This window comes from Paraburkholderia sp. RL17-368-BIF-A (genome assembly GCF_046054045.1).
In the GTDB taxonomy this organism is placed as follows: domain Bacteria; phylum Pseudomonadota; class Gammaproteobacteria; order Burkholderiales; family Burkholderiaceae; genus Paraburkholderia; species Paraburkholderia graminis.
The window spans coordinates 57672-109009 of the sequence record NZ_JARESN010000021.1 but is presented as its reverse complement, the minus strand read 5'-3'; the positions used below and the strand labels follow the sequence as shown (position 1 = coordinate 109009).

Annotated in this window: 37 protein-coding genes and 1 pseudogene (1 of these 38 only partly in view); 24 read left to right on the top strand and 14 right to left on the bottom strand. The window is 62.8% G+C overall.

Annotation, left to right across the window (positions count from 1 at the left end; all coding sequences use genetic code 11):
- Positions 1 to 51: 51 nt before the first annotated feature.
- The 3 genes from P0D87_RS27660 to P0D87_RS27650 are packed head-to-tail and all read right to left on the bottom strand — an operon-like array spanning position 52 to position 4572.
- The gene (locus P0D87_RS27660) at positions 52 to 1263 is read right to left on the bottom strand and encodes a lipocalin-like domain-containing protein (RefSeq protein WP_053860597.1); all 1212 of its coding nucleotides are present in this window, start codon (positions 1261 to 1263) and stop codon (positions 52 to 54) included.
- Positions 1263 to 3836, bottom strand: a complete 2574-nt coding sequence (locus P0D87_RS27655; protein WP_053860598.1) for an FtsX-like permease family protein — start codon at positions 3834 to 3836, stop codon at positions 1263 to 1265. The genes P0D87_RS27660 and P0D87_RS27655 overlap by 1 nt, the downstream gene beginning before the upstream one ends.
- A complete protein-coding gene (locus P0D87_RS27650; protein ID WP_006052209.1) occupies positions 3823 to 4572 on the bottom strand; it encodes an ABC transporter ATP-binding protein in 750 nt (249 codons plus the stop codon). The genes P0D87_RS27655 and P0D87_RS27650 overlap by 14 nt, the downstream gene beginning before the upstream one ends.
- Before the next feature lie 600 nt (positions 4573 to 5172).
- On the opposite strand from P0D87_RS27650, the gene P0D87_RS27645 reads away from it, so the two are divergent.
- Together P0D87_RS27645 and P0D87_RS27640 are read left to right on the top strand one after the other, a co-directional pair.
- Positions 5173 to 6726, top strand: a complete 1554-nt coding sequence (locus P0D87_RS27645) for a complex I subunit 4 family protein (RefSeq protein WP_053860599.1) — start codon at positions 5173 to 5175, stop codon at positions 6724 to 6726.
- A 158-nt stretch (positions 6727 to 6884) separates the two neighbouring features.
- Positions 6885 to 7277, top strand: a complete 393-nt coding sequence (locus P0D87_RS27640; protein ID WP_053860600.1) for a carboxymuconolactone decarboxylase family protein — start codon at positions 6885 to 6887, stop codon at positions 7275 to 7277.
- A 6-nt stretch (positions 7278 to 7283) separates the two neighbouring features.
- Here the strand turns inward: P0D87_RS27640 and P0D87_RS27635 are convergent, their stop codons facing one another.
- The 3 genes from P0D87_RS27635 to P0D87_RS27625 all read right to left on the bottom strand — a co-directional run bounded on the left by P0D87_RS27635 (position 7284) and on the right by P0D87_RS27625 (position 11450).
- Positions 7284 to 7973 carry an HAD family hydrolase gene (locus P0D87_RS27635; protein WP_053860601.1) on the bottom strand — a complete coding sequence of 230 codons (690 nt, stop codon included), beginning with the start codon at positions 7971 to 7973 and terminating at the stop codon, positions 7284 to 7286.
- A gap of 74 nt (positions 7974 to 8047) precedes the next feature.
- A complete protein-coding gene (locus P0D87_RS27630) occupies positions 8048 to 9499 on the bottom strand; it encodes a cytochrome-c peroxidase (protein ID WP_053860895.1) in 1452 nt (483 codons plus the stop codon).
- A 157-nt stretch (positions 9500 to 9656) separates the two neighbouring features.
- Positions 9657 to 11450 (bottom strand): phospholipase C, encoded by a 1794-nt coding sequence (locus tag P0D87_RS27625; RefSeq protein ID WP_006052204.1) that lies wholly within the window; start codon positions 11448 to 11450, stop codon positions 9657 to 9659.
- Between the two features lie 404 nt (positions 11451 to 11854).
- Here P0D87_RS27625 and P0D87_RS27620 point away from each other — a divergent pair, with 404 nt between their 5' ends.
- A complete protein-coding gene (locus tag P0D87_RS27620; RefSeq protein WP_006052203.1) occupies positions 11855 to 12871 on the top strand; it encodes an SDR family oxidoreductase in 1017 nt (338 codons plus the stop codon).
- A gap of 137 nt (positions 12872 to 13008) precedes the next feature.
- Here P0D87_RS27620 and P0D87_RS27615 read toward each other — a convergent pair whose 3' ends face one another.
- Positions 13009 to 13374, bottom strand: coding sequence for a BON domain-containing protein (locus P0D87_RS27615; RefSeq protein ID WP_006052202.1), 366 nt, complete (start codon positions 13372 to 13374; stop codon positions 13009 to 13011).
- A 336-nt stretch (positions 13375 to 13710) separates the two neighbouring features.
- Between P0D87_RS27615 and P0D87_RS27610 the strand changes: the two genes are divergently transcribed.
- The 5 genes from P0D87_RS27610 (at position 13711) to P0D87_RS27590 (ending at position 18752) form a co-directional block, all read left to right on the top strand.
- Complete coding sequence (locus tag P0D87_RS27610) at positions 13711 to 14037, top strand: hypothetical protein (RefSeq protein WP_006052201.1); 327 nt, start codon at positions 13711 to 13713, stop codon at positions 14035 to 14037.
- A 641-nt stretch (positions 14038 to 14678) separates the two neighbouring features.
- On the top strand, positions 14679 to 15860 hold the full coding sequence (locus P0D87_RS27605; RefSeq protein WP_053860602.1) for a quaternary amine ABC transporter ATP-binding protein: 1182 nt from the start codon (positions 14679 to 14681) through the stop codon (positions 15858 to 15860).
- A complete protein-coding gene (choW, locus tag P0D87_RS27600; protein ID WP_053860603.1) occupies positions 15853 to 16755 on the top strand; it encodes a choline ABC transporter permease subunit in 903 nt (300 codons plus the stop codon). The genes P0D87_RS27605 and choW overlap by 8 nt, the downstream gene beginning before the upstream one ends.
- 8 nt (positions 16756 to 16763) lie before the next feature.
- Entirely contained in the window at positions 16764 to 17762 is a 999-nt protein-coding gene (locus tag P0D87_RS27595) for a GlxA family transcriptional regulator (RefSeq protein WP_053860604.1), read from the top strand.
- A 45-nt stretch (positions 17763 to 17807) separates the two neighbouring features.
- Entirely contained in the window at positions 17808 to 18752 is a 945-nt protein-coding gene (locus tag P0D87_RS27590; protein ID WP_006052197.1) for a choline ABC transporter substrate-binding protein, read from the top strand.
- 116 nt (positions 18753 to 18868) lie between these two features.
- Here the strand turns inward: P0D87_RS27590 and P0D87_RS27585 are convergent, their stop codons facing one another.
- Positions 18869 to 19951 carry a GlxA family transcriptional regulator gene (locus P0D87_RS27585; RefSeq protein WP_006052196.1) on the bottom strand — a complete coding sequence of 361 codons (1083 nt, stop codon included), beginning with the start codon at positions 19949 to 19951 and terminating at the stop codon, positions 18869 to 18871.
- A gap of 316 nt (positions 19952 to 20267) precedes the next feature.
- Between P0D87_RS27585 and P0D87_RS27580 the strand changes: the two genes are divergently transcribed.
- The 6 genes from P0D87_RS27580 (at position 20268) to P0D87_RS27555 (ending at position 27305) form a co-directional block, all read left to right on the top strand.
- Positions 20268 to 21662 (top strand): L-serine ammonia-lyase, encoded by a 1395-nt coding sequence (locus P0D87_RS27580; protein ID WP_006052195.1) that lies wholly within the window; start codon positions 20268 to 20270, stop codon positions 21660 to 21662.
- Positions 21663 to 21728: 66 nt separating this feature from the next.
- The gene (locus P0D87_RS27575; RefSeq protein ID WP_006052194.1) at positions 21729 to 22973 is read left to right on the top strand and encodes a sarcosine oxidase subunit beta family protein; all 1245 of its coding nucleotides are present in this window, start codon (positions 21729 to 21731) and stop codon (positions 22971 to 22973) included.
- A 44-nt stretch (positions 22974 to 23017) separates the two neighbouring features.
- On the top strand, positions 23018 to 23332 hold the full coding sequence (locus P0D87_RS27570) for a sarcosine oxidase subunit delta (protein ID WP_006052193.1): 315 nt from the start codon (positions 23018 to 23020) through the stop codon (positions 23330 to 23332).
- On the top strand, positions 23329 to 26331 hold the full coding sequence (locus P0D87_RS27565) for a sarcosine oxidase subunit alpha family protein (RefSeq protein ID WP_053860606.1): 3003 nt from the start codon (positions 23329 to 23331) through the stop codon (positions 26329 to 26331). Before P0D87_RS27570 ends, P0D87_RS27565 begins: the two co-directional genes overlap by 4 nt.
- A complete protein-coding gene (locus tag P0D87_RS27560; RefSeq protein ID WP_053860607.1) occupies positions 26321 to 26977 on the top strand; it encodes a sarcosine oxidase subunit gamma in 657 nt (218 codons plus the stop codon). Before P0D87_RS27565 ends, P0D87_RS27560 begins: the two co-directional genes overlap by 11 nt.
- 64 nt (positions 26978 to 27041) lie before the next feature.
- The gene (locus tag P0D87_RS27555) at positions 27042 to 27305 is read left to right on the top strand and encodes a hypothetical protein (RefSeq protein ID WP_006052190.1); all 264 of its coding nucleotides are present in this window, start codon (positions 27042 to 27044) and stop codon (positions 27303 to 27305) included.
- Positions 27306 to 27417: 112 nt separating this feature from the next.
- Here P0D87_RS27555 and P0D87_RS27550 read toward each other — a convergent pair whose 3' ends face one another.
- The gene (locus P0D87_RS27550) at positions 27418 to 28347 is read right to left on the bottom strand and encodes a LysR family transcriptional regulator (protein ID WP_053860608.1); all 930 of its coding nucleotides are present in this window, start codon (positions 28345 to 28347) and stop codon (positions 27418 to 27420) included.
- A gap of 164 nt (positions 28348 to 28511) precedes the next feature.
- On the opposite strand from P0D87_RS27550, the gene P0D87_RS27545 reads away from it, so the two are divergent.
- Positions 28512 to 30443 carry an alkyl/aryl-sulfatase gene (locus tag P0D87_RS27545; RefSeq protein WP_053860609.1) on the top strand — a complete coding sequence of 644 codons (1932 nt, stop codon included), beginning with the start codon at positions 28512 to 28514 and terminating at the stop codon, positions 30441 to 30443.
- 56 nt (positions 30444 to 30499) lie between these two features.
- Positions 30500 to 31849 carry an MFS transporter gene (locus tag P0D87_RS27540; RefSeq protein WP_053860610.1) on the top strand — a complete coding sequence of 450 codons (1350 nt, stop codon included), beginning with the start codon at positions 30500 to 30502 and terminating at the stop codon, positions 31847 to 31849.
- A 133-nt stretch (positions 31850 to 31982) separates the two neighbouring features.
- Here P0D87_RS27540 and P0D87_RS27535 read toward each other — a convergent pair whose 3' ends face one another.
- The 3 genes and pseudogenes from P0D87_RS27535 to P0D87_RS27525 all read right to left on the bottom strand — a co-directional run bounded on the left by P0D87_RS27535 (position 31983) and on the right by P0D87_RS27525 (position 37242).
- Complete coding sequence (locus tag P0D87_RS27535) at positions 31983 to 33110, bottom strand: acyl-CoA dehydrogenase family protein (RefSeq protein ID WP_216649116.1); 1128 nt, start codon at positions 33108 to 33110, stop codon at positions 31983 to 31985.
- Positions 33111 to 33212: 102 nt separating this feature from the next.
- Positions 33213 to 34310, bottom strand: a pseudogene (locus tag P0D87_RS27530) (CaiB/BaiF CoA transferase family protein); the annotation flags it as partial.
- A 160-nt stretch (positions 34311 to 34470) separates the two neighbouring features.
- Complete coding sequence (locus tag P0D87_RS27525) at positions 34471 to 37242, bottom strand: winged helix-turn-helix domain-containing protein (RefSeq protein ID WP_053860611.1); 2772 nt, start codon at positions 37240 to 37242, stop codon at positions 34471 to 34473.
- A gap of 230 nt (positions 37243 to 37472) precedes the next feature.
- On the opposite strand from P0D87_RS27525, the gene P0D87_RS27520 reads away from it, so the two are divergent.
- The 3 genes from P0D87_RS27520 (at position 37473) to P0D87_RS27510 (ending at position 40520) form a co-directional block, all read left to right on the top strand.
- Positions 37473 to 38243, top strand: a complete 771-nt coding sequence (locus P0D87_RS27520; protein ID WP_053860612.1) for an enoyl-CoA hydratase/isomerase family protein — start codon at positions 37473 to 37475, stop codon at positions 38241 to 38243.
- A gap of 113 nt (positions 38244 to 38356) precedes the next feature.
- Positions 38357 to 39598, top strand: a complete 1242-nt coding sequence (locus P0D87_RS27515) for a thiolase family protein (RefSeq protein WP_053860613.1) — start codon at positions 38357 to 38359, stop codon at positions 39596 to 39598.
- 154 nt (positions 39599 to 39752) lie between these two features.
- Positions 39753 to 40520 carry an enoyl-CoA hydratase/isomerase family protein gene (locus P0D87_RS27510; protein ID WP_408637085.1) on the top strand — a complete coding sequence of 256 codons (768 nt, stop codon included), beginning with the start codon at positions 39753 to 39755 and terminating at the stop codon, positions 40518 to 40520.
- A gap of 156 nt (positions 40521 to 40676) precedes the next feature.
- Here P0D87_RS27510 and P0D87_RS27505 read toward each other — a convergent pair whose 3' ends face one another.
- Positions 40677 to 41819: an acyl-CoA dehydrogenase family protein gene (locus P0D87_RS27505; protein ID WP_053860615.1), complete on the bottom strand. Its 1143-nt coding sequence runs from the start codon at positions 41817 to 41819 to the stop codon at positions 40677 to 40679.
- 453 nt (positions 41820 to 42272) lie between these two features.
- Between P0D87_RS27505 and P0D87_RS27500 the strand changes: the two genes are divergently transcribed.
- Entirely contained in the window at positions 42273 to 43169 is an 897-nt protein-coding gene (locus P0D87_RS27500; protein WP_053860616.1) for an SDR family oxidoreductase, read from the top strand.
- Positions 43170 to 43488: 319 nt separating this feature from the next.
- Here the strand turns inward: P0D87_RS27500 and P0D87_RS27495 are convergent, their stop codons facing one another.
- The gene (locus tag P0D87_RS27495) at positions 43489 to 45060 is read right to left on the bottom strand and encodes an AMP-binding protein (protein WP_053860617.1); all 1572 of its coding nucleotides are present in this window, start codon (positions 45058 to 45060) and stop codon (positions 43489 to 43491) included.
- 446 nt (positions 45061 to 45506) lie between these two features.
- On the opposite strand from P0D87_RS27495, the gene P0D87_RS27490 reads away from it, so the two are divergent.
- The 4 genes from P0D87_RS27490 to P0D87_RS27475 all read left to right on the top strand — a co-directional run.
- Positions 45507 to 47279: a DUF1302 domain-containing protein gene (locus P0D87_RS27490; RefSeq protein WP_408637084.1), complete on the top strand. Its 1773-nt coding sequence runs from the start codon at positions 45507 to 45509 to the stop codon at positions 47277 to 47279.
- Positions 47280 to 47308: 29 nt separating this feature from the next.
- The gene (locus tag P0D87_RS27485; protein WP_053860619.1) at positions 47309 to 48682 is read left to right on the top strand and encodes a DUF1329 domain-containing protein; all 1374 of its coding nucleotides are present in this window, start codon (positions 47309 to 47311) and stop codon (positions 48680 to 48682) included.
- A 145-nt stretch (positions 48683 to 48827) separates the two neighbouring features.
- Positions 48828 to 49937: a WD40/YVTN/BNR-like repeat-containing protein gene (locus P0D87_RS27480; RefSeq protein WP_171799888.1), complete on the top strand. Its 1110-nt coding sequence runs from the start codon at positions 48828 to 48830 to the stop codon at positions 49935 to 49937.
- Positions 49938 to 49969: 32 nt separating this feature from the next.
- On the top strand, positions 49970 to 51338 hold the 5' portion of the coding sequence (locus P0D87_RS27475; protein WP_053860621.1) for an efflux RND transporter permease subunit. It continues 1040 nt past the right edge of the window; only the first 1369 of its 2409 coding nucleotides appear in the window; its start codon is at positions 49970 to 49972; its stop codon lies beyond the right edge, outside the window.

The window sequence follows — 51338 nt, the reverse complement described above, 5'->3', positions numbered from 1 at the left end:
CAAAGGGCGGAACAAAGGGCGGAACAAAGGGCGGCAAAATGCGGTGCGCCGTCACGGCCCGCCCATGCGCATCGCGCCCGCATAGCCAGTCAGTTCCAGATACGCCCGCCCGAGCTCCGTGCCATCGCGGCTCACCCGCGCCGCGCCTTCCCAGTACACCGCGCCGGTGGACTGCCGCGAGTCCAGTTCCTGATCGTCCATCAGCGGATCGAGCTGCCAGGTCAGCGCGCCGGTCCTCACCGTCATCGCGACCGGATACGGCGTGTTGGTGCGCGGTGAACGCCACGTGCGGCGCGGCGTGAACTCGACCTCCTTCGGGGCGAAAGTCGTGACATGTCCATCACGATCGCGCATTGCAGCGTGCGCCCAAATAGCGTGTCCGTCGCGGCCGCGCACCTTGAAGGCCATTAAAGCCGATCCGTCGAACAGATTAGCGCCCAACCAGTCCCATCCCACTGCATTCGCATCGAGCAGGGTGCTCGACCATTCGTGATCGAGCCACGCAATGCCCGTTACCGCAGTGGCAGCTTGCGATGAACCGCCTCCAGTGACAGGCCTTGTCACGCTGCCCGACACACGCAGTTGCGGCTCGCTGTAGTAGTAGCTCGCCTGTTCCGGTCGAGGGCCCTTGCGGGAGTAGCCGCGCTCGCCTTGAATCAACGGTGCCTGTGTCGGTGTTAGCGTGAGATGCAACGTGAATTCGCCGGCATCGACGGCGACATCGTAGCGGCCATCCGCGGCACGGACGATTTTCCATGCATCGAGCTTCACGTCGGTGTTGGCGGGCTTCGCATACGCAAGCCCGAACCCCTGGCGCGCAATCCGTTGATCGTGCACGAGATGACCCAGTGCCGGATCACTCAGCGCCGCATGCGCAATGATCAATTGAGAAGGCGCAAAAGTACTCGGGTCCGCGGCATCGTGGCCCGTTGCGGACCGGAAGAAAGTGATCTGGAAACCAAGCGGCTTGTTGTCCGTCGTGTTGAGCCAGCCCGTCGCGTACCACCACTCGGTGCGAAAATCGGCGTGAGCGCCAGTGTCCATCGGCAGCACGATGGGACGTTCTTTTGTGACGACGGCAAACTCCGGCGTTGCGCCGAAGGCCGGCGAAACAGTGAGTACGGTAGAAAGAAACAAGGTAGAAACTCGCGGGCGTACACGCCAAAACCGCGCAATGCGAAGCCTGATCTCAACCGCAAGGCGAAGAACCGCCGCGCGCCGCACGAGTCCGCACGTCGACGAGAAGCGCAGCCGCGTTCGCATCACCAGTCCTCCTTGACGGCGCGCAGCGCATCGACGGAAACCGCGCCGCGTCCCGCGAGCACGGCCGTCGAGCACGACGACGCCAGCATCACCAGTGCAACGGTGCCGAGAATAATCCACGGAACATGCAGCGACATGCTCCAATGAAACGATTGCGGATTGACGACGAATACAAGAATCAGGCTGATCGCAAACCCGAGAACGAAGCCCATTGCAATGCCGCATGCCGTGAGCAGACCGCCCTCGAGTGCGAGTACTGCGAGGATCTGCGAGCGCGTTACACCGACATGCCGCAGCATGCCGAACTCACGAGCGCGCGCGAGCGTCTGTGCGGAGAACGTTGCGGCCACACCGAACAAGCCGATAACAATCGCGACCGCCTCGAGAAGATAGGTGACCGCAAAGCTCCGGTCGAAAATCACGAGCGTGCGCGCACGAATGTCGCCGGGCTGCGCGATCTGCAACATCGCGCCGAAAGGTAGTGCGCGCAATCCGGCTATTACGCTTTCGACGCTCGCGCCTCGTTCGACGCTTACCGCGACATCGGTCGCACTCATGTCGGTGGTGAGGCGCCGATAATCGGCGAGCCGTATCTGTATCGCACCGCTTTGCCGCACATAGTCGCGCCACACGCCGGCCACGACGAACGCGTGTCCGCGCTCGCCAATCGGCAAGTGAACACGCTGTCCGAGCTTATAGCCGTATAGATCGATCATTGCTTCGGATACCCAAACAGGTGTTTCGTCGCCGTGCAGATCACGAATACCGAGTACAGGTCCCGTCATTTGCAGATTCGCGCCAGGATCGGCCACATCGATTTCGCGGGCAAGTATCGCGATGTCGGGGCGCGCGGGGTCGAGTGTGATATGCGACGCGCGCGTGAAGGCTGCTCTCGCAATGCCTGGGACGCTTGCAAGCCGGCGCTGCTCATCGGCGCTGAGACCGCCGGTGTCGCCGTTCTGTGCGACCCGTACATAGAGATCGGCCGATAGCAGATGCACGAGCCAGTCTTCGACGGACACGCGAAAGCTCGCGACCATGATCGCCATCGCCACGATCAGCGCGAAGCTCGACAACACGCCGCCCATTGCAATCGACGCATGACCCGGCGCATTTGCAAGGCGTGCGAGCGCAAGCGTACTCGCGACGCCGCTGCGCGGCCGCGCAGCCAAACCGCGACTCGTTGCACCGAACACAAGGGCGGTCACGCGCGGCATCAATGCAATGCCGCCGATAAGTAACAACGCGACGGCCACATAACCGCCAATGGGCGCGTCGAACCAAGGCGGCGCTTGCGTCAGCAGCGCCGCGATCAGCAGGCATAGCAATGCAGGCCACGGCGTGGCGAGCCGCGCGAGCGCGCCTTCTTCGGCGCCTGCCTTCAGTGCCGACGCGGGCCGTGCGCGTGCCGCTTCGAGTGCCGGCGCGAGACTGCCGAGAACAGCCACCGCGATGCCGAGCGTCAAAAAGAGTGCGCTTGCAAGCGGTTCGAAGCCGACCTGCGGTTGCACGCCGGGAAAATAGCCGCCACCGAGATCGCTGCCAAAAAAGCGCAACGCGCCCGCAGCAAGCGCATAACCCAGCGCAAGGCCGCATAGCGAACCGAGCAAGCCGAGCAGCGCGCCCTCGAAGAGAATCTGACGCAATAGCTGGCCGCGTGTCAGTCCGAGTACGCGCAACATCGCAAACTGCGCACGACGACGCACGACACTCAATGCCTGCGTCGAAAAGACGAGAAACGCGCCGGTAAAAAGCGCGACGAGCGCGAGCACGTTCATGTTGATTCGATAGGCACGCGAGAGCCTGTCAGTGCGACTTTCGACGTCGCGCGTTTCCGCAATGATCCATTGACTACCTAGCTCTTTCTGCAGATCGCGCTTGAAGCGCTCGCGGTCGACGCCACGTTTGAGCTGCACGTCGATGCGCGACAGTTTGCCGACCTTGCCGAATTTCCACTGAACGGCCGCGATATCCATGATGGCGAGCCGTTGCCCTGGCCGTGTTCTGGCGATGCCGCCGGCCACGCGCAAATGCACGAGCGCGGTGCCGTTTTGCAGCACGACCTGATCGCCCGTCTTCACATGCAGCCATTGCTGCGCGGCGGTGGAGAGGAACACGGCGTCGGAGGCGAGCGTGTCGAGCGGCTGCGCGGCTGACGGAACGCCGATCAGATCCGGCGCAATACGGCTCGCCCTGAATACATCGATGCCGAGCACCGGCAGCGCGGCATTGAGTTCATGCACGCTGACGTCGAGCGCCAGTACGGGGCTCGCGAGCGCGACGCCCGCTCTTGTGGCCACGCGCGGATAAATTGACTCGTCGAATAAAGGTTGTGCGCCGCGTACTTGCAAATCTGCCTGGCCCGAAAGACTGCGCGCCGCAGCGGAGAACTCGTTGAAGGCTGCACTGTTGATGAGTTGCACTGCATAGCCAAGCGCCACGCCGAGCGCGATCGTTGCAATTGCAACGAGTGCCCGTCCGCGATGACTGCGCCATTCGGCGCCGAGCAGCCAGCGCGCGAGAGTGCGATGCCCGCGCGTGCGCGCGGGGCGGTACGAATCAGCGGGCGTCATCGACTGAACGCGCTGCAGGTTGCGAGCCGTATTCCGCGGGTGAAAGCGCCTGTGCTTGCGATGCGGGATGCAAGGCGCCGTCGCTGAGAATCAGGATGCGATCGGCAATCGCGGCCGCGGCCTGCGAGTGTGTGACCATCATCGTTGCCGCGCCGGTCGCCTTGCTTTGCGCTCGAAATAACGCGAGCACGCCATGCGCTGTGTCGGGGTCGAGGTTGCCCGTCGGCTCGTCGGCGAGGATCAAAGTAGGGCGATGCACGAGGGCGCGCGCGATGGCAACGCGTTGCAGTTCGCCGCCCGACAGTTGCCGCGGAAAATCGTCGCCACGGCCTTCGAGCCCGACTGCCGCGAGCATGTCGAGCGCGGCGGAAACGGGCAGTTCATTTAACAGCAGCGGCAATGCGACGTTCTGCGCAAGCGTCAGATGTGGCAGCACGTGAAAGGCCTGAAAGACAAAGCCGAGTTTCTGACGACGCAAACGCGTCGCGGCATTGTCATCCAGACGCGAAACGGCAGCACCGCCGATCATCACCTCGCCGCTGTCCGCCTGATCGAGGCCGGCGATCAGATTGAGCAGCGTCGATTTGCCGACGCCCGAGTCGCCCATGATCGCAACGAATTCGCCGGGCGCGAGCGTGAAATCCAGATTGGCGAGCACGACTCGACCGCTGCCGTACTTCTTGCTCAGCCCGCGGCACTCGAGCGCGGGTATCGCATCTTCGTCACGAAACTGCATGCATGGTCCGCAAAGTACTGTTGATCGCTGAGTATATTCGGCTTCTGTAAGGTGCGTCGGCGCATCGGGTTATCAGTGTCGCGCGGCACCCTGCGCGAAAGTTGGCTGACGCTCGCGCCTTCTTTCGGGCGCGCGACAGAACAAAAATTTTTCGCGCTTTATAAAAAAGCTCTGCGCTACAGGCCGAAAAAGAGCAATCGGGGAATGCCGTACGACGAGTACCGCGAGTGCCTTGCGTGCGGAGCCTTGAGCGACCCGAAAAAGTTCTCCCAAAGAGCCGGCAAAAGTCCGCTTCCTTCAGCAACTGCGCGACGTCGCCACCAGGTGTCGTGGGATTGTGCAAACGCACATTTTTATTCGTTGCGCAAGAGGCCACGGGCGCAACAATCCATTGTCTACGGCATCGGCGCATTGTTGCGATGCAAAATTATTCTTATCTTGGTAACCTTCCACCCTTGTCATTCGACTGCGGGTAAACGTGAACTCCGGTAGTACCGATTCACGCAAGTCCGATCAAGAGAAGCCTACATTTTCGCTTCAATACTTTCCAAATAGAAAGCATTGCGGCGGCGTTTTGTACTCCAAGTTTCGATAGAGCACATGCCATTGCCTCTTCTTAGTCTACTTATCTGGATCCCTATCGTCGCCGGCCTGGTGCTTCTGCGCGCGGGCTCCGACGCCGCACGCGGCCGCACGCGCTGGCTCGCATTGATGGGCGCCGTGGCGGGTTTCGTGCCGGTGATTCCGCTGGTGGCGAACTTCCGCAATGACGTCACGTCGATGCAATTTGTCGAGAACTTCCGATGGTCGCCGACATTCGACATCGCGTGGCACGTGGGCGTCGACGGTATTTCGCTGTGGCTCGTCGCCTTGACTGCGCTGACGACGATCATCATCGTGGTCGCTTCATGGGAGTCGATCACCGAGCGAACCGCGCAGTACTTCGGCGCCTTTCTGATGTTGTCCGGCTTTATGCAGGGCGTATTCACGTCGCTCGACGGCATGATGTTCTTTGTCTCGTTCGAAGCCACGTTGATTCCGCTCTATCTGTTGATCGGCACATGGGGACATTCCAATCGCTCGTATGCCGCGGTGAAGTTCTTTTTCGTGTCGTTCCTCGGCTCGCTGATGATGCTGATGTCGATGCTGTATCTGTACAGCCAGACGCACAGTTTCGATCTCGCGCTGTGGCGCGAAACGCGGCTTGGCACGATGCCGCAAGTACTCATTTTCCTCGGCTTTCTCGCGGCATTCGGCGTGAAAGTGCCGATGTGGCCGTTGCATACCTGGTTGCCCGACGTGCACCTCGACGGCCCCACCGGCGCGGCGGTGATGATCGGCATGCTGAAACTCGGCGGCTATGGTCTGCTCCGCTTTGCATTGCCGATCGCGCCGCAGGCCAGCCATTTTTTCGCGCCGATGATGATCACGCTCTCGCTCGTCGCCGTGATCTACGCAAGCCTTCTCGCGCTCGTGCAGACCGACATGCGCCGACTGCTCGCGTATTCGACGGTGGCCCATATGGGACTCGTTACGCTGGGTCTTTTCGTGTTCAACCGCATCGGTCAGGCCGGCGCGATTGTGCAGATGCTGTCGTATGGCGTGGTGTCCGGCGCGATGTTGTTGTGCACAGGCATGCTTTACGATCGCACGAAAACTGCCGCCATTGACGAGTACGGCGGCGTTGCGAATACGATGCCGCGTTTCGCTGCTTTTGTGATGTTGTTTTCGATGGCGAATATCGGTCTGCCGGGTACTTCCGGTTTTGTCGGCGAATTCATGGTGCTGATGGGCGCGATTCGCTTTAACTTCTGGATCGGCGCAATGGCGGCGTCCACGCTGGTTCTGAGCGCGGCTTACACGTTGTGGATGTACAAGCGCGTGATTTTCGGCGCGATCGCAAATGCGCGAGTCGCGGGATTGAAAGATCTCGGTAAGCGCGAGTTCGTATTGCTCGGCGCAATGGCGTTGCTGGTGCTTGCAATCGGACTGGATCCGAAGCCTTTCACCGATGCAATCGATCCGTCTGTCGGTACGTTGCTGGCGCAATCGGAGCGCTCCACGCGTCCGGAGCCGACGCGTCGCGATGGCGTCGAACACCTGCAAGCAGCGGCGCCGGCGGCGGTTGTTGCGGTGACGCGCACGCCAGGGTGATAGGGTAGTGTAAGGCCGGAATAGTCGATTCCTGTTCGGCAAAATGCGCGCACAATAGACGCGGACGCAGACGCAATATGCGGCATAGGCCGCATATGTCGCATCTGCCGAACCGAGCACGAATCGCACTTTTCATGCAGTCAAACACAGGAGAGCCCATGAGTCAGCAGAAAGCCGTGGAGTATTCCGCAGCGTCACCCGAAGTCAAAGCCGTGTACAACGATATCAAGGAGACGCGTCAGGTCGACGACGTCAACAACTTCTGGAAGTACATCGCGCAGCATCCGCCGACTCTCGCGCGCACATGGGACACTCTGAAAGACGTGATGAAGCCCGGCGCGCTCGATCCGTTAATGAAAGAGTTGCTCTACGTGGCCGTGAGCGTGACGAACAACTGCGGTTATTGCGTTGCGAGTCACACGGCCGCCGCTCGCCGTGCGGGTATGACCGACGAGATGTTCGGCGAACTGCTCGCGGTAGTTGGCATGGCTAACGAAACCAACCGCCTCGCGGTGGGATACCGCGTGCCGATCGACGCAGCGTTCGAGTAGCCCGATTCACGCCCCGCCGCGCCACGCGGCAAGCAAGCCGGGCAAGTCGCTCATGTCCCGAAACACCTGCACGACGCCGGCCGCGCGCAACGCGGCTGCGCTGCTGTGCCCGAATTCATTCGGGCAGTAGCCGAACACCGTCGCACCTGCTGCCACGCCGGCAGTCGCGCCGGTCACCGTATCTTCGACGATCGCGCAGCGCGCCGGGTCCACGTTCAACGCCGCCGCCGCTGCCAGATAAACATCGGGAAATGGCTTGCTGCGGGGCGTTTCGTGACCGCTAAAGATGCGGCCCTCGAAGCACTCTAGAATGCCCGCCTTCGTCAATTGCAATTCGACTTTCACGCGGTCCGCGCCGGACGCGACCGCAATGCGTCCATTCAACGCTGCATGAATAGCGCGAACCGCTGCGACAGCGCCCGGAATAGCGGCCAGTTCTTTATCGAGCGCTGCGTTGCGGCGCGCGCGGAATTGCATCAGCCAGTCGGTGGTGATCGCCACGCCGGTCTGCGCTTCGATCAACGGCGCTTCATCCTTCACGGCCTTGCCTACGAAAATCCGCATCGTCTCTTCGATGCTCAATTGCCAGCCTAATTCGCCGAGCATTTCGGTGAGCACGCGGTTCGTAATCGGTTCTGAATCGACGAGCACGCCGTCGCAATCGAAGAGTACGGCGTCGAAGGGGAAATCGGCCATCGGTTGGAGTAGGGCAAGAGTCGGGGAACCGCAAAGAATACCTCAACGGCCCGCGAGGCGCTGCGCAGCCTCATTCACGAGCCGCCCTCGCGATACCCATCGCTCAGCGTCTTCATAAACGCGATGATGTCCTGCATGTCCTCCTCGCTCATCGCGGGCTGGTCGCCCGCTTTGCGATCGAAAGGCGCGTCGGAAACATCCACGTTCGCGTGATATTGCGCGGGCAAATCGTTGTACTTCTGTACGTGGCCCGAGGCATCGCGAGGATAGATTTTTTCCGGCGACGTGTTACGCAGATTGTAGAAGTCCATCACCTGCTTCAGGTCGTGATAGACGCCATTGTGGAAAAACACCTTGCGGTTCGCGACATTGCGCAGCGTCGGCGTGAGGAACATGCCGCAGTATTGCGTCTGTTTCGCGAGATCATCACGAAACGGCCCACATACCCCCATATCGAAGAACTTCGGGTCCCTGTTCGCGGGAATCGCCGGATTGCGCGGCACGCCAAGCGCTTCATATTGCGTGTCGGTGAACACGGGCGGCAGGCCGTCCCTCGTCGGCTGACTCAGGTGGCAGCCGGCGCAGTTGGCCTTGTCCTTATCGTTGAACAATTGCAGGCCGTGCAGTTCGGCATGCGTGAGCCGCGCTTTGCCTTCGAGCCAATAATCGTACTTGCTCGTGAATGCGTGAAACGACGGATCTTCGATCTGATAGCGGCCCACTGCGAACATCGCCTCGGAGATCAGCAGGCTCGGGTTCGCAGCAATCGCCGGCCCGAAGATCTGTTTGAACTGATCGATGTACTTTGTCTGTAGCAGCTTGTGCGCGACGTCTTCCGGCGTCTTGTTGGCCATTTCCACTGGATTCGTCAGCGGGCCAATTGCCTGGTCCTGCAAAGTATCGGCGCGGCCGTCCCAGAAGAGTCCGCCTTGCGGCACCATCGCCGGGGCGGCGGGCGCGGCGAGGGCGGTCTTCTGTGCGCGCTGCACGCCGGCGGCTTGCGAAGCGAGTTGCGTGAGATCGACGGGCGCGTCGGTGTCGCCCTGATCGGGGCCAATGCTGAACGGCGCCTGCCGATACAGATACGTGAGTGACGGCGGCGGACGATAACCCGCTTCATTCATATGCGCGCCACCGAGCTGAACCGGAAATGCGTTGTCCGGCGAATACGAATTCTTTGGCGAGTGGCACGACGCGCACGATTGCGTGCCCGAAGCCGACAGCGACGGGTCGAAAAAAATCTGCTTGCCGAGCAATGCCACTGCGCTCAACGGCGCGCGAGCCGGTCGCATTAGATGCACGGGTTGCGGATTCGCGCCGGTGATGTCTTCAACGATTGCGCCGACAGCAGCCGGCATGCGCTCGGGATAAACCAGTGCATACGCGCCAAGCGCAACGGCCGCAATCACGCTGCACGCAGCGCCCCATGCAGCGAGTTTCAGCAGCGAGCGGCGCGTGACAATGGGACCCGGTTCACCGCCGGCGGGAAGGGTCGGCGGCAGGGCGGCGTCTGAAGATCGGTTCATGGCGATGATGACGAATAGTGCTTCGTATACGATAAAAAAAGCGAATCGAGCCAGCATGCAGGGGCTGGCTCGACGCCTGATTACGCTTGTGCGATGAGTTGCGCGCGGCCGTCGAAAGACGGCAAGGTTCGCGCGCAACCCAGGCTCACGCTTACGCTCAGATTGCCGGCGCGGTCGCGAGCTTCGTGCCGAGGTTCTGATCGAGATACAACGGCGGATTGTTGCCCGAGCCCGCGAAGTCGAACATGTTCATGATGCTGCCCGCGGTCGCATCGAATGAACCGCCACCAATGCGCTGGCCACCCAGCCAGTTGTCTTCGATGAACTTCACGACCGATGCCTGCGTGATCGCCGTGTCGTCGACGAAATTGGCCTTCGCCCACGGCGACACCACGACAAACGGCGTGCGCGTGCCCGGACCGCAACGGCCGTTCACCGCGCCGCCGTTCACGCCTTGCGGCTGCACCGCGCCCGCTGCCGTGCATTGGCCCGCCGCGCTCAGGTTGTCGCTGCCCGCCACCGTCTTGCCGCCCGCCGATTGCGCGGTCGTCGAGTCGAACGACGAACTCGTCGGCGCCTTGTAGCGATGGTCGTACCAGCCGTCCGAATCGTCATAGGCGATGATCACGGCCGTGTTCTTCCAGTCAGGCTGCTGTTGCAGGAAGTTGACGACCTTCGTGACGAATGCCTGTTCGTCGATCGGGTCCGAGTTGCCCGGATGGCCGTCCTCGACAGCCGGCGCCTTCAGGAAGCTGACCGACGGGTAGTTGCCCGCCTTCACCGCGGCAAAGAAATCATCGGTGTCGTACTGATGATGAACCGGCGTTGCCGTGTTATCCAGCGGATCGGTCGCGCCGATCACCGCCGTCGACGAAGGACGCGTATGCGCGAGGTTCGCCGTGCTCGCGTAGTACTGGAACCACGCATGGTGCTGCACGTAGTCGGTCTTCGTCGCGTTGAGCACCTGCGAGAACGTCGAGCGCGCGCAGCCGGTTGTGCCGTTTGCGTTGACCGTCTGCAGATTGAAGCCGCCCATGAAGCCGCCCCACGTGATGTTCTTCGCGTTGAGCAGGTCGCCGATATTCTTGTTGTTCGACGACATCGTGCCCGTCACGGCGCTGTTCGCCGCGAGGGTGCAGACGTCGCCCGTGGGGTCGAGGTCGCCGACCATCGTGAAGCCGCCGGCCGAATCCGGAATCGCGTTGCCCGACGTGCCGCCCGCAACGATCACGCCGTTGTTCTGCCCGGACACGACTGCGAGCGCGCCCGGTGTCGACGGACCATACGTGTCGGTGTACGCGTTCTGGTTCATCGCGAAGTGCTGCGCGTAGTTCCATAGCGCCGTGACTGTGTTGCCGTCGAAATAGCCGAGCACCTGGCCCTTGGTCGCGAATGCGCCCGTGCTGCCGGCGATGGTCGAACCGGCCGCCGTGAAGAGCGGGAACGAGTCCATCGCGCCGTTGTTGTACGCGAGCTGTTCCGCGGCGTACGCGTGGTTCTGGCTCGACGTGTTCGCCTGCGAGCGGTCGAGGCGAAACGGCAGCAGATCCGCGGCGGGAAGGCCGAGACCGGCAATCGTCACGGCACCGACCGTGCGGCCCGCCGTATTCGGCGACGTGGAAAGCGCATTCGGATTCGTCGCGATCAGGTTGTTGTTCGCGAGGTTGTTGACCGCGGGCGTGCCCGCGGCTGCCGTGAATTGCGGCTCGCCCACGGGATTCGCCGCTTGCGGATAAGTGGCGAAGTAGTGATCGAACGACACGTTCTCGCCGAAGATCACGACGACGTGCTTGATCGGCGTCGCGGTCGCCACGGCGTCCTGCGCGGTCACCGTGGGCGCCGGCGACGAAGCCGGCGTCGACGACGCGGTCGAATTGACGCTGTGATCGCTGCACGCGGCGAGCGTCAGCAACGCGGCAAACGGGATGGGTAACAGGGTTCTGCGCAACATGTGACAGGCTCCAGATTCGACTTCGCCGTTCAGCGCTTCCATTGATGCACGTGTGGAGTCCGCTGAAGATCTTGTTTATTGGAAATGGTGCTGTGCCTGTCGACGTGCGCGCGGCAGCCCCGACAGGCTGCGCGCATTGAAGCATTCGATGATTAAGATTTAAGGGCGCGCATATTACGCTGGCTCTCGATCGCCATTCATTTGCATAACGCTTGCTGACGGTCGGCTGTCATGCCGGGCTGCGAGCCGCGCGGCAATTGGCGGGAGCGGGGCGCCGCGCGCGGGATTTGCCCGAAAAACACGAGTCGGCACGCCAGATGCTGCAACACGCGAACCCGGCCCACGCAGCGCGCCGTCTCCACGGTTAGCTGCCGCCATTCGTTACTTCTTTCGAGGACTTTGCCATGACAGTGAAGCTCAAACCCGTCTCCCAGCAGGTCATCGTCATTACCGGCGCGACGAGCGGCATCGGTCTTGCGACCGCGCGTCTTGCCGCCAGCAGGGGAGCGCGCCTGATGCTGATCGCGCGCGACGAGGAAGCGCTCCGCACGCTCGCCACCCAACTCGGCGATCAGGGGGCGCTGGTTGAATACGCGGTCGCCGACGTGAGCAACCAGGCGCAATTGCAGGCCGCCGCGGACAAGGCCATCGCGCGCTTCGGCGGATTCGACACCTGGGTGAACAACGCGGGTGGCTCGATTTTCGGACGCTGCGCCGATGTCCCCATCGACGAGCAGAAGGAGTTGTTCGAGACCAACTTCTGGGGCGTCGTGCAGGGATCGATGATTGCGCTTGCGCACCTGAAGCAGCGCGGCGGTGCGCTCATCAACCTGGGCAGCGAGCTATCCGATATTGCATTGCCGCTGCAAGCCGCTTACGTTGCGTCCAAACATGCAGTGAAGGGATACACCGACACGCTGCGCATGGAGTTGATCGAAGAGCGCGCGCCCGTTTCCGTCACGCTGATTAAACCATCGGGCATTCATACGCAGTTCGTCGAGCACGCGCGCAATCATCTCGACGTGCAGCCGAAGTTGCCGCCGCCCGTCTATGCACCGGACATCGTCGCCAAGGCGATCCTGCATGCGGCGTGCACGCCGGTTCGCGATCTGTATGTGGGCGGCGCATCGGCGGCGATGGTGACGTTCGCGCGTCGCGCGCCGAATCTCTATGACCGTGTGATGAGCCGCATCGGCATTGCTTCGCAACGTACGCAGGAACCGCCGCGTACGCCGGACGGCAATCATGGCGACGACGGCGCGTTGCGCGAGCGTTCGGGACAGAAGCGCAGGGTGCTGGAGTCGAGCCTGTACACGCAGGCGTCGATGCATCCGCGGCAAACCGTCATGCTCGCTGCCGGTGCGGCCGCGGTGTGGATGCTCGCGCGTTATGCGAGGTCGTCGCATGCGGGGCGCGTGTGAGCGGCGCGCCGTTGGACTTGTGATTCACATACCGGGACAAAGGGTAGCGCCGTATGCGCGTAAAGCAGTGCGAGGCGCAACCCTTCGTCGTCCGATGCAATCCGCCAGGACGCCGTTGATCATGTGAAGCCGGGCGTTCAACCTCCGCCGTTCGGCGTGGCTACGGTCAGCTTGTTGGACACCGATTTCACACCGGCGACATTCTTCGCCACGTCCTCGGCCTGCGGAATCTGCGCACCGTCAGGCACCGATCCGGTCAACGTGACCGCGCCGCCGCGAGCCCGAACGTATACGTTTGACACGTCGAAGCCTTGTGCCTTGGACAACGCCTTGCGCACGTCGAGGCCGAGCTTGCGGTCCGTCTTTTTCACCGCTTTTGTGCGCGCAGTCGACGATGCGGTCGTGTCGGCCATTGCCGCATCGCTCGCTTGCGCATACGCGCTCGACGCCGTGGCGACGCACAATGCAATGCCGAGCGCCTTTAAAAGATTGACTGTTTTCACGTTTTCTCCATCCTCGAAAAGTTAATGTCGCTTCGTTGCATGCAAAAAAACACACGCCTGTGAGCGGTTTTCTTCTCACTGGGAGCGTCCTGTTTTGTTCAAGCGTGCCGCGGCGGCGCTCCCGGCGCGCTTAAACAATAGCTCAGCACGCGCGCTCATGCAGAAAAAAACTGGCCGTGGCGCGAACTGCCGAGGTGCTGGCAACCACACGCGCGATGCGGTTTGGCATTAAGCTCTGACTGCGGCCGTGCATGGCATCATCGCGCGGTATCCGCGGCAGTGAACGATGCGTTCTGAACAAACTGAATGCAATTGCCAACTTGAGAGGAGTTAGCCATGAAGACCATTGCCATCAAACAGATGATGCTCGGCCTCGCCGTATCCGCGCTGGTAGCAGGCGGCATGCCGCTTGCCGCCGCGCAAACCACGACCGACACGAACGCGCAGACCGCCCAACCTGGCGCGACCGGCGCGAGCAGCACCGCCAAGCCGACCAAGGCGGAGCGCAAAGCGGCACGCAAACAGGCTCGCGCAAAGAAGAATGCCGAGTTGAAGAAACTCGAGGATGCGGGCTATCAGCCGTCGCGCAACGACCCCAACTATCCGGACGATCTGCAGAAGGCGCAGAAAAAAGCGGGCATCGGTACGGGCGCGAGCCAGTAGGTATTCATCCGCAATCATTGCGTGCGGCGCGATGCTCGTGCTGCACGCGTAAAGACGCATGATAAGGCGCTGACCTCGGCAGTCTTCGCAAGCGGCTGCTGCAATGGCTCGCCGCTCGGTGAGAGCTCTTAGCGGACGCGTTGTCTCCTGGCGTTTCGCGTGTCATCTGCGTTTCGCCAGACGATTCCCGACGCGAGTTGGCGTTGACCACCAACGTCTGTTGCGCCGCGACACCCCCGCATTTCGTATTTCCTCGCCGTTTTTTGCTCCAAAAAAGCCTTCATTTGGCTTGGAACGACATCTTCGGCGCACTTCGTCGATATGCGTCAAACCCTTGCCCAGAAAGGCTTCCACGCTGGCGCGACAGCAACCACGCGACATAGGTGTCGTATTTCCACATGTGGTTGTCGCAAATAGTCGGCTAGTCGCACTTTTTTCTGGCAACTATGTATGCACAGCGCGGACGGACGTCCGCCACAGCTTTGCATGGGACCAGAGTAAGGTGCTAAAGCACCAACTCTGCCCGACAGCTTTGCATGGGACCAGAGTAAGGTGCTAAAGCACCAACTCTGCCCGACAGCTTTGCATGGGACCAGAGTAAGTGCTTTGCACCAACTCCGGCCCACATAGGAGAGCATTCAATGAATTCCCCCAAGGTCGTGGTCGAAGGGCTGTGCAAGGTGTTCGGCACCAACCCGAAACAGGCGCTCGGCATGCTGGCAGGAGGCGCGACGAAAGAAGAAGTGTTCGCGCGCACCGGTCAGATCGTCGGCGTTCACAACGTATCGTTCGAGGTCAAGGAAGGCGAGATCTTCGTGCTCATGGGCCTGTCTGGCTCCGGCAAGTCGACGCTGATTCGCCTGATCAACCGGCTCGTCGAGCCGTCGGCAGGCAAGGTGCTGATCGACGGGCGCGATGTCGCCAGCGTGCCGCGCGGCGAACTGACCGCGCTGCGCCGCAAGGACATGAGCATGGTGTTCCAGTCATTCGCGCTGATGCCGCAACGCACGGTGCTCTCGAACGCGGCATTCGGGCTCGAGGTGGCGGGCATCGGCCGCAAGGAACGCGAAGCGCGCGCGATGGCGGTGCTCGAGCAGGTCGGCCTCGCGCCGTTCGCGCAGAAGCTGCCCGCGCAACTCTCGGGCGGCATGCAGCAGCGCGTGGGTCTCGCGCGGGCGCTGGCCGTGAACCCGTCGCTGATGATCATGGACGAAGCGTTCTCCGCGCTCGATCCGCTCAAGCGCAAGGAAATGCAGAATGTGCTGCTCGATCTGCAACGCGAGCAGCAACGCACGATTCTGTTCGTCTCGCACGATCTCGAGGAAGCGATGCGCATCGGCACACGCATCGCGATCATGGAAGGCGGCAAGGTCGTGCAGATCGGCACGCCGCAGGAGATCATCACCAATCCCGCCGACGACTATGTGCGCGCGTTCTTCGAAGGCATCGACACGAGCCGCTATCTGACGGCCAGCGATCTGATGCAGACCGACGCTGTGCCGCTGATGCATGCGCACTCGCCGCAGATCGACGTGTCGAGCGTGGCCGCCACGCTGAACGGCAGCGCCGATTACGCCTTCGTGCTCGACAGCGAGCGCAAGATTCGCGGCTTCGTGTGCCGCGACGAAACGGGCAACGCGTCCGCGAAGCTGAACTACGTCGAGTGCATCCGACGCACGACGCCGCTCGACGATGTGGTCCAGCGCGTCGTCGCGAGCCGCGCGCCCCTGCCGGTCGTCGAAGCAGACGGCTCCTACTGTGGTTCGGTCAACAAGACGAACGTGCTGCACGTTCTCACGCGCCATCGAGGTTCCCATGTCTGAAGTCATTCCACTTGGCGCCTGGGTCGATCACGGCGTTCACTATCTGCTCGACCACGACGCAAAGACTTTCGATTCCATCGGCAAGGTCATCGAGAGCTTTGCGGCGATCGTCGAACACGGTCTGCAAGCGGTGCCCATGTGGGCGCTGATGGCGTTTTTCGTCGGCATCGGTTTGTGGCGGGTGGGCTGGCGTTTCGCGCTCTTCACGTTGCTCGCGATGCTGCTGATCTACGGCACCGGCTTCTGGGATCAGATGGTGATCACGCTCGGCCTCACGCTGTCGTCCACCTTCATTAGCCTCGTGCTCGGCGTGCCGCTCGGCATCTGGACCGCGAAGAGCCGCACCGTCGAGATGATGGTGCGCCCCGTGCTCGATCTGATGCAGACCATGCCCGCGTTCGTCTATCTGATTCCGGCCGCGATGCTGTTCGGTCTTGGCCGCGTGCCCGGCATTCTGTCCACCGTGATCTTCGCGATGCCGCCTGCAGTGCGTCTCACGTCGCTCGGCATCAAGCACGTGAACCGCGAAATTGTGGAAGCGGGGCAGGCGTTCGGTTGCACGCCGTGGCAGTTGCTCTACAAGGTGCAGTTTCCGAACGCGCTGCCGTCGATCATGACGGGCGTGAACCAGACCATCATGATGGCGTTGTCGATGGTGATCATCGCGTCAATGGTCGGCGCAGGCGGTCTCGGCAACGACGTGCTCGCCAGTATTCAACGGCTCGACATCGGGCTCGGTTTCGAGAGCGGACTGTCGGTCGTGATGCTCGCGATCATTCTCGACCGCATCACGGAGAGCTTTGGCCGCTCGCCCGGCATGGCACGCGCGCCGCTGCTTTCGGGTGTGCGCAATCTGATGAAGGTGCGCCGGGCGCCGGCGGCGCAGCATAGCTGAGCCGCCCCATGAAGCGCGACGCGATCACTCCGATAGAAGCCCCGTCCGGGTCGCCGCTTTCCCGACTCGCGCACGTCGGCTTCCTGACGCTGCCGAATTTTTCGATGATCGCGTTCACGAGCGCGGTCGAAGTGCTACGGATGGCTAACTATGTCGGCCGCGCGGAGCACTACAGGTGGTCGGTCATCACGCCGGACGGCGAGCCGGCGCGAGCCAGCAACGGCATCACCGTCAAGCCGACCACCACGCTCGAACAGGCCGGCATGCCCGACGTGCTGATTGTCTGCGCCGGATGGCACGTGCGCGATTACGTGGACGACACGGTGATCGCGCTGCTGCGCGACGTGGCCGCGCAAGGCATTCCGCTCGGCGGCATCTGCACGGGACCGTATGCGTTGCTCGCGGCGGGTCTGCTCGACGGTTATCGCTGCACCGTGCATTGGGAAGACATGTCGCCGCTGCACAAGAGCTTCCCGCATGTGCGTTTCGCCGACGAACTCTTCGTGATCGACCGCGACCGCATGACGTGCACGGGCGGCACGGCGCCGCTCGATCTGATGCTGAACCTGGTCGGCATGCGTCTTGGTCACTCGGTGGCGGCGCAGGTGTCCGAGCAGTTCATCGTGGAAAGGATTCGCGGCTCGACCGACTACCAGCACATTCCCGTCGATGCGCGCGTCGGCTTCACGCGCGCCGAACTGATCGAAGTCGTGCGGCTGATGGAGGCGAACATCGAGGAGCCTCTGTCGCTCGACGAACTCGCGCGGCTCGTGCGTTTGTCGCAGCGTCACTTGCAGCGCATGTTCAAGATGTTCCTGAGCGTATCGCCGACGCACTATTACCTGACGCTGCGCCTGCGCCGCGCGCGTGAACTGCTGCGTAACACCGACGCGTCGATCGCGCGCGTGACGGCGGTCTGCGGGTTCCATTCGCCGTGCCATTTCAGCAAGGCGTATCGCGCGCAATTCGGTCATGCGCCGAGCGTGGAGCGGCGGCTGTCGGCATAAAGAAGCAGTCAAGCATTCATCACCCTGAGACCCTGAGGAACCGCCATGAAACGTTTGTGGGCTGCGTCGTTGTGCGCGCTGTCTGTGTCGTCCGTCACTTCCGCTATTGCCGCCGAACCTGCCGCGTGCCGCGACGTGCGCTTTGCCGACGTCGGCTGGTCCGACATTGCGGCGACGACCGGGCTTGCATCGACGGTGCTCGAGGGACTCGGCTACAAGCCGACCAAAACGATCGCTTCGGTGCCGATCACGTTTGCCGGCGTGAAGAGCAAACAGATCGACGTGTTCCTCGGTTACTGGTCGCCGACGATGGACCCGATGATCGATCCGTTCAAGAAAGCCGGCCAGGTGAATGTGCTGCCCACACCCAATCTGACCGGCGCGAAATACACGCTGGCGGTGCCGGATTACGCGTATCAGGCCGGCATCAAGTCGTTCGCCGACATCGCGAAGAATTACGACAAGCTCGGCGGCAAGATCTACGGCATCGAGCCGGGTAACGACGGCAATGCGCTCATCAAGAAGATGATCGACAGCAATCAGTATGGGCTCGGCAAGTTCAAGCTCGTGGAGTCGAGCGAGGCGGGCATGCTGGTCGAAGTGAACCGCTCGATTCGCGACAAGAAGCCGATCGTGTTTCTCGGCTGGGAACCGCACCCGATGAATGTGCAGATGAAGATCGATTATCTGTCCGGTGGCGACGACGTGTTCGGTCCGAATTACGGCGAAGCAAAAGTGATGACGGTGACGCCGACGGACTATGCGACGCGTTGTCCGAATGTCGCGAAGCTCGTGTCGAATCTGCATTTCACGACCGACATCGAGAACCACGTGATGATGCCGATCATGAATAAGGTCGATCCGAACAAGGCCGCGCGCGAATGGCTGAAGGCGAATCCGGCGGTGCTGGATCAGTGGCTTGCAGGGGTGAAGACGTTTGATGGGAAGGATGGGTTGCCGGCAGTTAAGGCGTTTGTGGCGGGGAAGTGAAGCGGGAGTTTCGCGCCGCGTTAGGTATGCGGCGCGAAAATTGGTGCTGCGCGATTTGAGGCCATGAATAAGGGCCTCAAATCGAGATTTCGAATTGGACGCTTCGATTCAATACCTCAAATCGCCTGCGCCCGCCCCGGAAACGTCTCATCATAATCACCGCTATCTTCCGCTTCCGCCGCTGTGCCGCGCTGCTCGCGGTACATCATCGGCGGCAAACCGAATTGCTTGCGAAATTCGCGGCCCAGATGCGATGCATCGGAAAAGCCGCAACTCGAAGCAATGTCAGCCACCGTTTTGTCCGAACTCGTCAACAACCACGCAGCCGTGCGCAACCGCACCTGCTTCGCGTAAGCCTGCGGCGCCTTGCCGGTTTGCGCCTTGAAAAGCCGCTCCAATTGACGCGGCGACAAGTCCAGCTTGCGCGCCAGTTCGTCGAGCGATAACGAACGCCCCACGTGCTGTTCCATCAGCAGAATCGCACGCTTAACCTTCGGATGCGCAGCAGGCGCAAGTCCCGGCGGATGCGGCTGCGGCGCGTTGCCTTTTTGCATGTCGTCGACGAGCAGAATACGCAGCGCCTTCTGCACCGTCGCCGTTTCGAAGTGGCGCAACAGAATAGCTGCGGCCACGTCGATGGACGCGCGTCCGCCCGAACACGTAATACGCCGCCGATCGATCACGAACAGCCGGTCCGCCACGAGCGCCTCTTCATTGACCGACGGAAATCGCTCGATGAAGTCCCAGTAGTGAAACCAGCTCACGCAGATGCGATAGCCGTCGAGCACGCCCGCGCGCATCAGCGAGAACACGCCCGTGCACATGCCGACGAGCGTGGCATCGGCGGCAGCGGCGCGTCGAATGAAGGCGAGCGTCGCGTCGCTCGCAGCCGGTCCCGAATGCAGCAGGCCACCCACCACGACCACGTAATCGAATGGCTCGGCGCCGTCGAACGTTTCCCACGGCGTGATCTGGATGCCGCAGCTCGCGCGCACCGGAGCAAGGGTTTCCCCTATCACGCTCCACGAACAGCGCACGGGTTTGCTGAAGTCGCCTTCGTCCGCGGACAGACGCAGCAGGTCGACGAAACCCGAGAACGCCGTCAGCGTGAAGTTCGGCAGAAGAATAATGCCGAAGCGGATGCGCTGCTTCGGCGCACCGTCGATAGATTGAAGGGGAAGCGGTTCAGCGGAGTTCATGCAATGCAGCCGGAGCGAAAGAAGAGTTGAGCCAAGCATAGCACCGCGATGCGGCGCGGCATGCATCGTAATGTGGCGGAGGCGGCAACGGCAATCGCCATCGGGCCGGGCCAATGCAGCGCCAATGCAGCGCCTGTCGAAAATACGTCAGAAGCCTTCGTAAATACGCCGCGACGCTTGGCGCGCAAGGCGCTTGACGCCACTATCCCACTGTCATGCCGTTTTTATTCTATCGGTTCAATTTGACGTGCGGTGCAATAGGGCCTGTTTCAACGGATATCCCGCCAAACCGGCATTGCAACGCACAAGGAACGCCATGAACGTCAGCGTCTTCGATCTCTTCAAGATCGGCATCGGTCCCTCAAGCTCGCACACGGTCGGGCCGATGATCGCTGCTTGCCGCTTCGCGTCGCATATCGAAGATGCCAATCTGCTCGCCTTCGTGCGCCGCGTGAAGGTCGAGCTGTTCGGCTCGCTCGGCGCGACCGGTAAGGGGCACGGCACGGACAAGGCGGTGTTGCTCGGACTCGAAGGCAACCTGCCGGAACTGATCGACCCCGACACGGTCGAGCCGCGTTTGCAGGCCATCCGCGAGACGAAGCAGCTTGCGTTGCTCGGCAAGCACACGGTGAAATTCGACGAGCGGGAACACATCGGCTTTTTCCGCAAGCTGATGCCGGGCGCACCCGGTTCGAGCATCGTGCATCCGAACGGCATGCGCTTTCAGGCATTCGACGAAAACGGGCAACTGCTTGTAGAAAAAGAGTATTACTCGATTGGCGGCGGCTTCGTGGTGAATCGCGAAGGCGATCGCGTGAACGGCGTGCGCGCCGGCGCGGAAGTGCCGCATCCGTTTCGTACCGGCGATGATCTGATGCGTGTGTGCCGCGAAACCGGCCTTTCGATCGCGCAAATCACGCTGAAAAACGAATGCGCGGCGCGCCCGGAACAGGAAGTGCGCGACGGCCTGCTCGCGATCTGGCGCGCGATGTCGGCTTGCGTCGAACGCGGCTGCAAGGTGCGCGGCGAATTGCCCGGACCGATGCATGTGAAGCGCCGCGCCGCCGACCTCTGCGCGCAATTGCGCTCGCGTTCGGAAGAGTCGCTGCGCGATCCGCTTTCCATGCTCGACTGGGTCAATCTCTACGCAATGGCCGTCAACGAAGAAAACGCCGCGGGCGGCCGCGTCGTGACCGCGCCGACCAATGGCGCAGCCGGCGTGATTCCCGCCGTGCTGCACTACTACGTGAAGTTCATGCATGCATCGAACGACGAAGGCATCGTCGACTTCCTGCTGACCGCTGCCGCTATCGGCATCATCTACAAGGAAACCGCGTCGATCTCGGGCGCCGAAGTGGGCTGCCAGGGCGAAGTCGGCGTGGCCTGTTCGATGGCCGCCGCGGCGCTCGCCGCCGTAATGGGCGGCACCCCGACACAAGTGGAAAACGCCGCGGAAATCGGCATGGAACACAACCTCGGCATGACCTGCGATCCAGTCGGCGGACTCGTGCAGATTCCGTGCATCGAACGCAATGCAATGGGCGCGATCAAGGCGCTCAACGCCGCGCGCATGGCGATGAAGGGCGACGGCCAGCACTACGTGTCGCTCGATAACGTCATCAAGACGATGCGCGAAACCGGCGCGGACATGAAGACGAAATACAAGGAAACGTCGCGCGGCGGCTTGGCCGTGAACGTCATCGAATGTTGAAGCAAGCATTGCATATTTCATGAAGCATCAGGCAGCAAGCACCGACAGTACCCACAAGGATCAATGATGAGCCGCTATTCGATATTCAGCCTATTGCGCAACGGGATGTCGTATCACGAGAACTGGGAACGGCAGTGGAAGAGTCCCGAGCCCAAACGCGAGTACGACGTGGTGATCGTCGGCGGCGGCGGGCATGGTCTCGCCACGGCCTATTACCTCGCGAAGGAACACGGCGTGCGCAATGTCGCCGTGCTCGAAAAAGGCTGGATCGGCGGCGGCAATACGGCGCGCAATACGACCATCGTGCGCTCGAATTATCTGTGGGACGAGTCGGCCGCGCTTTACGAAAAGGCCATGAAACTGTGGGAAGGACTCTCGCAGGATCTGAACTACAACGTGATGTTCAGCCAGCGCGGCGTGATGAATCTCGCGCATACGCTGCAGGACGTGCGCGACACCGAGCGCCGTGTGAATGCGAACCGGCTGAACGGCGTCGATGCCGAATTCCTCACGCCCGCGCAGATCAAGGAAATCGAGCCGACCATCAATCTGAATAGCCGCTATCCGGTGCTCGGTGCGTCGATTCAGCGGCGCGGCGGCGTCGCGCGTCACGATGCGGTGGCATGGGGCTTCGCACGCGGCGCGGATCAGGCCGGCGTCGACATCGTGCAGAACTGCCAGGTCACGGGCATTCGCCGTAACGGCAGCCAGGTGACGGGCGTGGACACCACGAAGGGTTTCATCAAGGCGAAGAAAGTCGCGATCGTGGCCGCGGGCAATACGTCGACGCTCGCGGACATGGCCGGCGTGCGCTTGCCGCTCGAAAGCCATCCGTTGCAGGCGCTCGTGTCGGAACCGATCAAGCCGGTGGTGAATACGGTCGTGATGTCGAACGCGGTGCACGCGTATATCAGCCAGTCCGACAAGGGCGATCTGGTGATCGGTGCGGGCGTCGATCAGTACACGGGCTTCGGTCAGCGCGGCAGTTTCCAGATTATCGAAGGGACGCTCGAAGCCATCGTCGAAATGTTCCCGGTGTTCTCGCGCGTGCGGATGAATCGTCAGTGGGGCGGCATTGTCGATGTGTCGCCGGACGCCTGCCCGATTATCAGCAAGACCGACGTGAAGGGCCTTTACTTCAATTGCGGCTGGGGCACGGGCGGCTTCAAGGCGACGCCGGGTTCGGGCTGGGCGTACGCGCACACCATCGCGAAAGACGAGCCGCATGAACTGAATGCGCCGTTCTCGCTGGACCGCTTCTATACGGGCCATCTTATCGACGAACACGGCGCCGCCGCCGTCGCCCACTAACGCACTCAGGCACTCACGCACTTGAGCCAGATAGAGAGACAACCATGCTGCTGATCGAATGCCCCTGGTGCGGGCCACGCGCCGAAACCGAATTTTCCTGCGGCGGCGAAGCGGACATCATGCGTCCGCTCGACACCGAAAAACTCACCGACAAGGAATGGGGCGACTACCTGTTCATGCGCAAGAATTCGCGCGGCGTGCATCGTGAGCAATGGATGCATGCGCAAGGCTGCCGCCGCTGGTTCAAGGCGCAGCGCGACACGGTGAGCTATGAGATTCAGGGCTACGAAACGTTCGACCGTCCGCTGCTGAAGATGGACAGCAACGACGGCAACGCACAAGAGGGCAAGACGCAATGAGCCAGAAAGACCGACTCCCGAATGGCGGGCGCATCAACCGCGCATTGCCGCTCACGTTCACCTTCAACGGACGCCAGTATCAGGGCTATCAGGGCGACACGCTTGCTTCCGCGTTGCTCGCGAACGGCTTGCATTTCGTCGCGCGTAGCTGGAAGTATCACCGGCCGCGCGGCATCGTGACCGCCGGCGTGGAAGAACCGAATGCCGTCGTGCAACTCGAAACGGGCGCGTACACGGTGCCGAATGCGCGCGCCACTGAAGTCGAGTTGTATCAGGGGCTCGTCGCGAACAGCGTGAACGCAAAGCCGAGCATCGAGAAGGATCGCATGGCGGTCAATCAGAAGATCGCGCGCTTTATTCCGGCGGGCTTCTACTACAAGACCTTCATGTGGCCGCGCAAGTTCTGGCCGAAGTACGAAGAAGTGATTCGCGACGCGGCAGGTCTCGGCAAGGCGCCGGAGCAACTCGACGCCGATCGCTACGACAAGTGCTTCGCGCATTGCGACGTGCTGGTGGTCGGCGGCGGGCCGACGGGTCTCGCGGCCGCGCATGCAGCGGCGTTGTCGGGCGCGCGCGTGACGCTCGTCGACGATCAGCCGGAACTCGGCGGCTCGCTGCTGTCGTGCCGCGCGGAGATCGACGGCAAGCCGGCTTTGCAATGGGTTCACAAGATCGAAGACGAATTGCGGCAAATGCCCGGCGTGAAGATTCTGTCGCGCAGCACGGCGTTCGGCTATCAGGACCACAATCTCGTCACCGTTACTCAGCGTCTGACCGATCATCTGCCGGTGTCGCAACGCAAGGGCACGCGCGAACTGATGTGGAAAATCCGCGCGAAACGCGTGATTCTCGCGACCGGCGCGCATGAACGGCCCATCGTGTTCGGCAACAACGATCTGCCTGGCGTGATGCTCGCGTCGGCGGTGTCGACGTATCTGCATCGCTATGCCGTGCTGCCGGGCCGCGACGCGATCGTCTTCACGAATAACGACGACGGCTATCAATGCGCGCTCGATCTGAAAGCAGCCGGCGCGCAAGTCACGGTGATCGACCCACGCGCGGGCGAATCGAAGGGAACGTTGCCCGCGCTCGCACGCCGCTATGGCGTGAAGGTGATCAGCGGTGCGGTGATCACGGCGGCGCACGGCAAACTGCGCGTGGCTTCCGTCGATGTCGCTTCGTACGCGAATGGTCAGGTGGGTGCCAAGCAAGGCGAGTTGCCGTGCGATCTGCTCGCGATGTCGGGCGGCTGGAGTCCCGTGCTGCATCTGTTCGCGCAATCGGGCGGCAAGGCACATTGGCATGACGACAAAGCCTGCTTCGTGCCCGGCAAGGCGATGCAGCCGGAGACGAGCGTGGGCGCCTGCAATGGCGACTTCACGCTGGGCCAGGGCATTCGTTTTGCCGTCGATGCCGGCGTCGAAGCCGCGCGCGCCGCGGGCTATATCGTCAAGCGGCCGAACACCGTGCAAGTCGCCGAGATCACCGAAGCGAAGATGCAGCCGCTGTGGCTCGTCGGCGGACGCGAACTCGCCACGCGTGGGCCGAAGCAGTTCGTCGACTTCCAGAACGACGTATCGGCCGCGGATATTTTCCTTGCCGCGCGCGAAGGCTTCGAGTCGGTCGAACACGTGAAGCGTTATACCGCGATGGGCTTCGGCACCGATCAGGGCAAGCTCGGCAACATCAACGGCATGGCGATTCTCGCGCAGGCGCTCGGCAAGACGATTCCGGAAACCGGCACGACGACGTTCCGCCCGAACTACACGCCGGTCACGTTCGGCACGTTCGCGGGGCGCGAGCTCGGCGAGTTTCTCGATCCCGTGCGCAAGACGGCGGTGCACGAATGGCACGTCGAAAACGGCGCGGAATTCGAGGACGTCGGCAACTGGAAGCGCCCCTGGTACTTTCCGAAGAAGGGCGAAGACCTGCATGCGGCCGTCGCGCGCGAATCGCTCGCGGTGCGCACGAGCGTCGGCATTCTCGATGCGTCCACGCTCGGCAAGATCGACATTCAGGGCCCCGATTCGGCGAAGCTGCTGAACTGGGTCTATACGAATCCGTGGAGCAAGCTCGAAGTCGGCAAGTGCCGCTACGGTCTGATGCTCGACGAAAACGGCATGATCTTCGACGACGGCGTGACCGTGCGCCTCGCCGACCAGCACTACATGATGACGACCACGACCGGCGGCGCCGCACGCGTGCTCACCTGGCTCGAACGCTGGCTGCAAACCGAGTGGCCCGACATGCGCGTGCGCCTCGCGTCGGTCACGGATCACTGGGCGACCTTCGCCGTGGTCGGCCCGAATAGCCGCAAGGTCTTGCAAAAGGTTTGCCACGACATCGACTTCGCGAACGCGGCGTTTCCGTTCATGAGCTATCGCGAAGGCACGGTCGCGGGCGCGGCGTCGCGCGTGATGCGCATCAGCTTCTCGGGCGAACTCGCGTATGAAGTGAACGTGCCGGCGAACGTCGGACGCGCGGTGTGGGAAGCGTTGATGGCCGCGGGCGCCGAATTCGACATCACGCCGTACGGCACGGAAACGATGCACGTGTTGCGCGCGGAGAAGGGCTACATCATCGTCGGTCAGGATACCGATGGTTCGATGACGCCGTATGACGTCGGCATGGGCGGGCTCGTCGCGAAGTCGAAGGACTTTCTCGGCAAGCGTTCGCTCACGCGCTCGGACACGGCGAAGGCGGGGCGAAAGCAACTGGTCGGACTGCTCGCGGACGATCCGTCGTTCGTGATACCCGAAGGCTCGCAGATCGTCGCGGGTCCGTTCCAGGGCGAGACCGCGCCGATGCTCGGACACGTCACGTCGAGCTATTACAGCCCGATTCTCAAGCGCTCGATCGCGATGGCGGTCGTGAAGGGCGGCCTCGACAAGATCGGCGAAACGGTCACGGTCCCGCTTTCGAGCGGCAAACAGATTGCAGCGAAGATCACCAGCTCGGTGTTCTACGACAGCGAAGGAGCGCGTCAACATGTGGAATGAAACGAAAACGGCGGCGTCGGTGGTGGATCGCGCCGTCGGCAAGCAGACCGGCGTGTGGCAGGAGTCGCCGCTCGTGGGTGTGGATGCGCTCCTGAAGAAGCATCAGGCTTCGGCGACCGCGGCATTCAGGCTGACCGAGCGGCCGTTTCTTCAACTCGTGAACGTGCGCGGCGATACGCGCGACGCCGCGTTCGTGCAGGCAGTCGAACAGGTGCTCGGCTGCAAGCCGCCGGAGACACCCAACACGATCGCGCGCGACAACGGCTACGACATGCTGTGGCTCGGCCCGGACGAGTGGCTCGTGCGTTCGGCGATGACGCACGACGCGACGCGCACCGCGCCGTTGCAAGCGGCGCTCGGCACTGCGTTTGCAGGGGTATTCGCGTCGGCGGTGGACATCGGCAGCGGCTATACGGTGCTCGAAATCAGCGGCACGCGTACGCGTGAAGTGCTGTCGCGCGGCTGTCCGCTCGATCTTCATCCGAAGCTGTTCGGCGAAGGGCAGTGCGCGCAAAGCCATTATTTCAAGGCGTCGATCACGCTCGTGCCGACCGGCGCGGACAGCTTCGACATCGTCGTGCGCCGCAGCTTCGCGGATTACTTCGTGAAGATCATGCTCGACGCAGCCGAGCCGCTGATGTCGTGACCGCCGTCACGCCGCGAGCGCTGCTCTCACGCGCCGCTCGCGGTTTTCCCGTTGCGGGACCCACATGACGTCGACCCGTGTCGTCACCGCGCGGCTCACCGAGCGCGCGTGCCACCAAGGCGATGCCGATGCCGCGCTCGCGCTGCTCGATCAAAGCATGCTGCTGCGGCACCGGCGCATTGCGCTGATCCGCTATCTGCTCGCGCAGCAACTCGGCGCGCCGTTGCAGGCGCGGCATCATGACTATGTGCGGAAAGTCGCCGCGCGTTTGAGTGCGGAGACGCTCGCGCGCATTGCGGGCGCGGCGCGGGCGCGCATGCGTTCGTAGGCGTGGGCTTTCGATTCGGCGTTGTGATGTGTTGGCCGCGCTGTTACCGGGCACTGACCTCGCACCTCTTTTTGGTCCTGGCGAGACGCATCCGCGAGCGAGTGCATTCAGCCTACGCAGGCTGCTCTGGAAATGACGCGCTTGCTGTCGAACCGCTCGCGGCCTCGATCGCGACAATCGCCCGCTGCGCGGACGGCGACAGCGCGCGCTGCGTCAGGCTGACCACGGCGAATTGCGCGGAAAGGTTGAATATCGCCGGGACCGTCAACTGCACGAGGCTGCCGGTCTGCAATTCGTTCTGCACCGCGCGCGTCGGCGACAGCAGGACGAGATCCGAGCGACGCGTGACATGAACCAGCGCATGAAAATCGTTGGTGACGACCTGAAAGCGCAGGTTCTCGCCCGGCAGGCAGCCGAGAACCTCACGCATCCTTTGCTGCGCACTATGCGGCGCGCGCACACAAGCGAGCGCGGCTTGCCGCAGACGTTCCACTGTCATCTCGCCCGCCAGCAACGGATGCTGCGGACGAACGAAACAGCCGGCAGGCTCGACAGGCAAGCGGTGAATTTTCAGTTCCGCGGAGAGCGGGGCGTAACGATGTTCGACCACGACGAAGTCGAGCCGCTCCGTGCGCAGCGATTCGACCAGCGCTTCTCCTTCATTGACTTCCGCGTTCACGCGCAGCCCAGGCCAATCGCGATTGAGCGTGCAGAGCACCTCCGGCAGCATGATCGCGGCCGGCAGCGGCCCAAGCCCGAAGTCCACACTCCCCACTTCATGCTGCTGTAGAAGAACCAGATCGCGGGCGAGGCTGTTGGTCTCGAACAGAATTCGCCTTGCCCGTTCGGCCACCATCTGCCCCGCGGCGTTCAGTTTGACGCCGCGCGGGCCACGCTCGCACAGCGGCAAGCCGGCTTGCGCCTCGAGCGCCTGAATGCTGCGCGTCAACGCGGGTTGCGACAGGTGAACGCGCCGCGCCGCGGCGGCGAGCGATCCCGCTTCCACGACAGCGATCAGATGTTCAAGCCGTTTCAGGTTCAAGGCTATGCGTCCTTTGCAGCGTTGCGATGACAAACTTGCAATTGAATTATATGTGTGGCCAGGCTCCAATAGGGCACGCTTTTTTGTCCCGGCACTTCCGACAAACCGGGCTGGCCATGTGGCCGCGTGCGCTGTCGATTGTCTTAACGCCTCTGGAATCCACCATGTCGTCTGTTCAATCATCGGAAGCCCCGGCGCAGCCTGCCGTGCCGCGCGCCGCCACGGCGGCCACCATCGCGGCCCAACAGCAGGCGCGGCGTGAGTTGCCCGTCGAGGACTATCTCGACGAAGAAGAAGCACGGCGCGGCTTCATTGCGACGATCCCGGATGCGGAAGTGCGCGACGCCTATGGCCGCCTGGTCTGGACGCTTGCCGACTACGATTTTCTCGACGATCCCGAGGCGCCGGCAACCGCGCATCCCGCGTTATGGCGTCAGGCTCGGCTCAACGCGATCCACGGCCTGTTCAAGGTGACCGAGCGCATCTATCAGGTGCGCGGCTTCGACTTGTCGAACGTGACTATCGTCGAAGGCGATACGGGGCTGATCATCATCGATCCGCTGTCGACACAGGAAACCGCACAGGCCGCGTTTGCGCTGTATCTCGCGCATCGTCCGGCGCGGCCGGTCGTGGCGGTGATCTACAGCCACAGCCACGCGGATCACTTCGGCGGCGTGAAGGGCATCGTCACCGAGGCGGACGTGCGCGACGGCAAGGTCGCCGTGATCGCACCGAACGGTTTCATGGAAGAGGCCGTCGCCGAAAACGTGCTTGCGGGGACGGTGATGATCCGCCGCGCGCAATTCCAGTTCGGGCATACGCTCGCACGCAGCGCCTGCTGCCAGATCGATTCGGGCCTCGGCAAAAATGGGCCGCGCGGCACGCTAACACTGATCGAGCCGACGCAACTGATTTGCGAGGAGACCGAGACGCATGTGATCGACGGCGTTGAAATCGTCTTTCAGTTGACGCCCGATAGCGAAGCGCCGGCGGAGATGCACTTTTTCTTTCCGCAACTGCGCGCGCTCAATCTCGCGGAGAACGGCACGCGCACCATGCACAACCTGTGTCCGTTGCGCGGCGCGCAGGTTCGCAACGCGCTGTTGTGGTCGCGCTATCTGTCGCGCTCGCTCGAGCGCTACGCGCCGCATGCCGATGTGGTGTTCGCCCAGCATCACTGGCCGACGTGGGGCAGTGCGCGCATGACGAGCTTTCTTGAACAGCAGCGCGACCTGTACAAGTTCCTGCACGACCAGACCGTGCGCATGATGAATCACGGCATGACCGCGCTCGAGATAGCGGAGTGCATGCGGCTTCCGGAGAGCCTGAGCGCGGAGTGGCACGCGCACGGCTATTACGGAACCGTCTCGCACAACGTCAAGGCGATCTACCAGTATTACCTGAGCTGGTACGACGGCAATCCGAGCAATCTTCACGCGTTGCCGCCGGAGCAGGCCGGCGCGCGCTACGTCGAGTATATGGGCGGCGCGCAGGCCGTGCTCGAGCGCGCGCGCCGGGACTTCGAACTCGGCGAGTACCGCTGGGTAGCGCAGGTGATGAACCATCTGGTGTTTGCACAGCCGGACTTGCGCGAAGCGCGCGAGCTCGGCGCGGCAGCGCTCGAGCAGATGGGCTATCAGGCCGAATCCGCGACGTGGCGCAATGCGTTCCTGCTCGGCGCGCGCGAGCTTCGCGAAGGGCTGGGCCTTGCGCCGGCCTACGGCAAACGCAGCGCCGACATGGTGCGCGCGATGAGCGACCAGATGTTCTTCGACTATCTCGCGGTGCGCGTCGACGGCCTGAAGGCGCAGGCGCTGGAATTGCGAATCGACTGGCAGTTCACGGATACCGGCAAGCGCTTTGCGCTGAATCTTCAGCATGGCGCACTCAGCAGTTGGCCGGGCGTTCATCGGCAAGCGCCGCACGTCACGCTCACCATGACCCGCGCAACGCTTGACCGCATCTTGATGGGCGAGACGGGCTTTGGCGACGCGATCCGGCAAGCGGAGATTCAAGTCGCGGGTGAGCAGCAGTTTCTCGCGATGCTCGCCACGCTTGATACGTTTAACGGTCACTTCAACGTTGTTGAGCCTTGAGCCTTGAGCCGATTCGACGCTGGCCATCAGTCCGCGCAACACCATCGAAGGATGAAATGAATATGCACTATCAGCCGCGAACCGCCTGGCGCATGGCGCTTCTGCTACTCGTTTTCATGATGGCCAACTTTGTCGACAAGATCGTGGTCGGCATGCTGGCCGTCCCGATCATGAGCGAGCTGAACATTTCGCCCGCGCAGTTTGGGGTGATCGGCAGCAGCTTCTTCTGGCTGTTTTCGCTCGGCGGGATAGCCGGCGGTTTCCTGTCGAACCGGGTCGCCGCCCGATGGCTGCTGCTCGCGATGGCGCTCTCGTGGGCCGTGTGTCAGATTCCGCTGGTGTTCTCGGCGTCGATGGCCGTGTTCATCGCGGCGCGCGTCGCGCTCGGGTTCACCGAGGGGCCGGCTTATCCGGTCGCAATTCATGCGGTCTACAAATGGTTTCCGGCCGGCAAGCGCATTCTGCCGGTGTCGCTGATCGGCGCGGGTGCGGCGCTCGGGCTGCTGATCGCTGGTGTGACGGTTCCGTTGATCACGCTGCATTGGGGATGGCGCGCGAATTTCCTGATCCTGTTCGTGGTTGGCATGGCGTGGTCCGCGGCGTGGCTGATGTTCGGCAGGGAAGGCACCATCGACGACGCGCCTGCTGCCGCTGTGACCGCCACCAACGCCGGCGCGAGCGCCAACGCCGCTGTCCGCGCTCGCGTGCCTTACCGTCGACTGCTGACGGACCCGACCGTGCTCGCGAGCATGCTGATGCAGTTCGTCGCCTATTGGGCAATCGTGCTCGTCTTCACATGGCTGCCCGCGTATTTCCAGCGAGGTCTCGGCTACGACGCGCTCACCTCCGGCCGTCTTTACGCGGTGGCGATCGCGTTCGGCATACCGCTCTCGCTGATGGTGTCGTTCGGCGTGCAACGGCTGATCGCGCGCGGCGTGCCTTCACGCTTCGCGCGCGGTTGGACAGCCGCCGCGTGTCAGGTCGTGGGCGGCACGATGTTCATCTGTCTTGTCGTACCGGACCTCTCGCTCCTGGTCCGCGAAATCGCCATTATTTGCGCGATAGCGTTTGGCACGTTGAGCTACTCGATGTGCCCCGCGATTCTCGACGAAGTCACGCCTTTCAAGCAGCGCGGCGCGATACTCGCAATCGGTAATTCGATTGCATCGCTCGCGGGTGTCGTTGCTCCCGTACTGACTGGCCGCCTGGTGCAAGCGGGGAGCGCCGCAAGCGGTTACGAACAGGCTTTCGTATTGTGCGGCGCGCTGCTGGTGGCGGGCAGCGCAGTGGGCGTCGTGTTCATCAACCCGGCACGTTCGCTTCGACGGCTAGGCGGCGAGTCGGCCGGTGAATCGGCGAATAACGGCGCCCGGGATACGGCCGCTAGTGAAATCGTGGCGCGGTGACTGAGCAGATTTGCTTGAGGCACCGGTGATCTGCGAAATCTGATCTGCAAAAACGAAACAACGCTCCGGCCAGTAAGCAGGCCGGAGCGTTGTTTGGTGTCCGCTTTTGCATCCGCTTTTTCGCCCGCTGGCCTCACGCGATGCAGCGCGAGATGATGAGCTTCTGGATGTGGCTCGTGCCTTCATAAATCTTGCACACCCGCACGTCGCGCAAATAGCGCTCCACCGGAAAGTCGCACAGATAGCCGTAGCCGCCGTGGATCTGCAAAGCGGTCGAACACACCTTCTCGGCGATTTCACTGGCAAACAGTTTGGCGATCGACGCTTCCTTCACGCAATCGACGCCGGCGTCCCGCAACCTGGCCGCATGAATACAGTATTGGAACGCGACGTCGACCTGCGCGGCCATGTCGGCGAGATCGAACGCAACGCCCTGAAGCCGCGCGATGGGCGCACCGTAAGCCTCGCGCTCGTTCGCGTATTTCACCGCGGCGTCGAGCGCGGCGCGCGCGGCCCCCGCGGCAATGAACGCAATGCCGATACGCCCGTCGGACAATCCGCCCATGACCGTTCGGTAGCCGTCGCCCTCGGCGCCCAGCATGTCCGAAGCCGGCGCGCGATAGTTGTCCAACGTGATCTGCGCCGTGTGAGCCGTGTGCTGCCCCAGCTTGCTTTCGACGCGCGTCGTGACATAGCCAGGCTTCGACGTATCGACGATAAACGTAGTCGCGCCGCGTTTGCCGGCAGCCTTGTCTGTGATCGCGAACGCAATGCCGACGCCGGCCTCGCTGCCGTTCGAAATGAATTGCTTGCTGCCGTTCAGCACGTAATGGTCGCCGTCGCGCACGGCGCTCGAGCGCAATGCCGCAGTGTCGGATCCGGCATGCGGCTCCGACAGCAGGAACGCGCCGATCGCCTTGCCGCTTGCCATGTCCGGCAGAAAGCGGCGCTTCTGATCGTCGGTGCCGTTCTCCGCGATGCACATTGCCGTGAAGTTGTGAACATGCAGGATGGTCGCAAGCCCCGCATCTACGGCTGCGAATTCGTGCTGTGCGAGGCAGAAGTCGAGAACGCCTGCCTGCGTGCCGCCGTATTCCTCGGGAATCAGCATACCGAGAAAGCCGAGCTCGGCCAGGTCCCTCAGTTCCTTATGCGGCCACGCGGAATCCAGATCGCGTTGCGCGGCTGTCGGCGCGACGATTTCCCTCGCCACACGCCGCGCGGTATCGCGAATCAGAATCTGCTGTTCACTGAGGAACAGGCTGGATACGTCTTTATTCATCAGTCGTCCTTGCGTTAAGGGAATGTGCTCGACGGGGGATGACGAGCGCGGCTGCAAGCCCGCTTGTGAGCCCGCCGCCCAGTCGCTCAGGACCGTCTGCGTGTGTTCGCCGCGACGGGGAATGGCCCTTGGGCCGCGCGCCGGTGTTAGCGAAAAGCGCGGCGCGGGGTTGGGCTGCAAGACGCCGCTTTCGCGTGTGTAGACTTCGCGCGCCTGCATGTGCGGGTGCGCGGACGCTTCTTCCGGGCTCAGGACGGGCGCGAAGCATGCGTCGGTGCCTTCGAGCAACGCGCACCATTCGTCGCGCGTGCGGCTCGCAAAAATCTGCGCGAAGCGCTGGCGCAACACGGGCCACGCGCGCCTGTCGTGGGCGTCGTTAAAGGCGGGGTCGTCGGCCTGGCCGAGCTTCTCGCGCAACAGCCGATAGAACTTCGGTTCCATCGAGCCCACGGAAATCATGCCACCGTCGGCACAGCGATACGTGTTGTACCAGTGCGGGCCGTCGAGCAGGCTTTGTCCGCGTGCGGTGGTGAACTGGCCCGCCGCCTGAAGCGCCAGAAGCAACGACATCATGTGTGCGCTGCCGTCGACGATAGCGGCATCCACCACTTGCCCCGCGCCGTTGCCGCGCGCATGCATGATGCCCGCGAGCAGTCCGACGGCCAGATAGAGCGCGCCACCGCCGATGTCGCCGACGAGACTCGGCGGTGTCATCGGCGTCTCACCCGGTTGCCCCGAATACCAGAGCGCGCCGGATAGCGCGATGTAGTTCAGATCGTGCCCCGCGGCATGAGCGAGTGGGCCGGTTTGCCCCCAGCCCGTCATGCGCCCGTAGACGAGCCGCGGATTACGCTGCAGACAGACCTCGGGGCCCAGGCCGAGCCGTTCCATCACGCCGGGGCGCATGCCTTCGATAAGCGCATCGGCATGCTCGACGAGATCGAGCACCGCTGCCACGCCTTGCGGCGTTTTCAGATCGGCCACCACCGAGCGCTTGCCGCGCTTCGGAATATCGTATTGCGCGAGATCGATCTGGCCGTCGCCGCTGTCCAGTCGGTCGATCACCACCACGTCCGCGCCCAGATCGGCCAGCAGCATTCCGCAAAACGGTGCGGGCCCGATGGCCGCAATTTCAAGCACGCGCACCCCGCTCAGCGGGCCTTGTCTCTGCTGCATCATGGTCTGCCTCGCGCCGAATGAATGCAGCCAATCATAGAGAGTGCAACGCGCGGGCGCACCCCCTCACAGAGACAGGGGTCTTTAACGTGGAACGGCGGAATGCGACGCGCAAGACCCCCTATCCAGGACAGGGGCAAGCGCGCTGCAGCTCAGGTAGGCTTCATTCGATGTAGCCGTGTTCGCGCGCCCACACCATTGCGTCGTAACGGGTCGACACGCCGAGCTTGTTGAGGATATTGCGCACGTTCCATTTGGTCGTGCCGACCGAGATGTTCAAGGTGAGCGCGATGCGCTTGTTGGACATGGCTTGCGAGATCAACAGCAGAATCTCCCGTTCGCGCGGCGTGAGGTTCACGCTTTCATTGTGCAACGAGTGATCGGCGGAGCGGGCGGGCCCTGCGGGTTGGTCGGTCGGGTTGGCTCGGGCGTTCGGCAGCTCGAGTCTGGTCAGCACCGTGTCGAGCAACGACGCTGCGAGCGGAGTCAGCGATGCGTCGCCGCACAGCGCGACAAGGCGCGCGGCCACTGGCTCGCCGTCGTCGATGAAGGTGCGCACGAGTCCCAGCTCGGCGCCCATGTTGAGCGCCTCGACCAGGCTCCGATGTGCGGCGTCGAGTTGTTCCAGCAAGACCCATGCTGCCGCGGCGAGCAGGTTCACTTGCACGAGCGTTATTTCGCGGGCTGCGGCGCGCGCAAAGGTTCGGACCTCGTCGAGCGCGGCGAGCGCTTCCTTCGCGTTGCAGTCGACGAGCGCGAGCCGCGCGCAGGTGAGCATGGTAATTGCGCGAATTTCGGCTGTGGTGTCGGCGGCCGCTCGGGGCGTAGCGGCGAGCGCCTTTAATCTGGCGACCACGTTTTGTGCTCGCACGTGATCGCCGTCGGCGAGCAGCATCCGCGTCTGCTCCGCGAGCATCACGGCGGACGGGCGGGGCAGATTCATGTCGTGGAAATGCTCAGCCTGCTTCTGCAGGAACGCGATGGCGGCCTCGCGTCCCTGTTCCAGGTCATCGAGCCGCGCATGACATAACGAGGCGTCGATCATCACGGCGGGCCACGATGCGCCTAACAGGCCGGTGCGGTTCGCAAGCGCGTCGCGTGCGTCGACGATATGGTCGAGTTCGTAATACGCGGCGCCTAGCATGGCGGCGCACAAACCGGCGGCCACCGAGTGCCGTCCATACGCTGCCTCGGCCTGCTGGAGCAGCGGCGCCGCGAGCCTCGCGACCTTGCGAACGTTGCCGTGCACGAGATGCACTGCGGGCCGCGTGGCTTCGAACATCAGTGCAATTTCGCTGCCCTGGTCGGCACTGGGAACGGCGTGCTCGTCGTGCAGCCGCAGCGCTTCGGGCACGCGGCCGGTATGCGCATAGGCCGTGACGAGCGCGGCGACGTGAATATAGCGAAGCGTGCGGTTCGCGGGCCACGAAGCGGGCTCGCTTGCAAGCAGTTCGATGACGCGTTCGCTCTGGTCGCGCTGCGTCGCGATAGCGGCTTCGGCGAGCGCCAGTTGCGTTTGCATGCCCGGATGCTGCGTCGCCTCGCTGCGCCTTAACTGATCGAGCCAGCGTTGCGCCGCAGCGGGGCGTGCGCTCAATGCGCAGCTCAGGCAGGCGAGAAACGAAAGCTGCGGACGGGCGACGAGCGCATCCTGCGGCAGATGATCGAGTAGCTGGACCATTGCGCTGACAGCGCTAAAGCGCCAGTCAGGCGGCATGGACCGCTCGATGGTCCGCACCGCAAGATCGAGATCGCCGCCGAGATTCGCATGCCGCACGGCATCGCCCAGCATCTGGCGGCTCGCGAACCATGCGCTCGCACGCCGGTGCAGCGCCTGCACGATGCCGTCGCCGCGTTGCGCGAGCCGGTTGGCGAGAAACTCGCCGAGCAGCGGATGAAAGCGATACCACGGCGTGCGGTCGTCGATGTCGACGCGCTGGATCAGCAGGAATTCTTCTTCGGCGCGTCGCAGCAGATCGTCGGACTGTGCGTTCTCCGTAACCTGCGCGGCCAGCGCGGCGTTAAAACGCCGCAGCGGCGCGAGCGTTTCCAGGAACGCGATCATCGCGGGCGGAGCCGGCGCGATCACGTCTTCGGCCAGGTAGTCGCGCAGATCGCCTGAACGGCGCAGAAGCACCGTCAACTGGTTACGCGCGGCCGGCCGGTTGCGAAGCATGATCGCGACGAGTTGCAGGCTCGCGGGCCAGCCGCGCGTAACGTCCTGGATCAGTTGCACCTCGTTGGCGGTCAGCTTCATCGTGGCGAGGTTCTGCTCGAAGAACGCCTGCGCTTCGTCAAGACTGAAGGGCAGATCCTCGAAGCCCGTCTCGGCGAGCTGACCGTACACGCGAAGGCGGCTCAGGCCGAGCGGCGGCGTGGTGCGCGACGCAATCGCAATGTGCAGATTCGCTGGGCTGTGGGTCACGAGCTTCTGCATCAGCTCGTGGGTCCAGGGATCGTCGACGTGGTGGTAGTCGTCGATAAAAAGATAGAGGTCCCTGGCAACGCGCCGCACGCCGGCGATGATTGCCGCTGCCACGGGCTCGACGGGTTCGAGGCGTTGAAGCGACTCGAGCGGCTCCATGTGCAACGCTCGCTCGTCATTGCTCACGGCGAGCGCTTCCTTAGACTCGACGCCAAGACGCCCGAGCGCTCCGATCAGGTCGCGGCAGAACACATCTCTGCGCCGGCTGTCCGGCGTGAGCGCAAGCCATGCGACTTCGGCGCCAGCCTTCATCAGTTGCTGGCGCCATTGTGCGAGCAGAATCGTTTTGCCGAAGCCCGCGCTGCCGGTAATGAGCGTGAGCGCGCAGTGCTGCGCATCTCGCAGGCGCTCGAGCTGTTTTTTGCGGACGATGTGGCGCGGGCTGATGCGCGGCGGCGTGAATTTCGCCGGCACACCGGTTTCGTCGAATGGCGATGTCTGATACGTCATGAGTTTGGTTCGTCGGTGAGGGGATGCTAGCACGTATGCCGCGCTCGCAAACCTCGTCTTGTCCCTGGTCAGCTCCTCTAATTTCGAGCCATCCCCCCCGCAAATGCAGGGGAATCCTTACGGCTTGCACTCTATCGTTTGTCAGGCACAAGCGGCGCGTTTGCGCCGCGTGAATACACATGTGAAAACCGGTTTTTTCAGCGCACTCGCACCGATCGAGGAGCAAATAGATGAGCGTCACCTTTGAACTGAAAGGTCCAGTCGCCTGGATCACCCTTGCGCGTCCCGACGCGATGAACGCGCTGTCGCGCGAGATGGTGGAAGGCATCACAGCGAAGCTGGTTGAATGGCGGAACGATCCACAAGTGCGGGTCGTCGCCGTTACCGGAACGGGCCGCGCGTTCAGTGCCGGCGCAGACCTGAAAACGGCATCTGCGCCAGTGCAGCCGGGCGAAAAAGACTTTCTCGACAAGATCGTCGATCTGTTCGATACACTGCGCGCCTTTCCGCGTCCGGTTATTGCGGCGGTGAATGGCCTTGCGCTCGCGGGCGGTCTTGAAGCCGTCATGGCGTGCGACTTCGTGATCGCCGCGCAGAGCGCGCGTTTCGGCGATGCTCACTCGAATTTCGGCGTGTTCCCCGGCGGCGGCGGCGCGGCCGTGTTGCCGCGCAAGATCCCCGTGAACATTGCGAAGTATCTGCTGTTCACGGGCGACTCCGTTTCCGCGCAGGACATGAAGCAATACGGCCTCGTCGCCGAGGTTGTCGCAGATAACGAACTGCTCGATCGCGTGCAGGCAATCGGCGAAAAGCTGGCGGCGAAAAGTCCGCTCGTGCTCACGAAAATGAAGCGTGTCGCCGACGAATCCGCTGACAAGCCGGTCGCGGACGCGCTGCGTCACGAAATGCTGGAACTGCGCAATCACCAGCGTTCTTACGACATTCAGGAAGGGCTGCGCGCGTTCGTCGAAAAGCGCAAGCCGGAATTCAAGGGCTACTGATCGTCGCTTTCGGAGCGGCCACATGCGTCGGCCATATGCGTCGGCCACATACGTATCAGTACAGCGCGGGCACGCTTGCGCGATGAACCGCATCTTTGCGACTGGAGGAAGACATGGAAGACATTTATATCGTCGGCGTGAGCATGACGCCGTTTGGCCGTCATATGGACAAGAGCGTCAAGCAGCTCACCGCATGGGCAGTCGAGGACGCGCTGAAAGACGCCGACTGCGACCGCAAGTGGATCAAGGCCGCGTTCTTCGGCAATACAGCGCAAGGCCATTTCGACGGCCAGCACATGATCCGCGGCCAGGTGGCGCTGTTGCCGACCGGGCTCGGCGGTATTCCGATTTACAACGTCGAAGGCGCATGCGCATCGTCGAGTGCGGCGTTCAATCTGGCGACCATGCAGTTGCGCGCGGGCGCGGCAGACGTGGTACTGGCCGTGGGCGCGGAAAAAATGTACTCGGACGATAAGGCGAAGATGTTCTCCTGCTTTGAATCGGCCTGGGACATCGAAACATTGGAAGAGAACAAGAGCTGCCTCGCGGGCATGGGTAAAGACATCGTACCGCCGCCCGGCTCACAGTCCGACAAGCCATATAGCCCTTTCATGGATGTCTACGCGGCGCTCGGACGCGCGTTCATGTCGCGCTTCGGCATCACGCAGCGCCAGATCGCGGCGGTCGCGTCGAAGAATCACAACCATTCGGTCCACAACGAGCGTTCGCAATATCGCAAGCCGATGACCATCGACGAGGTGCTGGCCGCGCCTCCTATCACCTATCCGATGACTTTGCCGATGTGCTCGCCGATTTCCGACGGCGCGGCCGCCGCGATTCTCTGTACCGAAAGCGCGCTCAAAAAGTATGGCTTCAATCGCAAGCGCGCGATCAAGGTGATGGCGAGCGTGCTCCGCTCCGGTTCGGCGCGTGCGGCGGATGATTACGCAAAGGCGTGCACGCCGTTGGCCGCGAAAGATGCATTCGAGCAGGCGGGCATCAGCCCGTCTGAAATCAACGTCGCCGAGTTGCACGACGCGACCGCGATTGGCGAGCTAATTACTTTCGAAGGTCTGGGCCTGCGTGAGCCAGGCATGAGCGGCGTTCTCGCGGAGCGCGGCGAGACGTCGCTCGGTGGCTCGATCGTGGTCAATCCGTCGGGCGGTCTGGAGTCGAAGGGACATCCTATCGGCGCGACCGGTCTCGGGCAGATTTTCGAACTCGTCGAGCAACTGCGAGGCAATTGCGGACCGCGTCAGGTCGAAGGTGCCCGCTTTGCGATCCAGGGCAACGGCGGCGGGCTCTGGCGCGTGGAAGAGGCGCTCGAGCATATCGCCATTCTCGGTAAGGCGTGACGCAAGACGCGGCGCGAAGCGCTGCTTTAATGCACGCGTGACAAAGGACGCCGGTTGTTGCCGCGGCGTCTTGTTGTCGTTTGCTGCACGCCGGGGCGTTGCGCAGGTTTCATCATCGTTTGCTAGCCGGAAAACTCGTCGAGGGAGTTGTTCAATGGTCGAAGTCAGTTGGGAACAGAGCGTCGCAATCCTCACGATGAAGGGGACAACGCCGTGGAACGTGATGGACCGCGCCATGCTCGAGCAACTTGGGGCAGCGTTGGCGCGAGCCGTCGCGGATGGCGCGCGGGCCATCGTCCTGACAGGAGCGGGGCGCGTGTTCTCTGCGGGCGGTGACGTCAATACGTTTAACGCGCTGGCGCAGGAAGGCGAAGAAGTGCTTTCCAGCGCCATTGGCATGCTGATGGAGGACGTCGGTAATCCGATCGCGCGCTTTATCGCCGAATCGCCGGTGCCGATTGTCAGCGCCGTGAACGGACCGTGCGCGGGCGGCGCAATGGGGTATGCGCTGGCTGCGGATATTGTGCTTTGCGCGCGTTCAGCCTATTTTCTGGTCGCTCAGGTTGCGCAGCTTGGCGTGGTGCCCGATCTCGGCATTAACTGGGTGATCGCGCGCGCGCTCGGACGTCCGCGCGCCCTTGGCATGGCGTTGCTCGGAGATCGCGTCAGCGGCGAGCTGGCAGAGCAGTGGGGGCTCGTGTGGCGTTGCGTGGACGACGCGGAACTCTTGCCTCACGCGCTGGCGATCGCGCAAAAGCTCGCGGCGCTGCCGAAAGACGCGGTGGTGGAATGCCGGCGGCTCATCGACGGCGCAGGTCAGATGTCGATGAAGCAGTCGCTGGCAGCCGAGCGCGAGGCGCAGCGTGAGCTTGTTCGTTCGTCGTTCTTTCGCGAGGCTTGCGCCAGGTTCGCGGCTAAGTAGCGGGCAGGCGACTGGCGTGGTTCGTGTATCTGCTGATGTTGAGTTGTCTCGTTGAGGTGCTGGCTTTGAAGTGCGGCTTCTTCTAAAAAGGTGCCCCGGTTGACATGCCGGGGCCTCCTTTATTCCGCACTGAATAGTGGCCCGCTCGCCCAGTACTCAAAGATTGCGCGAGATGATGAGTTTCTGGATGTGGCTCGTGCCTTCGTAGATCTTCGTGACGCGCACGTCGCGATAAAAGCGCTCGACAGGGAAGTCGTTCAGATAGCCATAGCCGCCGTGAATCTGCAACGCGTCCGAGCAGACTTTTTCGGCCATCTCGGTTGCAAACAGTTTCGCCATCGACGCTTCCTTCGCGCAGGGCAGGCCCGCCGCGCAGAGCCGCGCCGCGTGAATCACGAATTGATGGGCGATCTCGACCTGGGTGGCCATGTCCGCGAGGTCGAAGGCGACGCCTTGCAATTCGATGATGGGCGCGCCATAGGCTTCACGTTCCTTGGCATAGCGAACTGCGGCGTCGAGAGCCGCGCGCGCGGTTCCGGCCGCGATTGCCGCGATGGCAATGCGCCCCTCGGACATACCGCGCAGCATCTTCTTATAGGCACTGCCTTCCTCGCCGATGATGTTGGCGGCGGGCACGCGGCAGTCGATCAACTGGATCTGCGCGAGATGCGCGGAGCGCTGACCGAGCTTGTTCTCGACGCGCGCGACATGATAACCGGGCTCGGACGTATCGATGATGAACATGCTCGCGCCTTGCTTGCCCGAGCCCTGATCGGTGATGGCGAGCGCCACGCCCACGCCCGCCTTGTTGCCGTTCGAAATGAACTGCTTGGTGCCGTTGAGCACGTAGTGGTCGCCGTCGCGCCGGGCGGACGTGCGGAATGCCGCAGTGTCGGAGCCTGCTTGCGGTTCTGAAAAAAGACCTGCGCCAATCCTCTCGCCCGTTACCATACGCGGTAAGAAGCGCCGCTTCTGTTCTTCCGTGCCCTGTTCCGCGATCAGTCCTGTGATCGTGTTGTGCACGTGGACGATTGTCGCGAAGCCCGAGTCGGCCGCCGCCAGTTCCTCGACGGCCAGACAGTACTCGACAAAAGTGGCGCCCGAGCCACCGTGCGATTCGGGCGCGAGCATGCCGAGGAAGCCCAGCTTCGCGAGCGCACCCAGTTCGTCGGCGGGCCACGCGTGCGTACGGTCACGCTCGGCGGCTGTCGGAGCGACGATTTCCGCCGCGACGGTGCGCGCGGAATCGCGGATCATCACTTCCTGCTCGCTCAGAAAGGCTGCTGATACGTCGGTCATTTTCTCTCTCTCATGGTGGGACGTGTGCGGTGGACCGCGCGTCGAACGCTTCAAGGCACGCCGCGTGGTTGCGCGAGGCGGGCCGCAAGCAGGATGCGTCGCCTCAGCGTGTGCAGCGTGAGGCGCATGCGTGGTGCAGCAGGGGCAGCGCTAGTGGTTGAACGCTCAGCACCTCAGCGAACGCGGCCCCGCGCGACGCCCCGCTTGCGCCTCGCGGCTCACGCCCACTATGAACCCGGCAGACCCCAAGCGCCCCTCTCCTCGTGGGGGGAGGCCGGCTGCGTGTGAGCGGCCCCCCAATCTGGACGGGGGCCGCGCGATGCTGCGTCTCTTATGCTTGACCTGTTACATGCAACGCATGGCGCGGGCGCTTTCGGCGAATGAAATCCAGCGGAATTCAAGTACCGCGCCACAAAACACCCATTCACTATTTCAAGACTTGGAGAGACGTCCATGAGTATCCGCTTTGACGGAAAGGTCGCGCTGATCACCGGCGCGGGCGCGGGCCTTGGCCGCGTACATGCGCTGGCATTCGCGGCGCGCGGCGCGAAGGTCGTGATCAACGATTTCGGCGGCAGCCGCGATGGCACGGGTAGCTCAACCGCAGCGGCGCAGGCGGTAGTCGATGAAATCCGCAACGCCGGCGGCATGGCGATCGCGAACGGCGCAAACGTCGCTGACCCGGCGCAGGTCCAGGGCATGATCGAGCAGACCATGGCCGAGTTCGGCCGCATCGACATTCTGGTCAACAACGCGGGCATCCTGCGTGACAGGAGCTTTGCGAAGCTGCAGCCGGAAGACTTCAAGCTGGTGCTCGACGTCCATCTGAACGGCTCGATCAACTGCTCGAAAGCGGTGTGGGACATCATGCGTGCACAGGAATACGGCCGCATCCTCATGACTACGTCGGCGGCAGGCATGTACGGCAACTTTGGCCAGGCGAACTATGGCGCTGCGAAGATGGCGCTGATCGGGCTGATGAACGTGCTGAGCGTCGAAGGCCGTAAGAACAACATCAAGGTCAATACGATTGCGCCCGTCGCGGCAACGCGTATGACGGAAGACGTGATGTCCGCGGAGGCGCTGCAACGCATTAAGCCGGAGCGCGTGACGCCGGGCGTGCTTTATCTGTGCAGTGAACAGGCGCCTTCGAAGGTGATCCTGGGCGCAGGGGGCGGCACGTTCTCGACCGCGACCATCATGGAGACAGCCCCGGTGCATCTGACCGACGACGAACTCACGCCGGAAGGCGTAGCGGCACGCTTCCCGCAAATCTCCGACTGGAAGACAGCGCGCGCTTATGCAGAGGTGCTGGAGCAGGTCCAGGTGTTTCTCGCGCCTGCGGCTTGATTCGAAGCGGGAATAGATTCGCGTCGGTTGATCCAGGTTTGGCCTGGATCGGATGTGAGCGCCGCGTCCATTGAGGGCGCGGCGACTGATGACGGCGGGGCGGTGCCGCGAGAGGGGCACCCGAGCGTCCCACGCGAGAGCGCGCGGAATAAGACGATTCGCGGACCGAGACCACAAATTGCGGGTCGCACCTTGGGCTTCGTATCGCTTCGTGAAGCGCTGCTCACGGATCTTCCAACGCCGCCAACTTACCGCGGTCCCTGAAAACCCGGCGCTGCACATGCCAAAGCAGCCCCGGGACCCCTCAAGCCGCGAGCGCTCAACCCACGCGCCGCGACTGCCCCGTCCAGTACTTCTCCCGCACATGGCGACGCAACACCTTGCCGACTGCGCTGAGCGGCAGGGCGTCGACGAAGCTGATGCTCTTCGGCGCCTTGAACCGGCCCACAGAGCGCTTAACATGCTCGATCAGCTCCTCGGCACTCACCTGCATATCCTGCTTGAGCACGACTTCCGCATGCACGGTTTCGCCCCATTCGGCGTGCGGAATGCCGATCGCCGTCGACATGCTGACAGCCGGATGCGAATTCAGCGCGGCTTCGACTTCGATCGCGTAGACGTTGAAACCGCCGCTGATGATCACGTCCTTCTTGCGATCGACAATGAACAGATAACCCGCGTCGTCGAGATAGCCGAGGTCGCCCGACTTCCAGAATCCGTCGACGAACTCGGCCGCCGTGCCTTGCGGATTATTGAAGTATCCGCAGATGGTGCCGCGGCAGCGCACGCAGATTTCGCCGGTCTGCCCGGGCGGGACTTCGTTGCCGGCGTCGTCGACGATCTTCAGTTCGATGCCCGTGCCGACGCGGCCCGCCGACGCCAGACGCCCCGTCTCGATGGCCGTCAGGTGGTCGGCTTTCGACAGTATGCCGACAATCTGCAGGCATTCGGTCGCGCCGTAAATCTGCTGGAAGATGTTGCCGAAACGTTTCTGCGCGAGCTCGAGCTTGGCGGGACTCATCGGCGCGCCGCCGTAGTAGATGGTGCTGAGCGACGACAGGTCGTAAGCGGTGGTCTCCTTCACTTCGAGCAGCCGGTAAATCAGCGTGGGCACGAGAAGCGCGTTCGTGATCCGCTCGGTCTGCACGTTGACGCACCATTGCCGCAGGTCGGGGACGTTCTGTGTGACATTGCAGCCGCCACGAAAGTAAGTGGGCAGCACGCTGAAACCCGAAGCGTGGCTGATGGGCGCCATGTGCAAATTGCGCGTCGTGTCGCGGAACGTTTGCTCGTTCTCGAAATAGGACGCGTCGCGCATGGCCATCCAGTTGTCGATCGTGTATTGCGCGCACTTGCTTTTGCCCGTGGTGCCGCCCGTGAAGCGATAGATCAGAATATCGTTCAACGTGTCGCTTTCCACTGCCGGATTGGCGTCGCTGCTGTCTTCGACGAGTTCCCAGAAGCAGCGCAACCCTTCGCGCGGGGACTCGGGGCGATCCATGCAGACTACCGTGATGCCGCGTTCCGTCAGGATGTCGAAGTAGCTCGCCAGAAGCGAATTTTCGATGAACACGACTTTCGGCTTGATGAAGTCCACTTGCCAGCAATGCTCTTCGAGCGAATCGCGAAAGTTCGTGTAGACCGCGCCGGCTTCCCCTTTGAGTGCCGTCCACGCGTGCAGCAGCGACATGTTGTCGTTGTCGAGCAGGCACATGTATGCGTCGCCACGGCGCAGATTCAGGCGCTCGCGCATCATGTTGACGATCTTGTTGGTCAACAGATGCAACTCTTTAAACGTATATCGTCTCTGCCGCTCGATATTCACCAGCGCTTCGTTGTCCGGATACCGCATGGCGGTATAGCCGAACGTCCGTGCAAAGTTCATTTTCATCTCGTGTCTCCTGATTCTTGTCGTCGGCCCGGCGCGTGTGCGCCGAGCCTATGCGGTCGAGCACTGCGTCGATTTTAGGCACTTGCGATTCGCGCCGCCCCTTTCTTTTCGCGGGGTCGATTTCGCGCACACACGGCCGCGCGCAACAAGTTCGCCGCCGCGCCGCGAGCGCCCGGCGTTTTCGCTTCCTTTGATCGCCGAAATTTCCGAATGGCTTTCGCACCCATCCCATGTAAACCCGGCCCCCCTCCTTTTTACAGGGGATAGAGACGCTGGCGGCTGGCACCCTCTGTCATGGCAATCCGCATCGGGTAACGGCTGCACGGTTCACCGGCTGCTGGAGAGCTATGGGGCGGAGGCGTCGCGGCACCAATTGCGCGAGCGTTACCGGGGGAGGGCGCGAGCGGATGGAGTCGCTCGCGGTTAAAACAAGAGGAGACAAGCAGATGTTCGGCAGAAACAAGAAAGACCGCGGGGCAACGACCCTGCCGCGCCTCACCGTGCTGGCCAGCGTGATCGCGGCCACAGTTCCGCTGCACGCCTACGCGTTCAGGTTCGATACCGGTTCATCGGACTGGGAAGTGAACTGGGACAACACGATCAGTTATAACCTCGGCATGCGCGCCCGGAGCATCGATCCCATGATCGGCAACAACCCGAATTACGACGACGGCGACTACAAGTTCCGTCACGCCGGGGACATCGTCACGAATCGTCTCTCCGTGCTTTCAGAGTTGACGGCCGCGTATCAGGGCTACGTGGGTATCCGTCTTTCCGCTTCGGCATGGAAGGACTTTGCGTATGGCAGCGGCAACGTAACGAACCCGGGCATGTACGCGCCCGGCGTCTCATACCAGTCGTTACGCGCGTATCCGAACGGCACCTACGGTTCATACACGAACCGCTACTACGTGCAAGGCGCGCAACTGCTCGACGGCTTCGCTTTTTACAACACGCAGATTGCCGGCCGTGGGGTCTACCTGAAGGGCGGCCAGTTCACCGAGTATTGGGGCAATTCGCTGCTGTCTCCCACGCAGGGCATCTCATACGCCCAAGGCGCGACGGACGGCATCAAGGCCTACAACTCGCCGGGCACGCAGACGAAAGAGCTTCTGTTGCCGCGTCCGCAAATCAGCATGACGGCGCAGCTCACGCCGGAAATTTCGCTGTCGGGCCAGTATCAACTCGGCTGGACCCACAACCGGCTGCCGACCGGAGGCACCTACATCGAGGCGAACGACGCCGTCGCGCAAGGGCCGTCGGGTCTTTTCATCACCACGTTGCCAGGCGCCGTGCGCCCGATTCTCGGCTTGCCGCCAGGCGGGCCATTCGGCTATGTGATTCCGCAAGGTCCGTCGATCAAGCCGCCGCAGGTCGATAACAACTTCGGCATCAAGGTCGGCTGGACGCCGCAGTTCCTGAGCGGCAACGTGGGCTTCTATTTCCGGCGGCTTGACGAAACGCAACCTTGGGTGCTCGCGAACTGGCGGACCATCCCCGCGCTTCGCACGTCGCTGCCGACCGACTACCACCTCGCCTATAACCGCGGCGTGCAATTGTTCGGTTTCAGCTACGACACGACGGTCGGGGATGCGGCCGTGGGCTTCGAGGCTTCGTACCGTCACAACACCGCGCTCAATACCGCGCTCAGCCCGAACATCGCGAACCAGACAGCCGGTGCGAAGGGCGACATCCTCAATATCGTGACCAACGCGATCATACCGTTGTCGCGCACGCCGCTCTGGCAGACCGGCACGCTCACGGCGGAACTCGGCTATACGCGTCTGCTGTCAGTCACGCAGAACGCGTCGCTCTTCAATGGCGTCGGCTATGCGGGATGCCCGAGCAACAACAAATGGAACGGCTGTTCCACGAAGGACTACGTGGGCGCGGGCGTCGTGTTCTCGCCGCAGTGGCTGCAAGTGTTTCCCGGCGTCGACCTGAGCATGCCGACGTCACTCTCCGGTGGCCTGTACGGCACGACGCCTATCAATCCGGGGCCGTCCGCCGGCGCACAGGGCTTCTTCACTTATTCGATCGGCGTTCAGGCGCTGATCCGTCAGCGCGCGACGCTGACATTGTCCTACATCGGCTATCACGCACACGTGAACGGCACCGCCGTCACGCCGAGTGGTTTGTCGTACAACAGCACCGGCAACGGTCTGATCGACCTCAACGACCGTCCGTGGGTCTCGCTGACCTTCCAGTCGTCGTTCTGAGGGATTCATTGCAAACAGGAGAAAGACCTATGAAAACTCTGCTTCATGTGGCAGCGGCCGGCCTCGTGACCTTGCACGCCGCCGGCGCATGGGCGGCTGTGTCGGCCGACGAGGCGAAGCAGCTCGGCACCACGCTCACCGCGTTCGGCGCGCAGAAGGCGGCCAGCGCGGACGGCGCCATCCCCGAGTACACCGGCGGTCTGACTACGGCGCCCGCGGGTTATTCGCCGAAAAGCGGCAAATGGCCGGACCCGTTCAAGAGCGAGAAGCCGACCGCGAGCATCACCGCGACGAACATGGCGCAGTACGCGGACCATCTGACGCCGGGCGTTCAGGCGCTGCTCAAGCGCTTTCCCGAGTATCGCGTGGATGTGTATCCGACCCATCGCTCCGTGTCGTATCCGCAATGGGTTCTCGACAACACGGCGAAGAACGCGACCAATGCGAAGCTCGTCGGGAAAGTTGAGGGCGACGGCGTTGAAGGCGCGTTCGGCGGCGTGCCGTTCCCGATTCCGAAGAACGGCTATGAGGTGATGTGGAATGCGCTGCTGAGCTACCAGCGCACGCAGTTCTCGGTGACGAATTTTGGCGGCTGGCTTATCGATACATCGGGTGGCCGCACGCAGCTTCCCGTGCTGAACTTCATCGAGTATCGCCCGTATTACGACCAGAAGAACGCCGACAGCAAAGAGGGTTATCCGTACGATCGCCTGTGGGCTCAAATTCAGACGCCGCCGACGCTCGCGGGTCAGACCGCGCTGGTTAACTACTCGATGAACTATTCCGAACGCGATCAGGAAAGCTGGGCGTATTTTCCCGCACAGCGCCGCGTGCGTATGGCGCCCGACTACAAGTACGACACGCCGGCGGCGAGCTACGGCGGCGTCGAGTTCTGGGACGAGGCGGGTATGTTCCGCGGCCGTATGGACCGCTTCGACTTCAAGCTGGTCGGTAAGAAGGAGCTGATCGTTCCATACAACAACTATCGCCTCGCGCAGCTTTCCGCCGACGACGTACTGGGCCAGAAGAACGTCAAGCCTGATGCAATGCGCTGGGAGCGTCATCGCGTGTGGGTCGTGGAAGCGACCTTGAAATCTGGAGCTCGCCACGCGTACGCCAAACGAGTGCTCTATGTGGATGAGGATAGCTGGGCCTTCGTGGAAGCGGATGGTTATGGGCATGACGGCAAGCTGTGGCGCGTCGGTCTTACGCATACGTTCCCGTTCTACGACGGCGGCGGCATCTATACCTTCCAGAACAATTTTTACGATCTGGAAAAGGGCAATTACTTCATCACGGGCGTGACGGCCGAAAACGGTCAGCCGCTGGTGCGCGTGTCCGACAAGCTTGACAAGCCGAATCTCTTCACGCCGGCAGGCATGGCGGGAACCGGATTGCGCTAACACGCGAAGCGTCGCTGATGACGAGCGAAGCCCGCGTTCCCGACGCCGCGCCGGCCCAACGCTGGCGCGGACTTGGGAATCGCTGCTTGGAACCGCAAGTGCAAGTGCAAGTGCAAGCGCAAGTGCAAGGAATACGATGCTTCAAATGAAACCTGGGAGAACTGCGCGCGCTGCGTCGCTGCTGATCGCGGTCGTCGTTGCTTGCGCATCGGGCGCGCGTGCGGCGCAGGACGCACCCGCCGTGGCCGCCGCAGGCAAGGCTTCGTTCGTCGATCCGCTCGACGCCCCCGCGCTGATGCACCCAAACGTAGCCGGGCGGCCCGTTATTGCGGTTTCACGAGCCGGCTCGCGTGTGGTTGCGGTCGGCATGCGCGGTTTGATCATCGTTTCGGATGACGAAGGGAAGAACTGGCGGCAGGTCGTCGTTCCGGTTCGCAGCGATCTGCTTGCGCTGAACTTTCCCACCGCGCAGGAAGGCTGGGCGGTCGGCCACGACGGCGTAGTGCTGCACACCGCGGACGCCGGCAACACATGGGCGCGTCAGTTCGACGGGCGCATGGCCGCCGCCTCGCTGCAGGCGTCGTATCAAACGAGAATCGCGCGCGGCGACGCCACGTTGCAGCCTTATCTCGACCAGGTCGCGCTGAACTACAAGCAGGGGCCGTCGCTGCCTCTTCTCAGCGTATGGTTCAACGACTCGCAGCATGGCATGGCGGTCGGGCCGTTCGGTTCGGCCATCGCCACTGACGACGGCGGCAAGACCTGGGTGTCGATGCTAGAACGCATCGACAATCCGCAGTTTCTGCATCTGAACGCGATTCGCGGCATCGGGGGCCATGTTTTCATTGCGGGCGAGAAGGGCACGGTGCTCCGCCTCGACAAAGCGACCGGCAAGTTCGCCGCGATCAAGACAGGCTACGCGGGCAGCTTCTTCGGTATCGCGGGAGACGAGCGCGCGGTCTTCGCCTACGGCATGCGCGGCACGATCTACCGCAGCATCGATTCCGGCATGAGCTGGGCAGCGATCAAAAGTCCGCTGCATGGCGCGGTCACGAGCGCCGCGCCGATAGAAGGGCGCCGCACTGTCGTGTTCGTCACTTCCAGCGGCGAGGCGGTGCGCTACGACGAGACCGTCGACACGTTCAGCCCTCTGAAAACGCGCGGAGCCTCGGCACTGACGGACGTGGTCCCACTCACCGCCGGCACGCTCGTGTTCACGTCGCTGAACGGGCCAAGCCTCGTCCCGGCGCAGTGACGACCCGTGGAACCAGTCAAAAGAGTATCGCTATGAGTCTTCAATCCCCACGTGGCGACGCCACGCCGGTCATGCGCTCCCGGGCGGAATTCGAGGCGAAATCCGGTTCGCGGCTCGAATGCCTGATTTTCAACAACCGGCTCTGGATTGTGGCGGTGTGCGTCCTGTTGACCGTGCTGCTCGGCTTCCAGGCAACGCGTTCGAACGTCAGCGCAAGCTACGAACGGATGATGCCGCAGTCGAGTCCGTTCATCCGCAACTATCTCGCGAACATCGACTCGCTGCGCTCGCTCGGCAACTCTGTGCGCGTGGTCGTCGAGAATCGCAACGGCACGATCTACGACCCCGTGTACCTCAAGTCGCTGCGTGAGATTAACGACCGCGCGTATCTGTTGCCCGGCGTCGACCGCGCCTTCGTGAAGTCGCTCTGGATGCCCGTGGTGCGCTGGGCGGAAGTGACGGAAACGGGCTTTCAGGGCGGCCCGGTGATGCCCGACGACTACGACGGCTCGCCCCAAGGCATCGCGAAGCTGCGCCAGAACGTGGCGCGTGCGGGCATCGTCGGCTCGCTCATCGGCGACGATCTGCGCTCGAGCACGGTCTTCTTGCCGCTGCTCGATCATTACGCGGACAGCGGCAAACCGCTCGATGCCCGCGCGTTGCATGACGCGCTCGAACAGATTCGGCACGACTATGCGCGCGATGGCATTGAGATTCACGTTATCGGCTTCGCGCAGCTCGTGGGCGATCTCATACAGGGGCTGCTGCAAGTCGCGCTTTATTTCGCCGCGGCCGCCGCGCTCGCCACCGCGGCAATCTATGCGTACACGCGCTGCGTGCGCAGCACCGCGCTGGTGGTGGGCTGTTCGCTCACGGCAGTGGTCTGGCAACTGGGCATCGTGCATATGCTCGGCGTCGACCTCGATCCGTACTCGATCCTCGTGCCGTTCCTGATCTTCGCGATCGGCGTGTCGCACGGCGCGCAAAAAATGAACGGCATCATGCAGGACGTCGGACGCGGCACCGATCGCTATGTCGCCGCGCGCTACACGTTCCGGCGCCTGTTTCTCGCCGGGCTGACAGCGCTGCTCGCCGACGCCGTCGGATTCGCAGTGCTGATGCTGATCGACATTCCGGTGATACGCGGTCTCGCAATAGCCGCGAGCGCCGGTGTCGCGGTGCTGATCTTCACGAATCTCGTCTTCCTGCCCGTGATGCTTTCGTACACGGGCGTCAGTGCCGCGGCAGCGGCGCGCAGCCTGAGCGCGGGCAACCGGCATCTGTTGGCAACGCTGCTCGTGCCGTTCACGCGGCGCGGACCGGCGTGTATCGCCATCGGCTGTGCAGCGGCGCTGCTGGTGGGCGGCCTGGTCGTCGCGCAGCATCTGAAGATCGGCGACC

What these genes read in the sequence shown, in the direction of transcription:
- P0D87_RS27660 (WP_053860597.1), bottom strand. Translation starts at nt 1,263, where the DNA reads ATGCGAACGCGGCTGCGCTTCTCGTCGACGTGCGGACTCGTGCGGCGC.
- P0D87_RS27655 (WP_053860598.1), bottom strand. Translation starts at nt 3,836, where the DNA reads ATGACGCCCGCTGATTCGTACCGCCCCGCGCGCACGCGCGGGCATCGC.
- P0D87_RS27650 (WP_006052209.1), bottom strand. Translation starts at nt 4,572, where the DNA reads ATGCAGTTTCGTGACGAAGATGCGATACCCGCGCTCGAGTGCCGCGGG.
- P0D87_RS27645 (WP_053860599.1), top strand. Translation starts at nt 5,173, where the DNA reads ATGCCATTGCCTCTTCTTAGTCTACTTATCTGGATCCCTATCGTCGCC.
- P0D87_RS27640 (WP_053860600.1), top strand. Translation starts at nt 6,885, where the DNA reads ATGAGTCAGCAGAAAGCCGTGGAGTATTCCGCAGCGTCACCCGAAGTC.
- P0D87_RS27635 (WP_053860601.1), bottom strand. Translation starts at nt 7,973, where the DNA reads ATGGCCGATTTCCCCTTCGACGCCGTACTCTTCGATTGCGACGGCGTG.
- P0D87_RS27630 (WP_053860895.1), bottom strand. Translation starts at nt 9,499, where the DNA reads ATGAACCGATCTTCAGACGCCGCCCTGCCGCCGACCCTTCCCGCCGGC.
- P0D87_RS27625 (WP_006052204.1), bottom strand. Translation starts at nt 11,450, where the DNA reads ATGTTGCGCAGAACCCTGTTACCCATCCCGTTTGCCGCGTTGCTGACG.
- P0D87_RS27620 (WP_006052203.1), top strand. Translation starts at nt 11,855, where the DNA reads ATGACAGTGAAGCTCAAACCCGTCTCCCAGCAGGTCATCGTCATTACC.
- P0D87_RS27610 (WP_006052201.1), top strand. Translation starts at nt 13,711, where the DNA reads ATGAAGACCATTGCCATCAAACAGATGATGCTCGGCCTCGCCGTATCC.
- P0D87_RS27605 (WP_053860602.1), top strand. Translation starts at nt 14,679, where the DNA reads ATGAATTCCCCCAAGGTCGTGGTCGAAGGGCTGTGCAAGGTGTTCGGC.
- choW (WP_053860603.1), top strand. Translation starts at nt 15,853, where the DNA reads ATGTCTGAAGTCATTCCACTTGGCGCCTGGGTCGATCACGGCGTTCAC.
- P0D87_RS27595 (WP_053860604.1), top strand. Translation starts at nt 16,764, where the DNA reads ATGAAGCGCGACGCGATCACTCCGATAGAAGCCCCGTCCGGGTCGCCG.
- P0D87_RS27590 (WP_006052197.1), top strand. Translation starts at nt 17,808, where the DNA reads ATGAAACGTTTGTGGGCTGCGTCGTTGTGCGCGCTGTCTGTGTCGTCC.
- P0D87_RS27585 (WP_006052196.1), bottom strand. Translation starts at nt 19,951, where the DNA reads ATGAACTCCGCTGAACCGCTTCCCCTTCAATCTATCGACGGTGCGCCG.
- P0D87_RS27580 (WP_006052195.1), top strand. Translation starts at nt 20,268, where the DNA reads ATGAACGTCAGCGTCTTCGATCTCTTCAAGATCGGCATCGGTCCCTCA.
- P0D87_RS27575 (WP_006052194.1), top strand. Translation starts at nt 21,729, where the DNA reads ATGAGCCGCTATTCGATATTCAGCCTATTGCGCAACGGGATGTCGTAT.
- P0D87_RS27570 (WP_006052193.1), top strand. Translation starts at nt 23,018, where the DNA reads ATGCTGCTGATCGAATGCCCCTGGTGCGGGCCACGCGCCGAAACCGAA.
- P0D87_RS27565 (WP_053860606.1), top strand. Translation starts at nt 23,329, where the DNA reads ATGAGCCAGAAAGACCGACTCCCGAATGGCGGGCGCATCAACCGCGCA.
- P0D87_RS27560 (WP_053860607.1), top strand. Translation starts at nt 26,321, where the DNA reads ATGTGGAATGAAACGAAAACGGCGGCGTCGGTGGTGGATCGCGCCGTC.
- P0D87_RS27555 (WP_006052190.1), top strand. Translation starts at nt 27,042, where the DNA reads ATGACGTCGACCCGTGTCGTCACCGCGCGGCTCACCGAGCGCGCGTGC.
- P0D87_RS27545 (WP_053860609.1), top strand. Translation starts at nt 28,512, where the DNA reads ATGTCGTCTGTTCAATCATCGGAAGCCCCGGCGCAGCCTGCCGTGCCG.
- P0D87_RS27540 (WP_053860610.1), top strand. Translation starts at nt 30,500, where the DNA reads ATGAATATGCACTATCAGCCGCGAACCGCCTGGCGCATGGCGCTTCTG.
- P0D87_RS27525 (WP_053860611.1), bottom strand. Translation starts at nt 37,242, where the DNA reads ATGACGTATCAGACATCGCCATTCGACGAAACCGGTGTGCCGGCGAAA.
- P0D87_RS27520 (WP_053860612.1), top strand. Translation starts at nt 37,473, where the DNA reads ATGAGCGTCACCTTTGAACTGAAAGGTCCAGTCGCCTGGATCACCCTT.
- P0D87_RS27515 (WP_053860613.1), top strand. Translation starts at nt 38,357, where the DNA reads ATGGAAGACATTTATATCGTCGGCGTGAGCATGACGCCGTTTGGCCGT.
- P0D87_RS27510 (WP_408637085.1), top strand. Translation starts at nt 39,753, where the DNA reads ATGGTCGAAGTCAGTTGGGAACAGAGCGTCGCAATCCTCACGATGAAG.
- P0D87_RS27505 (WP_053860615.1), bottom strand. Translation starts at nt 41,819, where the DNA reads ATGACCGACGTATCAGCAGCCTTTCTGAGCGAGCAGGAAGTGATGATC.
- P0D87_RS27500 (WP_053860616.1), top strand. Translation starts at nt 42,273, where the DNA reads ATGAGTATCCGCTTTGACGGAAAGGTCGCGCTGATCACCGGCGCGGGC.
- P0D87_RS27495 (WP_053860617.1), bottom strand. Translation starts at nt 45,060, where the DNA reads ATGAAAATGAACTTTGCACGGACGTTCGGCTATACCGCCATGCGGTAT.
- P0D87_RS27490 (WP_408637084.1), top strand. Translation starts at nt 45,507, where the DNA reads ATGTTCGGCAGAAACAAGAAAGACCGCGGGGCAACGACCCTGCCGCGC.
- P0D87_RS27485 (WP_053860619.1), top strand. Translation starts at nt 47,309, where the DNA reads ATGAAAACTCTGCTTCATGTGGCAGCGGCCGGCCTCGTGACCTTGCAC.
- P0D87_RS27480 (WP_171799888.1), top strand. Translation starts at nt 48,828, where the DNA reads ATGAAACCTGGGAGAACTGCGCGCGCTGCGTCGCTGCTGATCGCGGTC.